The organism is Rhizobium sp. AAP116, assembly GCF_001295785.1.
Taxonomy (GTDB): Bacteria; Pseudomonadota; Alphaproteobacteria; order Rhizobiales; family Rhizobiaceae; genus Allorhizobium.
Genome location: NZ_LJIB01000014.1, coordinates 1 through 57,671 on the forward strand (window position 1 = coordinate 1; position 57,671 = coordinate 57,671).

Annotated in this window: 51 protein-coding genes (1 of these 51 running past the window's edge); 33 read left to right on the forward strand and 18 right to left on the reverse strand. The window is 61.5% G+C overall.

Features of this window, described 5'->3' with window-relative positions; genetic code table 11:
* Both IP85_RS10330 and IP85_RS10335 read left to right on the forward strand, forming a co-directional pair.
* The coding region (locus IP85_RS10330) for a porin (protein ID WP_054149602.1) at positions 1–892 on the forward strand (892 nt) is incomplete at its 5' end.
* Between the two features lie 298 nt (positions 893–1,190).
* Positions 1,191–2,123, forward strand: coding sequence for a site-specific integrase (locus tag IP85_RS10335; protein WP_082347647.1), 933 nt, complete (start codon positions 1,191–1,193; stop codon positions 2,121–2,123).
* A gap of 100 nt (positions 2,124–2,223) precedes the next feature.
* On the opposite strand, the gene IP85_RS10340 is transcribed toward IP85_RS10335, so the two are convergent.
* Positions 2,224–3,441 (reverse strand): FAD-dependent oxidoreductase, encoded by a 1,218-nt coding sequence (locus tag IP85_RS10340; RefSeq protein WP_054149603.1) that lies wholly within the window; start codon positions 3,439–3,441, stop codon positions 2,224–2,226.
* Between the two features lie 334 nt (positions 3,442–3,775).
* Here IP85_RS10340 and IP85_RS10345 point away from each other — a divergent pair, with 334 nt between their 5' ends.
* From IP85_RS10345 to IP85_RS10355, 3 genes are all read left to right on the forward strand, one after another.
* The gene (locus IP85_RS10345) at positions 3,776–4,129 is read left to right on the forward strand and encodes a hypothetical protein (protein WP_054149604.1); all 354 of its coding nucleotides are present in this window, start codon (positions 3,776–3,778) and stop codon (positions 4,127–4,129) included.
* A gap of 178 nt (positions 4,130–4,307) precedes the next feature.
* Positions 4,308–4,724: a PilZ domain-containing protein gene (locus tag IP85_RS10350; protein ID WP_054149605.1), complete on the forward strand. Its 417-nt coding sequence runs from the start codon at positions 4,308–4,310 to the stop codon at positions 4,722–4,724.
* A 110-nt stretch (positions 4,725–4,834) separates the two neighbouring features.
* On the forward strand, positions 4,835–5,947 hold the full coding sequence (locus IP85_RS10355) for a pyridoxal phosphate-dependent aminotransferase (RefSeq protein WP_054149606.1): 1,113 nt from the start codon (positions 4,835–4,837) through the stop codon (positions 5,945–5,947).
* 153 nt (positions 5,948–6,100) lie between these two features.
* Here the strand turns inward: IP85_RS10355 and IP85_RS10360 are convergent, their stop codons facing one another.
* Positions 6,101–6,367: a sel1 repeat family protein gene (locus tag IP85_RS10360; RefSeq protein ID WP_006727350.1), complete on the reverse strand. Its 267-nt coding sequence runs from the start codon at positions 6,365–6,367 to the stop codon at positions 6,101–6,103.
* Positions 6,368–6,875: 508 nt separating this feature from the next.
* On the opposite strand from IP85_RS10360, the gene IP85_RS10365 reads away from it, so the two are divergent.
* A complete protein-coding gene (locus tag IP85_RS10365; protein WP_054149607.1) occupies positions 6,876–7,211 on the forward strand; it encodes a DUF2147 domain-containing protein in 336 nt (111 codons plus the stop codon).
* Positions 7,212–7,282: 71 nt separating this feature from the next.
* Here the strand turns inward: IP85_RS10365 and IP85_RS10370 are convergent, their stop codons facing one another.
* A complete protein-coding gene (locus IP85_RS10370; protein ID WP_054149644.1) occupies positions 7,283–7,660 on the reverse strand; it encodes a glyoxalase superfamily protein in 378 nt (125 codons plus the stop codon).
* Positions 7,661–7,915: 255 nt separating this feature from the next.
* On the opposite strand from IP85_RS10370, the gene IP85_RS10375 reads away from it, so the two are divergent.
* Both IP85_RS10375 and IP85_RS10380 read left to right on the forward strand, forming a co-directional pair.
* Complete coding sequence (locus IP85_RS10375; protein ID WP_153761860.1) at positions 7,916–8,086, forward strand: hypothetical protein; 171 nt, start codon at positions 7,916–7,918, stop codon at positions 8,084–8,086.
* Positions 8,087–8,178: 92 nt separating this feature from the next.
* Positions 8,179–9,681 (forward strand): AMP nucleosidase, encoded by a 1,503-nt coding sequence (locus IP85_RS10380; protein ID WP_054149609.1) that lies wholly within the window; start codon positions 8,179–8,181, stop codon positions 9,679–9,681.
* A gap of 92 nt (positions 9,682–9,773) precedes the next feature.
* Here the strand turns inward: IP85_RS10380 and IP85_RS10385 are convergent, their stop codons facing one another.
* Both IP85_RS10385 and IP85_RS10390 read right to left on the reverse strand, forming a co-directional pair.
* Positions 9,774–10,307: a GNAT family N-acetyltransferase gene (locus IP85_RS10385; protein ID WP_054149610.1), complete on the reverse strand. Its 534-nt coding sequence runs from the start codon at positions 10,305–10,307 to the stop codon at positions 9,774–9,776.
* Positions 10,308–10,398: 91 nt separating this feature from the next.
* Positions 10,399–10,872, reverse strand: a complete 474-nt coding sequence (locus IP85_RS10390) for an OsmC family protein (protein ID WP_054149611.1) — start codon at positions 10,870–10,872, stop codon at positions 10,399–10,401.
* A gap of 150 nt (positions 10,873–11,022) precedes the next feature.
* On the opposite strand from IP85_RS10390, the gene IP85_RS10395 reads away from it, so the two are divergent.
* The 4 genes from IP85_RS10395 to IP85_RS10410 all read left to right on the forward strand — a co-directional run bounded on the left by IP85_RS10395 (position 11,023) and on the right by IP85_RS10410 (position 14,187).
* Positions 11,023–11,613 carry a PadR family transcriptional regulator gene (locus tag IP85_RS10395; protein ID WP_054149645.1) on the forward strand — a complete coding sequence of 197 codons (591 nt, stop codon included), beginning with the start codon at positions 11,023–11,025 and terminating at the stop codon, positions 11,611–11,613.
* Positions 11,614–11,615: 2 nt separating this feature from the next.
* Positions 11,616–11,909 carry a DUF2218 domain-containing protein gene (locus tag IP85_RS10400; protein ID WP_054149612.1) on the forward strand — a complete coding sequence of 98 codons (294 nt, stop codon included), beginning with the start codon at positions 11,616–11,618 and terminating at the stop codon, positions 11,907–11,909.
* Between the two features lie 201 nt (positions 11,910–12,110).
* Positions 12,111–13,274, forward strand: a complete 1,164-nt coding sequence (locus IP85_RS10405) for a TMEM43 family protein (RefSeq protein ID WP_054149646.1) — start codon at positions 12,111–12,113, stop codon at positions 13,272–13,274.
* 139 nt (positions 13,275–13,413) lie between these two features.
* The gene (locus IP85_RS10410) at positions 13,414–14,187 is read left to right on the forward strand and encodes an SDR family NAD(P)-dependent oxidoreductase (RefSeq protein WP_054149613.1); all 774 of its coding nucleotides are present in this window, start codon (positions 13,414–13,416) and stop codon (positions 14,185–14,187) included.
* A gap of 45 nt (positions 14,188–14,232) precedes the next feature.
* Here IP85_RS10410 and IP85_RS10415 read toward each other — a convergent pair whose 3' ends face one another.
* Positions 14,233–15,606 (reverse strand): aspartate aminotransferase family protein, encoded by a 1,374-nt coding sequence (locus tag IP85_RS10415; protein ID WP_054149614.1) that lies wholly within the window; start codon positions 15,604–15,606, stop codon positions 14,233–14,235.
* A 192-nt stretch (positions 15,607–15,798) separates the two neighbouring features.
* On the opposite strand from IP85_RS10415, the gene IP85_RS10420 reads away from it, so the two are divergent.
* The 5 genes from IP85_RS10420 (at position 15,799) to IP85_RS10440 (ending at position 22,716) form a co-directional block, all read left to right on the forward strand.
* Entirely contained in the window at positions 15,799–17,157 is a 1,359-nt protein-coding gene (locus IP85_RS10420; RefSeq protein WP_054149615.1) for a glutamine synthetase family protein, read from the forward strand.
* Positions 17,158–17,404: 247 nt separating this feature from the next.
* Positions 17,405–19,003, forward strand: coding sequence for a peptide ABC transporter substrate-binding protein (locus tag IP85_RS10425; protein WP_054149616.1), 1,599 nt, complete (start codon positions 17,405–17,407; stop codon positions 19,001–19,003).
* A gap of 62 nt (positions 19,004–19,065) precedes the next feature.
* Positions 19,066–19,989, forward strand: a complete 924-nt coding sequence (oppB, locus tag IP85_RS10430) for an oligopeptide ABC transporter permease OppB (RefSeq protein WP_054149617.1) — start codon at positions 19,066–19,068, stop codon at positions 19,987–19,989.
* Complete coding sequence (locus IP85_RS10435; RefSeq protein WP_054149618.1) at positions 19,982–21,106, forward strand: ABC transporter permease subunit; 1,125 nt, start codon at positions 19,982–19,984, stop codon at positions 21,104–21,106. Before oppB ends, IP85_RS10435 begins: the two co-directional genes overlap by 8 nt.
* Before the next feature lie 2 nt (positions 21,107–21,108).
* On the forward strand, positions 21,109–22,716 hold the full coding sequence (locus tag IP85_RS10440; RefSeq protein ID WP_054149647.1) for an ABC transporter ATP-binding protein: 1,608 nt from the start codon (positions 21,109–21,111) through the stop codon (positions 22,714–22,716).
* 54 nt (positions 22,717–22,770) lie between these two features.
* Here IP85_RS10440 and IP85_RS10445 read toward each other — a convergent pair whose 3' ends face one another.
* On the reverse strand, positions 22,771–23,688 hold the full coding sequence (locus tag IP85_RS10445) for a diacylglycerol kinase family protein (protein WP_054149619.1): 918 nt from the start codon (positions 23,686–23,688) through the stop codon (positions 22,771–22,773).
* A 252-nt stretch (positions 23,689–23,940) separates the two neighbouring features.
* On the opposite strand from IP85_RS10445, the gene IP85_RS10450 reads away from it, so the two are divergent.
* Together IP85_RS10450 and IP85_RS10455 are read left to right on the forward strand one after the other, a co-directional pair.
* Positions 23,941–25,158: an MFS transporter gene (locus IP85_RS10450; protein WP_054149648.1), complete on the forward strand. Its 1,218-nt coding sequence runs from the start codon at positions 23,941–23,943 to the stop codon at positions 25,156–25,158.
* A gap of 194 nt (positions 25,159–25,352) precedes the next feature.
* Complete coding sequence (locus tag IP85_RS10455) at positions 25,353–26,375, forward strand: zinc-binding alcohol dehydrogenase family protein (RefSeq protein ID WP_054149620.1); 1,023 nt, start codon at positions 25,353–25,355, stop codon at positions 26,373–26,375.
* A 48-nt stretch (positions 26,376–26,423) separates the two neighbouring features.
* On the opposite strand, the gene IP85_RS10460 is transcribed toward IP85_RS10455, so the two are convergent.
* Positions 26,424–26,897 (reverse strand): Lrp/AsnC family transcriptional regulator, encoded by a 474-nt coding sequence (locus IP85_RS10460; RefSeq protein WP_054149649.1) that lies wholly within the window; start codon positions 26,895–26,897, stop codon positions 26,424–26,426.
* 129 nt (positions 26,898–27,026) lie between these two features.
* Here IP85_RS10460 and IP85_RS10465 point away from each other — a divergent pair, with 129 nt between their 5' ends.
* Positions 27,027–27,941, forward strand: a complete 915-nt coding sequence (locus IP85_RS10465) for a DMT family transporter (RefSeq protein WP_054149621.1) — start codon at positions 27,027–27,029, stop codon at positions 27,939–27,941.
* A 9-nt stretch (positions 27,942–27,950) separates the two neighbouring features.
* Here IP85_RS10465 and IP85_RS10470 read toward each other — a convergent pair whose 3' ends face one another.
* From IP85_RS10470 to IP85_RS10485, 3 genes are all read right to left on the reverse strand, one after another.
* Positions 27,951–28,358 (reverse strand): helix-turn-helix domain-containing protein, encoded by a 408-nt coding sequence (locus IP85_RS10470; protein ID WP_054149622.1) that lies wholly within the window; start codon positions 28,356–28,358, stop codon positions 27,951–27,953.
* 306 nt (positions 28,359–28,664) lie between these two features.
* Positions 28,665–29,279 (reverse strand): L,D-transpeptidase, encoded by a 615-nt coding sequence (locus IP85_RS10475; protein WP_054149623.1) that lies wholly within the window; start codon positions 29,277–29,279, stop codon positions 28,665–28,667.
* A gap of 252 nt (positions 29,280–29,531) precedes the next feature.
* Positions 29,532–31,196, reverse strand: a complete 1,665-nt coding sequence (locus IP85_RS10485) for an electron transfer flavoprotein-ubiquinone oxidoreductase (protein ID WP_054149650.1) — start codon at positions 31,194–31,196, stop codon at positions 29,532–29,534.
* 298 nt (positions 31,197–31,494) lie between these two features.
* On the opposite strand from IP85_RS10485, the gene IP85_RS10490 reads away from it, so the two are divergent.
* From IP85_RS10490 to IP85_RS10505, 4 genes are all read left to right on the forward strand, one after another.
* Positions 31,495–32,439, forward strand: coding sequence for an NAD(P)-dependent oxidoreductase (locus IP85_RS10490; protein ID WP_348625557.1), 945 nt, complete (start codon positions 31,495–31,497; stop codon positions 32,437–32,439).
* Positions 32,440–32,527: 88 nt separating this feature from the next.
* A complete protein-coding gene (locus tag IP85_RS10495; RefSeq protein ID WP_054149626.1) occupies positions 32,528–33,931 on the forward strand; it encodes an FAD-binding oxidoreductase in 1,404 nt (467 codons plus the stop codon).
* A gap of 94 nt (positions 33,932–34,025) precedes the next feature.
* A complete protein-coding gene (locus IP85_RS10500) occupies positions 34,026–34,811 on the forward strand; it encodes an SDR family oxidoreductase (protein ID WP_054149627.1) in 786 nt (261 codons plus the stop codon).
* A 118-nt stretch (positions 34,812–34,929) separates the two neighbouring features.
* Positions 34,930–35,157 carry a hypothetical protein gene (locus tag IP85_RS10505; RefSeq protein WP_054149628.1) on the forward strand — a complete coding sequence of 76 codons (228 nt, stop codon included), beginning with the start codon at positions 34,930–34,932 and terminating at the stop codon, positions 35,155–35,157.
* Between the two features lie 17 nt (positions 35,158–35,174).
* Here the strand turns inward: IP85_RS10505 and IP85_RS10510 are convergent, their stop codons facing one another.
* Positions 35,175–35,363, reverse strand: a complete 189-nt coding sequence (locus tag IP85_RS10510) for a hypothetical protein (protein ID WP_054149651.1) — start codon at positions 35,361–35,363, stop codon at positions 35,175–35,177.
* A gap of 270 nt (positions 35,364–35,633) precedes the next feature.
* Between IP85_RS10510 and IP85_RS10515 the strand changes: the two genes are divergently transcribed.
* From IP85_RS10515 to IP85_RS22180, 4 genes are all read left to right on the forward strand, one after another.
* Entirely contained in the window at positions 35,634–36,926 is a 1,293-nt protein-coding gene (locus tag IP85_RS10515) for an Hsp70 family protein (protein WP_054149629.1), read from the forward strand.
* A gap of 223 nt (positions 36,927–37,149) precedes the next feature.
* Positions 37,150–38,043 (forward strand): uracil-DNA glycosylase, encoded by an 894-nt coding sequence (locus tag IP85_RS10520; RefSeq protein WP_054149630.1) that lies wholly within the window; start codon positions 37,150–37,152, stop codon positions 38,041–38,043.
* 143 nt (positions 38,044–38,186) lie between these two features.
* The gene (locus IP85_RS10525; protein ID WP_054149631.1) at positions 38,187–38,378 is read left to right on the forward strand and encodes a hypothetical protein; all 192 of its coding nucleotides are present in this window, start codon (positions 38,187–38,189) and stop codon (positions 38,376–38,378) included.
* A gap of 144 nt (positions 38,379–38,522) precedes the next feature.
* A complete protein-coding gene (locus IP85_RS22180; protein WP_153761840.1) occupies positions 38,523–38,681 on the forward strand; it encodes a hypothetical protein in 159 nt (52 codons plus the stop codon).
* Between the two features lie 76 nt (positions 38,682–38,757).
* Here the strand turns inward: IP85_RS22180 and IP85_RS10530 are convergent, their stop codons facing one another.
* On the reverse strand, positions 38,758–39,654 hold the full coding sequence (locus IP85_RS10530; RefSeq protein WP_054149652.1) for a hypothetical protein: 897 nt from the start codon (positions 39,652–39,654) through the stop codon (positions 38,758–38,760).
* 327 nt (positions 39,655–39,981) lie between these two features.
* On the opposite strand from IP85_RS10530, the gene IP85_RS10535 reads away from it, so the two are divergent.
* Complete coding sequence (locus IP85_RS10535; RefSeq protein ID WP_054149632.1) at positions 39,982–41,253, forward strand: MFS transporter; 1,272 nt, start codon at positions 39,982–39,984, stop codon at positions 41,251–41,253.
* A 2-nt stretch (positions 41,254–41,255) separates the two neighbouring features.
* Here IP85_RS10535 and IP85_RS10540 read toward each other — a convergent pair whose 3' ends face one another.
* Entirely contained in the window at positions 41,256–42,194 is a 939-nt protein-coding gene (locus IP85_RS10540; RefSeq protein WP_054149633.1) for a DMT family transporter, read from the reverse strand.
* 300 nt (positions 42,195–42,494) lie between these two features.
* Here IP85_RS10540 and IP85_RS10545 point away from each other — a divergent pair, with 300 nt between their 5' ends.
* From IP85_RS10545 to IP85_RS10565, 4 genes are all read left to right on the forward strand, one after another.
* The gene (locus tag IP85_RS10545) at positions 42,495–43,604 is read left to right on the forward strand and encodes a methyl-accepting chemotaxis protein (RefSeq protein WP_054149653.1); all 1,110 of its coding nucleotides are present in this window, start codon (positions 42,495–42,497) and stop codon (positions 43,602–43,604) included.
* A gap of 248 nt (positions 43,605–43,852) precedes the next feature.
* Complete coding sequence (gene pepN / locus IP85_RS10550; protein WP_054149634.1) at positions 43,853–46,501, forward strand: aminopeptidase N; 2,649 nt, start codon at positions 43,853–43,855, stop codon at positions 46,499–46,501.
* 264 nt (positions 46,502–46,765) lie between these two features.
* A complete protein-coding gene (locus tag IP85_RS10555; RefSeq protein ID WP_054149635.1) occupies positions 46,766–49,126 on the forward strand; it encodes a PAS domain-containing sensor histidine kinase in 2,361 nt (786 codons plus the stop codon).
* Between the two features lie 901 nt (positions 49,127–50,027).
* A complete protein-coding gene (locus tag IP85_RS10565; RefSeq protein ID WP_054149637.1) occupies positions 50,028–52,091 on the forward strand; it encodes an autotransporter domain-containing protein in 2,064 nt (687 codons plus the stop codon).
* 91 nt (positions 52,092–52,182) lie between these two features.
* Here IP85_RS10565 and IP85_RS10570 read toward each other — a convergent pair whose 3' ends face one another.
* The 4 genes from IP85_RS10570 to IP85_RS10585 all read right to left on the reverse strand — a co-directional run.
* Entirely contained in the window at positions 52,183–55,134 is a 2,952-nt protein-coding gene (locus IP85_RS10570) for a bifunctional [glutamine synthetase] adenylyltransferase/[glutamine synthetase]-adenylyl-L-tyrosine phosphorylase (RefSeq protein ID WP_054149638.1), read from the reverse strand.
* A 52-nt stretch (positions 55,135–55,186) separates the two neighbouring features.
* Positions 55,187–56,602 (reverse strand): ATP-binding protein, encoded by a 1,416-nt coding sequence (locus tag IP85_RS10575; protein WP_054149639.1) that lies wholly within the window; start codon positions 56,600–56,602, stop codon positions 55,187–55,189.
* Between the two features lies 1 nt (position 56,603).
* The gene (locus IP85_RS10580; RefSeq protein WP_150127417.1) at positions 56,604–57,362 is read right to left on the reverse strand and encodes a response regulator transcription factor; all 759 of its coding nucleotides are present in this window, start codon (positions 57,360–57,362) and stop codon (positions 56,604–56,606) included.
* Between the two features lie 97 nt (positions 57,363–57,459).
* Positions 57,460–57,671 carry the final stretch of a Do family serine endopeptidase gene (locus IP85_RS10585; RefSeq protein WP_245280850.1) on the reverse strand. 1,333 nt of this gene lie beyond the right edge of the window, so only the last 212 of its 1,545 coding nucleotides appear in the window; its start codon lies off the right edge, out of view; the stop codon is at positions 57,460–57,462.

Sequence of the window (57,671 nt, forward strand, 5' to 3'; positions counted from 1 at the left end):
CGTTTGCGACGCTTTCGGCACCGGCTACTTCTACATCCCCGGCACCGAAACCTGCCTCAAGATCTCGGGTGAAGTCCGCGTTACTCTCTCGGCTAACGAGAACAACGCTCCTTACGGCACCCCGTCGAACGACACCTGGGATAGCGCAGTCCGTGCTCGCCTGGCATTCGACGCCAAGAACGACTCGGAAATCGGAACGATCGGTTCCTACGTCCGCATTCAGGCTGATAGCCAGGGCGCAACGACCACAGGCGCTAACATCACGCTCGATCAGGCCTACATTACTGTTGGCGGCTTCAAGGTTGGTCGTTCGCTGACCTGGGCTGACGACTGGGGTCTGGCTGGTGAGTCTGACGACTTCTTCGGCAATGCCAAGTTCAACACCGTTTCCTACACCTACTCGGCTGATGCCTTCACGGTCGGGCTCGGCGTGGACGACCTCTCCGACCAGTTTGCTGGCAACGAAGTTGGTCTGGAAGCCGTTGGTTCCGCTTCGCTCGGCGTGGCCACTGTCACCGTGAACGGCGTTTATGACTTTGGCTCGGAAGAAGGCGCGATCGCCGGCGTGGTCGCCGCTGACGTTGGTCCTGGCACCTTCGCTTTGGCCGCCGCTTGGGCGTCTGGTCAGTCGGTTGGTTACAACTTCACTTCCGAGTGGACTGTTGGCGCTGCCTACACCTTCAAGGCAACCGACAAGCTGTCGATCACCCCGCAGGTTGTTTACTGGGATAGCGTTGGCTTCACGAATGCTGACCAGTGGGGCGCAGACCTGCTCGTTGAATACGCTCTCGCTTCCGGCCTGAAAGCTTCGGCTGACGTTCGTTACCTCGATCGCGACGGCGCTGCTGACGGCAACTGGGACGGCTTCGTCCGCCTGACCCGCTCGTTCTAATCCACAGCGATTAGCGAAAAAATGCGTTGGGTCCGGCTTCATCACGAGCCGGACCCTTCGCGCATTCCGGAATGAGCTTGAATACGCGTTCTGCCAAGGGCTTGGGCAGGATCAGTCAGGCTCTTCGTCAGAACAGAAAGGAGCGCGAACGATCCATTCAGACAGTCCGATAGGGGCTTAACACGAAAGTTTGTGCTGTTCTGCACTATACTTTTTATAAGTTATAACGATATCTACGCCTGTGGGGACGGGCGGTGAGCCCGTTCGCGTGCTCGCCAAAGGGAAATTTGGGGGATACATGCAGGTGGAAATGCCGGCCGGTAAGGGTTTTGACGTCTTTGTGGGCGTGCCCGATTATTCGGTACATTATCAATACAGACAGGGAACGATCCTGCACGAGGTGCGCGAAACCAATTTGCGCGAACTGTTCGGCAAATATGGCGACCTGTTGTGGATGAATGGCAGCCACAAATATAACGTAACCAATTTTATTGGAGAGCTTCACGATCTCCTTGATTTTCCGAGCTTTTCGGCTTTTTCAGACGAGATGCTCGACCAATTGATCGGCAAATTGCGCAAACGCGGTAATAGCAATGCCACCATCAACAGAAAGATGGCGGCCTTAAGCAAACTGCTGCGAAAGGCGAACAAGATGGGAGACGTTCACAGTCTGCCTGAATTCAAGCGCCAGAAAGAGAAAGCGGGTCGCATTCGCTTCCTCGACAGGGATGAAGAGGACCTGCTGTTTTCCGAAATCCGGGCGCATTCCGAACTCTATTACCGGTTCTGCCTCTTCCTGGTCGATACCGGCGCCCGCCTGAGCGAGGGTCTGAACCTGCGCTGGGGTGACATACATAAAGACCGCGTGACCTTCTGGGTGACAAAATCGGGACGCTCGCGCTCGGTTCCGCTCACCCAGCGCGCGCTGGCTGCCATTGAATCGTCGGATCGTCGATATTCGGGCCCGTTTGCCGAGATCGACCAGCAGCGCTTCCGCATCGCCTGGCACAACGCCAAGGATGCGGTGGGCTTTGCCGACGACAAGGACGTGGTGCCGCACGTGCTGCGCCATACCTGCGCATCCCGTCTGGTTCAGGGCGGGATCGATATCCGTCGCGTTCAGATGTGGCTTGGCCACCAGACGCTCACCATGACCATGCGTTACGCCCATCTGGCTTCGCATGATCTCGACATGTGCGTTCCGATCCTGGAGCGGGCGGCGGCGTGGTGAGTCATATTGTAATGTAAGTTGCAAAAGGGCCGGCTTTGTCCGGCCCTTGCTCTTTATATTGTGTCATTCCCTGCCCTGCCCCAAAGGCGGGCTCATGGCCTCAGACCATAAGGCTCTTCAGGTCGAGCGCGGGATCGGCAATCGAGACAGGATCGACCGGCCGAGCGAGTTCCAGGAGCTTCTTGCCGGTCACATAGGCCTTGGCATCGTTGATCGCATCCACGGCAATGAAGACACCCTTGCGGAAATACCAGATCGAGAGGCTTCCCTCGCGGGTACCGGGGCGAAGCACTGTCTGGTCATAGCCCAGATTGAAGCCGGCGATCTGCAGTTTGACATCATACTGGTCCGACCAGAACCAGGGCTTCGGGCGATAGGGCTCGGATCCACCCGCGATCACGGCTGCGACGGCTTCGGCCTGATCCACCGCATTCTGTACGGATTCGAGCCGTACCTGCTCCCCGTTCCATGCCTGAACGGCGCAGTCGCCCATGGCGAAGATGGCAGGGTCGCTCGTGCGGCCAAAACTGTCGACGGCGATGCCGTTCTGAACCTCAAGACCGGCATCACCCGCCAGACGATCGTTTGGGGTCACACCGATCCCGACGATGACGAGGTCGACGTTGATGACGCGGCCGTCCGAGAGCTCGGCGGCCTTCACTCTGCCCTCATCGCCGATCAAACGGGTCAGACCCGTCTTTTCGTGGATGTGCACGCCCTCGGTTTCGTGGATCGTGCGGATCGCATCCGCCGTATCGGAAGCGGCAACGCGAGACAGAATGCGGTCGGCCATTTCGATCAGCGTGACGTCGAGACCCAGCTTGCGGGCGACGGCTGCTGCCTCAAGACCGATATAACCGCCGCCGATAATGAGAAGCCGATGGCCCGGTTTCATCTCGTCGGCCAGACGATCGGCATCGGCCTTGTCGCGCATCGTATAGACGCCCTCTAGATTACCGCCGATCGCGGCCGGCAGACGGCGCGGCGTCGCCCCGGTGGCGATGGCGAGGGTCTCATAAGGGATCTCGCTGCCGTCGAAAAGCTTGACCACGCGCTTGTCACGATTGATCGCTTCGACCGGCGTCGACAGGTGGATCTCGACCCCGTTCTCGCCATACCAGGCTTCGGGCCGGAACAGCAGTCGATCGAAGTCCATGTCGCCGAGCAGATACTTCTTGGAAAGCGGAGGCCGCTGATAGGGCAGGACCGGCTCGTTGCCGACAAGGGTGATCGGCCGCTCGTCCTTCAGCGCCCTCAGCTTTGCGGCCAGAGCGAAACCCGCCTGCCCCGCCCCGATAATCACCAGTCGCTCCGCCACGTGATGCACTCCCTGCCGCATGCCGTCCAAATCAGAATCGCTGCCTGAAGACCGGCCACGATGCGATGCAGCAAGGCCTAGCTTTGTGGCGGTTTGCGGTCAAGTTGGCCTGGGGCTCGCCGGTCGAAACCGCCCATTGTAAACGGCGTGCACATCCTCGCTGATTGCTACCTAAGGCATTCCCGACCAAAAACGGCACAAACAGCCAACCGACGAAGTGGCTGGCAAATCTTGCCAATTTGAAAGCTCGTCTGGATTTTACGGTTTGCATGCAGGATCTGGTAACGGACATCGGCTAGCATGTCATTCTAACTTGACACCGTGGGAGGGTAACATGCCCTTGCAGAGGATACCGGACGCAAAATCGGACATCCCTCGGGATCAGATCTTCGAGAAATTCAAGATCGATCGCCCCGGCAAGATCGTGTTTGTCGGCCATCATCTCAGCATGGCACGGTCGCAGCGCTGCCTCATCCGGACGATTTCGCTCTATGGCGCCGATCTCGACGTCTCGCCGCATGTCCAGGTGCCGCCGAACTTCTTTCTGGAGATCCTCGGCATTCACGATGACATCGGCTGCACGCTGATCCGCCGCGAAGCCGAAAAGGTCACGGTCGGCTTCAACATGTTGATCGACCCCGAATTCCTGCACCGTGTCGTCAGGCTTTCCTTCGAAACAAGTCACTGACATCTCGCGCCGACTGATCACCGCTTGCGCCCTCTTGCGGGCGCCAGCGCGGCCTGCGCTTGCCGGGACGTCCGTTGAAACCGAATATTCAGTATTGGTAAAATTTGAGCGATCTTATTGATGCTACTGCAAATATTAGTGCTCACAGTGTGAGACAGAAGAGTTTGGGGAGCCGGTCATGGCGATGGAAAATGCGACGCATCTGGCTGGGGTACACTCGGAAATGTACGAGCGCAAATGGGAGCGCTTCTATGTCCGCCGGCCGGCCAAGGTGATGTCGGTTCGCCCCGGCCTCACCGGCATCACGATCCGCAGCTGCGAAGTGGTCGACATTTCGCAAGGCGGCGCAGCGATCGAACTCACGACCGCGATTGGCCTCTCCTCTCATTATTATCTGCAGATCGTCGGCCTTGCCGACAGAATCGGATGCGCCGAGGCCTATCGCAACGGCAACAGGGTCGGCGTGAAGTTCATTGCACCGATCTCCGAGCACATGTTGCACCGGATTGTCCGCGCCGACTTCATGCTTGGCGACGCCGTCAATACACCGCTCAAGCCTTTCCAGAACGGCAACGGTGCGCGCCTCGGTCGCTGAGAAAATCTCTGCCGGCAGATGAGGTCTGATCGCCGCCGATCCGGCTTGCTTCGGCTGCGGCGGCACTTATGGTGAGCGGATCGCCCTCGACCTCCGGATGCCGCTTCGCAATGACCGCCTTTTCACGCTTCACGCCCCTCTCCGCCTCGCTCCCCGCAACCGTGCCCTTTGTCGGTCCCGAAGCCATTGAACGGCAACGGGGCCTTGCGGTTCGCGCCCGCATCGGCGCAAACGAAAGCGGCTTCGGTCCGGCACCTTCCGTGCTCGCGAGAATCGCCGAGAAGTCAGGCGAGATCTGGAAATACAATGATCCGGAAAACCATGCCCTCAAGGTGGCGCTCGCCGCGCATCTCGGACTGAAGCCTGAGAACTTCGTGATCGGCGAAGGCATCGACGACCTGCTCGGGCTGATCGTCCGGCTGGTGATCGAGCCCGGCATGCCTGTCGTCACATCGCTCGGTGCCTATCCGACCTTCAATTTTCATGTAAACGGGTTTGGCGGGCGTCTGGTCACGGCTCCCTACCGGGATGACCGGGAGGATCTCGACGCGTTGCTCGCATTGGTGAAGCAAGAAGATGCGCCGCTCGTCTATTTCGCAAACCCCGACAATCCGATGGGAAGTTGGTGGGATTCAGACAGCATCGTCGCGTTCGCCCGTGCCCTGCCTTCGACCACGCTTCTCATTCTCGATGAAGCCTATAGCGAGACGGCACCCGAAGGTTCGATCCCGGCAGCCGACGCGCTGATCGACCTGCCGAACTTGATCCGCACGCGCACCTTTTCCAAGGCCTATGGCCTGGCGGGTGCCCGCGTCGGCTATGGCATCGGCACGCCGGGCACCGTCTCTGCCTTCGACAAGATCCGCAACCATTTCGGCATGCCGCGGCTGTCGACCGAGGCGGCACTCGCGGCGCTCGCAGACCAGGGCTATCTCAACGACGTTGTCGGGCGGATCAAGGCGGCACGGGACAGGATCGCCAGCATTGCGACCGCGAACGGTCTTCGCCCCCTGCCCTCTGCCACCAATTTCGTCGCGATCGATTGCGGCCGCGACGGGGTCTATGCCCGGGCCATCGTCGACGGCCTAATGGAGCACGGTGTATTCATCCGCATGCCCGGCGTCGCTCCGCTCAACCGTTGCATCCGGGTCTCGGCAGGCCAGCCTAAAGATCTCGACCTTTTCGAAGCGGCACTGCCGAAGGTCTTGAAGGCGCTCAACTGACCTCGCCACAATGAAAAAGACCGCGCCGGCCTTGTTCCTGCCGGTCGCGGTCTTTGAAAAGTGTTGGCCCTGGCCCCGTCCAAAGGTCCCCGCCACGTTCCCCACTCAGGGTTATTCTTGTCATTCTCCTGCCGCGGTCGCGGCCGGAATTCGTCAGTGCATGGTCATCCATTCGCGGGCGGCACGAAGCGCCTCGGCGAGCTGGATCTTGCTCATCGTCTGGGCGAGATCGGCGCGCAGCTCGGCAGCGCGGTCGCAGCCCTTGATCGCGGCGATGTTCAGCCACTTGTGTGCCGACACCAGGTCAACAGGGCAACCGCGGCCGGTTGCATACATCAGACCCATGTCGCGGAAGACATCAGCCCGGGTTTCGCCACCCATCGTGGCATTTTCGGAATTGTGCATTTCAAAGCGTGCCATTGGTTTTGTCCCTGTTTGCCTAGTTTCTCGGTGGTCCCTGTTTTCCCTTGCGGGCCCTTCCGAAACGGCGCCGGATCTTTGTCCGTTCATTCTCGTATCGGTCGGGTTTGGCGGGGTTTTTCCCTGCTCGTTTGATGGGTTCACTATGCCAAACGGTCTTCAAAACTCGCTTAAAATGCATCCTTAATTTGCTGAAAACAAAGTACAAAAGCTTCGTAAACTTCGGATTCCGTTAAGCATCGCTTCCCCTGCAACCCAAGGATTTCCGCTCAAAATTTACGAAAGCTTCACGCTGACAAATCAACCGATTTTTCACTATGTTTCCCGAAGGCATTTCGCAAAAGTGCAGGATTTGCTGCGATCTGAGGCTTTCCACCGCTCGCATTTCGCGGCGGATTGCTTTTACCTTTACGTGTGCGTAAGATAATTCTTAACCGTTGGGCGGCTGCGGAGAGGACCGTCTCCGACCACGGGAGAGGACCATCATCTCGGGAGGAGAGATCAGACCATGCGTTCCATCATCATTGCGGCAGCCCTTGCGCTTTCGGCCTTCACAGCCCAGGCCGCCGAGCCCATCGAAGGCAACTGGAAAACGGCATCCGGCGCCACGGCCCAGATCGCACCGTGCGGCGGCGCCTATTGCGTGACGCTGAAGAGCGGCAAGCACAATGGCAAGCAGATCGGCAAGATGTCCGGCAGCGGCGACAGCTACAAGGGCGAGATCACCGATCCGGAAACCGACAAGACCTATGCGGGCTCCGGCTCCGTCTCCGGCAATTCGCTGAAGATGAAGGGGTGCGTCATGGCCGTGCTCTGCAAGACGCAGACCTGGACACGTCTCTGAAGCGATCGACATTCGAAAATAGCAAAGGGGCGCCGGCTACAACCGGCGCCCCTTCTGCATTCAAGGATTGATCACAGGGGCTGGCCCACATCGATGCGATTGCCATCGGGATCTTCGAAGACGAAGGCCCGCAGGCCGTAATCCTTGTCCTGAAGACGCTTCACCACCCTTAGACCTCGTTGCTGCACGAGGTCATGCAGATGGTCGATATTCTCGACCATCATGTGGGCGATGTTGAAGTCAGCGGCCTTGTGGTTCTTTTGAAGCGTGAGATGCAGTTCGGCGTCGTCGCGCTGCAGGATCATGAAGCCGACGGGGCTACCGTTCTCGAAGACCTTTCGAAATCCAAGCAGATCGACATAGAAGGCTTGGGCCCGCTCCATGTCCTTGACGGGCAAGGTCGCGGCAATGCGCCCAAACCGGAGGGCGACGTCGTGTGTTTCTGTCATGGGTGAAACCCTGTTGCCGGACGGCGGGGCGCATGGCGACGGTGCACCAAAGGCGAGGCCATTCGGTAAGGAGAGCAGGACGGGACGGTGCCCGCCGGTTTCCATTATGTCCAGAAGCCGGAGAGAGGGAAGAGGCATTTCCAGACACCCCGCATTTCAGTTAACCCTTCTGAATGCCAGATGAACCCACATCTCAGCCAGCATTCAGACCCGCTCCGCTATACCGGTCTCAACAGATCGGAAAGGAGCAAGGACATGGCCAAGCTGGCACGGCGTCTCACCATCATCTCTTTGAGCATGGCGCTTTTCGCCTTCATGTTCGCGCAGCTCGTCGTCAACACTCAGCCCACCGTGCGGCATCTTTCTTCGGGTCTCGTCGCAAGCTGCGCGCCGACCGGCCTCAACAGCTGCCGCCCGACCTTTTGATAGAAGCCGGGCGCGCAAGCGGCTCCGAAGAAATCTTGACGCATCCCCCATGACGTCGTTTGCTTGTCAGATTTCGTCTCCTATAATGCGCCATGAACACACGAATCCTGTCCCCAGCACCCCAGAACTCCATCAGCCCCGAGCCCTTTGCGCCTCAGGTCTTCACAGATGCGACGGCGGCCGTCGACGCGCTGACGGCGCTTTACGAGCGCAATACCAATTTCCTGATCGAGGCCTTTTCGTCTCTGGCCAAGGGCGGTCCGATCGAGGGTCGATATCGCGCCTTCTACCCTCAGGTCAGCATAGAGACGACGAGCTTCGGCCATGTCGACAGCCGTCTCTCCTACGGACACGTTACCTCGCCCGGCATCTACACCACGACGATCACACGGCCGCAGCTCTTCCGGCATTATCTGAAGGAACAGCTGGCGCTTCTGATGCGCAATCATCAGGTGCCGATTACGGTGTCTGAATCAGCAACCCCCATTCCGCTGCATTTTGCCTTTGCGGAAGGCGCCCACGTCGAGGCGTCTGCCGGCGGCCTCGTCGACATGCAGCTGCGCGACATCTTCGATACGCCTGATCTCACTGTTACCGATGACGAGATCGCCAATGGCGAATACGAGCCCTTGCCCGGCGAACCGCATCCGCTGGCCCCGTTTACGGCACAGCGCATCGATTATTCGCTAGCGCGCCTGTCGCATTATACCGCGACGAGCGCATCGCATTTCCAGAACTTCGTGCTGTTCACGAACTACCAATTCTATGTGGACGAGTTCTGCGCCTATGCCCGCAAGCTGATGGCGGACGGAAACAGCGACTACACGGCCTTCGTCGAGCCGGGCAACATTCTCACCCCTTCGGGCCACTCCGAACCGATCGAAGGTGTCGCCCTTGGACGCCTGCCGCAGATGCCGGCCTATCATCTGAAAAAGAAGGGGCACGGCGGCATCACTGTCGTCAATATCGGCGTCGGTCCTTCCAATGCCAAGACAATCACCGACCATATCGCGGTGCTCCGACCGCATGCCTGGCTGATGCTCGGCCATTGCGCCGGACTTCGCAACAGCCAGCGGCTCGGCGACTACGTGCTGGCGCATGCCTATATGCGCGAGGACCACGTGCTCGACGACGACCTGCCGGTCTGGGTGCCGATCCCCGCTCTGTCGGAAGTGCAGCTGGCGCTGGAAGATGCCGTCGAGGAGATCACCGGCTATGAGGGCTTCGAGCTGAAGCGCATCATGCGCACGGGCACGGTCGCCACCATCGACAACCGCAACTGGGAACTGCGCGACCAGCGCGGCCCCGTGAAGCGGCTTTCCCAGGCGCGGGCGATTGCGCTCGACATGGAATCGGCGACCATCGCCGCCAACGGCTTCCGCTTCCGCGTGCCCTATGGCACGCTCCTCTGCGTTTCCGACAAGCCGCTGCATGGCGAACTGAAGCTGCCGGGCATGGCGACGGCCTTCTACAAGACCCAGGTCAGCCAGCATCTGCAGATCGGCATCCGGGCACTGGAAAAGCTCGGCGCCATGCCGACAGAGAAGCTGCATTCGCGCAAGCTCAGAAGCTTCTTCGAGACGGCGTTCCAGTAAGACAGACGGGGCGCACGACCGGCAGAAAGGACCAAATGGTCTCCGGCAGGAATTTCGTTCCTGCCGGCAGGTATCTGATGGGAGCCTGAATCTCAGCGCGCCAGAAATTCGCTGCGCGTCAGCTCGTACCAGACATCCCCGTGTTCGGAACCCGGGATGGGATCGGGAAAACCGGCAAACTCCGTACGCGTGTGTTTCATGCCGATTTTTTCCATCACCCGTCGCGACCCCTGGTTCACGGCCATCGTGGTTGCCACGATCCTTTCGTAGCCACCGCTGGTGAAGCCCCATGTGACAAGCGCCGAGGCGCCTTCCGGCGCCAGTCCCTGGCCCCAGCACGCTCGGCGCAGGCGATAGCCGATCTCGGCGATCATCTCCGTTTCCGGAAACAGACAGAACCATCCGACAAACGCGCCATCGGTCGTCCTGCGTGCAGTCCACACATAGGGTTCCGTGCCTCTCGGCATCAGGAACGCCGCTTGCTCCGGGACAATCTTCTGGTGATCGACCGCGCCGCCGTTCAGAAAGCGCATCACGTCCGGGTCGCGTTCCAGCGCGATGAAATCGGCAGCGTCACTCGAGCGACAAGGAGCGAGCGTCAGGTTCGCCGTCTGCAATTGTACCATCAGGTCTCCTCGCAGGTCTTCCCGTTGCATGACGATATAGGTGTTCGACGGGAGAGCTTCCGTCGGGCAATACCTGCCCCGCCCTCACCTTTCACGCCTCGACGATCTTCGCCTCGCAGCGCACAGGGAAATTCACCGAGTTGGCAATGAAACACTTCTCGTGCGCGTCGCCATGAAGGTCCAGCGCGAGCTCCGGGAAGGTGCCACGCTTGATGGTGACGACGGGTCTGAGCACGACATCCGTAAAGCGCCCCGTACCATTGGCATCCATTTCCATGACACCTTCGGCATGGTCTTCATAAGCAATGACAATGACGCCGGAGACGGCGCAGAAGTGCAGATACCAAAGCTTGTGGCAGGCCGACAGCGAGGCGAGAAAGAGATCTTCCGGGTTCCAGCGCTTGGGATCGCCGCGAAAGGCCGGATCGGCGGAGCCGAGAATATCCGGCTTGCCTTCCGCCGAGAGCAGATGATCACGTCCATAGTCGCGGTAGCCGGAGGTTCCTGTACCGGCATTACCCTGCCAGGTGACCGTGACTTGGTATTCGTGCCGCTTCTCGCTCATCGACGCCCTCCTCAGCGATTCCTCTTGCGATCTTAGTCCTCGCGCACAAGCCGGACCAGCATGACCCCGGAGAGATTTTTACGGCCGGGCCTTGCATCGCCCGATCTAAGATATATCTTAGATGCAATTCAAACAGAACGAGAGATGATCATGAGACATTCCCAGAGCGGCCGCGGCGAATGCGGCAATCCCTTCCACGCCTTTCGCCAGGCGATGCATGCTATGCGCCATGGCGGCCCCCAGGGCGGGCCTTTCGGCGGCCCCAGAGGGCGTGGCGAACGCCGCCGTATGTTCGACGGCGGCGAGCTGCGCCTCGTTCTCTTGAAGCTGGTCGAGGACCAGCCTCGTCATGGCTATGACCTGATCCGCGAGATCGAGAGCCTGTCGGGCGGTGCCTATGCCCCTTCGCCCGGCGTCGTCTATCCGACCATGACGCTGCTTCTCGACATGGGGCTGGCGGAAGAACATGAGAGCGACGGGCCGCGCAAGGTGATGACCATCACCGAAGCCGGCCGGACACATCTCGCAGAGCGGGCCGACGAGGTCGCGACCGCGATGGGGCGGCTGACGGCGCTTGCAAAAGTCAGCGAAAGAACCGATGCAGCCCCGGTGCGTCGCGCCATGCACAACCTGAAGCAGGCCCTGCACGACTGTCTGTCGCGCGAAACGACCACGCGCGAGACGCAATTGGAGGTCGCCCGCATTCTGGACGAGGCGGTCGGCAAGATCGAAAGGCTTTGATCATGGCAACATCGACGACAACCGTTTCCACCGAAAACGGCTGGAAATATCTGCAGCAGCTCTGCAAGCACTGGTCCCACAAGCTCGAGGTCGAGCTGGACGAGCAGAACCACAAGGCCGTGGTGAAGTTTCCCGAGGCAACAGCATCCATGCACAGCGATGCATCGAGCCTGACGGTCACGATCGAGACCGAAGATGCCGGAAAGCTCGAAACCTATCAGGGCGTCGTATCCAGCCACCTTGACCGCTTCGCCTTCCGCGAGGCCCCCCTGCCCTTCGACTGGAAAGCGGCTTAAGCCATTCCCGACGTCACTGGTTCGCCGGCCAGAACAGTCTGCTTTTTGGATCAGTCTCCTGCGTGAGGCTGATCCCTCTGGCGGAGGATGTGCAATACGTTCTGCCCCGCCTTCGATCCCCCCAAGATAAGAACTTTCCCTGGCAACAAAACTTGCTAGAAACTCGCAACTCGGTAAGGGCGCTAGGCAATGGGGGATGCCATGAATGTGGTAACAAGGACATCGACATCTTGGTTTTCTCGTCTGGGTGGGGCACTGACGGGGGCCATATTCGGCTTCATTCTCGTCATCGTGGCAATCGTCGCGCTGCTCTGGAACGAAGGGCGATCGGTCGCGACGTATGAGTCGCTGGTGGAAGGCCAGTCGATCGTCGTCAGCACCGATGCAGCGCGGATAGACCCTGCGCTCGATGGCAAGCTGGTGCATATCGAAAGCGGCGTCGTTCCGGAGGCTGACGTCGTCGACCCGGACACGGGAATCAGCGCGAGCGGCGTGATTGGCCTGGCTCGCAAGGTCGAGATGTATCAGTGGGTCGAGGAAAAAAGCAGTAAGACCGAGAAGAAGCTGGGCGGCGGCGAAGAAACCGTGACCACCTACACCTATTCCAGGGAATGGAGTGGGGATGCGCAGGACTCCTCGAAATTCCAGGAATCTGCGGGGCATGAGAACCCCGAATTCTGGCTGCCGTCGACGGAAACGCTGGTGGAGACGGCGAAACTGGGTGCTTTCAGTGTGGAAGGCTCGCAGATTGCCTCGGCTGGCACGCGGCAAGCCTTGCCGATCACCGCTGAAACGGCAGCCGAGGCTTCCGAAGCCCTCGGCTATCCTGGCGAAGGCCGTGCCGTCACGCAGGCGCTTTATTTCGGCGCCGATGAGAAGGCGCCGGAGGTCGGGGACACCCGGATCCGCTTCGAGAAGATCGTGCTGCCCGAAGTCAGCGTCGTGGCCATGCAGCGTGGTGATCGCCTGGCCGAATACACCACGGAAAATGGCTACACGCTCTTCCTGCTCGCCGCTGGCCGCGAAACCTCGGACAAGATGTTCGCCGACAGCCAGACCGAAAACGTCATTCTGACCTGGGTTATCAGGGCAGCGGGGATCCTGGGTTTGTTCGTCGGCTTTGCCCTGATCCTGCGGATCTTCAGCGTGATCGGTGACGTCATTCCGTTCGTCGGCACCCTGATCGGCTTCGGGACGGGTCTGATTTCGTTCGTCCTGGCGATCGCGGTCGGCGTAACGGTCATTGCGATCGGCTGGTTCGCCGTCAGGCCGCTGCTGTCGATCGGGCTGATCGTGGGCGTGGTCGCAATTATCTGGGCCTATTCCAGGTATGTCCGCAAACAGACGGCCCAGCCTGCAGCGTGACCCGCGGACGGTAGAGCACTGAGCACGCCTGGGTTCACTGAAACATCCTAGGTCAAGGTGCAACGAGATGGACGAGAGCGGCCTTGCCAAATCACATCGGGGCCGCTCTAAGCTTGTCTGACAACAGGAGGACAAGCCCATGACCGCACTCACCATCCCCGACCTTTCTGGCAAGGCCGTGCTGATCACCGGCGCATCGAGCGGCATCGGCGAGGCCCTGGCACGCGGTTTTGCCGCACAAGGCGCCCTGGTCGGCCTGCACTACAATTCGAATGCGGAAGCGGCGCATGCCATCGCCCGCGACATCGAAGCCGCCGGTGGCAGCGTCGTACTGGTGAAAGCCGATGCGGCGTCATCGGAGGCCATGGCCGAGGCCGTCGAGCATGTCGCCAAGACCTTCGGTCGGCTCGATGGTGTCATCAACAATGCCGGCAGCATGATCGCCCGCGTGCTCTATGAAGAGATGACGGACGCCCATTACGACAAGGTAATGGACGTGAATGCCCGCTCGGTGATCGCTACGACACAGGCCGCCGTGCCGTATCTGAAGCGTGAGGGCGGCTTCGTCATCAATACGACGTCGGTGGCCGCTCGCACGGGCGGCACCGCAGGCTCCGGCGTCTACGGTTCCTCGAAAGCCTTTGTCGGCGCAGTCACCAAGGGCATGGCGCTGGAATTCGGCAAATACAATATTCGCGTCAACGCGGTGGCGCCCGGCGTCATCACCACGGCCTTCCAGGACAAATATGCCCTGCCCGGCCAGCTCGATCAGGTGGCCGGCAGCGTGCCCTTGAAGCGTACCGGAACACCGGAGGATTGCGTCGGCGCCTATCTGTTCCTCGCCTCGCCGATGCTCTCCGGCTACATCACCGGGCAGACGATCGACATCAATGGCGGGCAATTCATGCCGTGAGGCAAAGGGCGCCGGTCTCGCCGGCGCCTCATTGGTTGGGCCGCTTCACCCCTCGCCGCGATTGTCCTTCAACCAGTCCAGGCCGTTGCGCAACGTATCGACCGCCTGGTCGATCTGCGACCGCGAGATGATCAGCGGCGGGGAGAAGAGCATGCGGTCGCCGGTGGCGCGCAGCACGACGCCGGCATTGACACACTGGTTACGGACGGCAGTGCCGGTATCGTCTGGTTTCTTGAAGCGGCGGCGGGTGGCCTTGTCGGCCGCGATCTGCACCGCACCCATCAGGCCGACGCTGACGGCTTCGCCGACGAGTTCGTGGTCGGTGAGCGAGGCCAATGCCTGGGCGAGATAGGGGCCGGTGTCGTCGCGGACACGCTCGACCAGGCCTTCTTCCTCGATGATGCGGATGTTTTCGAGCGCTGCGGCGGCTGCCACCGGGTGACCGGAATAGGTGTAGCCGTGGTAGAAGTCGCCGAGCTCGTTGACCATGACCTCCGCCACGCGGTCGGAGACGAGCACGCCGCCGATCGGCAGATAGCCCGAAGAGAGCCCCTTGGCGATCGGCGCGAGGTCCGGCTCGAAGTCATAATGCTGATGGCCGAACCAGGAACCCAGGCGGCCGAAGCCGGAGATGACTTCGTCGGCGACGAGCAGGATCTGGTACTTGGCGCAAATGCGCTTGATCTCCGGCCAGTAGGTCGAGGGCGGCACGATGACGCCGCCGGCCCCCTGGATCGGCTCCGCAACGAAGGCGGCGACATTCTCTTCGCCGAGTTCGAGGATCTTCTCTTCAAGCTCGCGGGCTACCTTCAGGCCGAAATCCTCGGGTGTCAGATCCCCGCCCTCGGCATACCAGTAGGGCTGGTTGATGTGGTGGATACCCTCGATCGGCAGGTTGCCCTGCTCGTGCATCCACTTCATGCCGCCGAGCGAGGCGCCGGCGACGGTCGAGCCGTGATAGGCGTTCTTGCGGGCAATGACCTGTGTCTTCGTCTCGTGGCCGAGCGCCTTCCAGTAGACGCGCGCCATACGGAACCAGGTGTCGGAGGCTTCCGAGCCGGAATTGGAGAAGAAGACCCGGTTGATCTTCGGGCCGGTCTTTTCGGCGATCTTCTGGGCGAGCAGCGTGGTCGGCGGAGTCGTGGTGCCGAAGAAGGTGTTGTAATAGGGCAGTTCCAGCATCTGGGCGTGGACCACATCGGCGATCGATTTGCGGCCATAACCGACATTGACGCACCAGAGCCCGGCAAAGGCATCGAGATACTGCTTGCCGGTGGAATCCCAGATGTGCACGCCTTCCGCCCGGGTGATGATCTTGGTGCCTGCCGCATTCAGCTTCTTCATGTCCGAAAAAGGGTGAAGATGATGGGCAGCGTCGATGGCACCGAGATTGGAGACGGCGGTAAGCGGCTTGTTCATGGGTCGGATCCTTGACCGGGGCGGAAGCTATTGCTTTCACGGCCAAACTTGGTCCGCGTGGCAGCCCTGCCCCGCATTGAAAGGCGGAACATTATCGGCTACGAACATGACCGTCCAAAACGCGTTTGGCAAGGCACCGATTGCCGCGTTCCTCCGGCCAAATCCGACCTGATAGCCAACGAGAGTTTTCCCATGACAGCACCGACCGAGGCCGCCGATCTTACCGCAGCCGACCCTTCCGCGCGCATCGAGATGCTGCTCGTCGGCATGAATGGCGACCTCAGAGGCAAGATGATTCCGCTGAAAGCCGAGGACAAGGTCTGGAAGAACACGGTGCGCCTGCCGGCCTCGACCCAATCGCTCGACATCTGGGGCGACGACAATGACGACATTACCAAGATCTCGCTGACGCTCGGAGATCCCGATGGCATCTGCATGCCGGACAAGAACTCGCTGACGACGCTGCCCTGGGGGCCTGCCGGCTCCAAGCAAGTGCTCGCCACCATGCATACGCTCTCCGGTGAGCCGCATTACGTCTGCCCACGCGCGATCCTCGCCAATGTGATGAAGCGCTTCGAGGAAAAGGGCCTGACGCCTGTTGTTGCCACCGAGCTCGAATTCTATGTCATGGAGCCGGATTTCCGCGAGACGGGCGTGCCGATGCCGCCGAAGGCGCTGGTCATGAATGGCGAAGTCGAGGGCTACCAGCTCTACGACATGCGTGCGACCGCCGCGATGGAAGGCTTTCTCGATACGGTTCGCGAATATTGCGACCACATGGGCCTGCCGGCCGATGCGACGACCGCCGAATTCGGCCCCGGCCAGTTCGAGGTCAACCTTTTGCACAAGCCGGATGCCATGGCCGCTGCCGACGACTGCATCTATTTGAAGCGCGTCGTCGATTTTGCCGCCCGCCGGCATGGTTTCAAGGCGACCTGCATGGCGAAGCCCTATGGCGATCATGCCGGCTCTGGGCTTCATGTGCATGCCTCGATCATCGACAAGGATGGCCGCAACATCCTCGACGCCAAGGGCGGCGATCCGGTGAAGCTGAAGTCGATCACCGCCGGCATGCTGAAAAGCATGCAGGACGCGCAACTGATCTTCGCGCCCTTTGCCAATTCCTACCGCCGCTTTCAGCCGGGCTCCTTTGCACCAGACAAGATCGACTGGGGTTTCGGCAATCGCGGCACCGCGATCCGCATTCCGGACAAGGATGGCCCCGCTGCCCGCATCGAGCACCGTGTTGCCGGTGCAGACGCCAATCCACATCTCTTGCTCGCCGCCATCCTCGGCGGCATCCTGCTTGGCCTCGACGAGGATCTTGATCCCGGCCAGGTCACGACGCCGGACAGCGCGCCTGAAAACCCCGACATGCTGACCTATGATTTCCTGACCGCCGTCGAGCGGTTCCGCGCATCCGCCTTCATCGCCGACATCTTCGGGGCCGAATATCAGCGCATCTATGGCGACACCAAGCGCAAGGAGGCCATGGCCTTCCTCAGGACCGTGTCGAGCTTCGACTACCAGACCTATCTGCCGCGCATCTGACCCCTATCCAGCCATCGGAAACCTTGCAGACGCGACCCTCGGGTCGCGTTGTCGCATCTCGGGCAGGATTTGACGCTATAATTTTATTTCGTCACAAAACGGTCACGCGAAATCTTCGTGCCAAATCACAGGCCAACCCTCCAATTTCCTCCCAAAAATTAGGGTAGCCACAAAAAATGCGGCTTGCCACCTCCGCACGAATATTCTTCTCTCCCTTTCCGTTAACGTGAACTGGGAGTTCCAAACGATGTCTATCCAGACGCGCCGGCTGCTCGGCACCTCTCTTCTCCTCACCTCCTTGATGTTTGGCGCAAGCCAGGCGCTGGCCGAAGTCGTGCTTCATCGCGGCAATTCCGGCGAGCCGCAGACGCTCGATCAGGCCAATACCTCGATCGACATCGAAGCCTTCATTCTCAAGGATCTCTATGAGGGCCTGACGATCTACGACGCCAAGGGCGAAATCGTGCCCGGCGCTGCCGAAAGCTGGACCATCTCCGACGATGGCACCGTCTATACCTTCAAGATCCGCGAAAACGCCAAGTGGTCGGATGGCTCGCCGGTGACGGCTGAAGACTTCGTCTACTCGATCCAGCGCGTCCAGAACCCGGAAACCGCCGCGAAATACGCCAACATCCTCTACCCGATCAAGAATGCCGAAAAGGCCAACAAGGGTGAAGCGAAGCTGGAAGAAATCGGCGTCAAGGCCGTTGACGAGAAGACCCTCGAAGTGACCCTTGAGCGCGCAACGCCTTTCTTCCTCGAGCTTCTGGCCCACCAGACCGCCCTGCCCGTCTCCAAGGCAAGCGTCGAAAAGAACGGCAAGGATTTCGTCAAGCCGGGCGTGATGGTGTCGAACGGCGCCTACAAGCTCGAGAGCCATGTCCCGAACGACAACCTTGTGGTGGTGAAGAACGAACATCACTGGGATGCCGCCAACACCCAGATCGACAAGGTTGTCTTCTACCCGATCGACGATCAGGCCGCTTCGGTCCGTCGTTTCGAAGCCAAGGAAATGGACCTCGTCTACAACTTCTCGGCCGACCAGATCGACCGGCTGAAGGACAGCTATGGCGAGCAGGTCCGCGTTTCGCCGTCGGCCTCGACCTATTACTACGTCTTCGACACCCGCCAGGAACCCTATAGCGACGTGCGCGTCCGCCAGGCCCTCTCCATGGCCGTCGATCGCGACTTCCTGGCCGAGGAGATCTATTCCGGCGCGCAGCTGCCGACCTACTCGCTGGTTCCGGATGGTCTCGGCGGCTACGAGGCAGCCAAGGCCGACTTCGCCGAGATGTCGCAGCTCGACCGCGAAGACAAGGCGATCGAACTGATGAAGGAAGCCGGTTACGGTGAAGGCGGCAAGCCGCTCAACATCGAGATCCGCTACAACACCAACCCGAACCACGAGCGTGTCGCGACCGCCGTTGCCGACATGTGGAAGAACACGTTCGGCGCAACGGTTACGATGACCAACCTCGACGTGGCCTCGCACTACGCCTATCTGCAGGAAGGCGGCGCCTTCAACGTGGCTCGTGCCGGCTGGGTCGCCGACTATGCGGATGCTGAAAACTTCCTCGGCCTCAACGTCTCCACCAACACCTCGTTCAACTACGGCAAGTACAACAACCCGGAGTTCGACGCGCTGATGGCCAAGTCCTACACCGAAGGCGATGCCGAAGCCCGCAAGAAGATCCTACATGATGCCGAAGTCATCCTGATGCGCGACCAGCCGATCGCTCCGCTGATGAGCACGGCGAACCTGTGGCTGGTCTCCGACCGCGTCAGCGGCTGGCAGGACAACGCAGCCAACGAGCATCTCAGCCGCTTCCTCCGCGTCGCTGAATAATCTCGTCACGTGACCGGACGACGCACGGTTCAAGCCGCGCGTCGTCCATTCAGGAGCAGGACATGACATCCTTCGTACTCCGGCGGCTGATGAGCGCCGTCCCGACGATCTTCATCGTCGTCACCATCTCATTCTTTCTGATGCGCTTTGCGCCCGGCGGCCCCTTCAATCTCGAGCGCCCGCTTCCGCCTCAGACGATGGCCAATATCATGGCCACCTACAAACTCGACCAGCCGCTGATCAGCCAGTATCTGAGCTATATCGGCAATGCCGTCACCGGCGATCTCGGTCCGAGTTTCATCTACAAGGACAACACCGTTTCCGAATTGATCGGCAAGGCTCTGCCTTATTCGATCCAGCTCGGCGGGATCGCCATCCTCGTCGCCCTGATCGGCGGCGTGCTGCTCGGAACCGTCGCAGCACTCAGGCAAAACAGCGCGATCGATTTCGCCGTCATGTCCTTTGCGACTGTCGGCGTGACGATCCCCAATTTCGTTGTCGGTCCCGTGTTGACGCTTCTGTTTGCCGTGATCCTCAACTGGCTGCCGGCTGGTAGCTGGGGCGACGGCTCGCTGCGTTACCTCATCCTGCCGGTCACGGCGCTGGCCCTGCCGCAGCTTGCCGTCTTTGCACGCCTGACCCGCGGCGCGATGATCGAGGCGCTGCATACCGACCATATCCGCACGGCCAAGGCTTACGGCCTGCCCTCGCGTGTCGTCGTCGTCACGCATGCGATGCGCGGTGCGATGCTGCCGATCGTCTCCTATCTCGCACCCTGTGCCGCCGCACTTCTGACCGGTTCCGCAGTGGTGGAGACGATTTTCACCATTCCCGGCGTCGGTCGCTACTTCGTGCTCGGCGCACTCAACCGCGACTATCCCCTCGTCATGGGCACCGTCATCCTCGTCGCCGTGTTCGTGATCGTCTTCAACCTGTTGGTCGACATCGCCTATGGCCTGCTCGATCCGAGGGTTCGCAATGACTGATATCACCGCTTCCCCCCAGCCGGAGATCACCGGACGCAGCCTCGCCCAGCTCGCCATGATGCGCTTCCGGCGCAACAAGGCCGCCATCTCGGGCTGCGTGCTTTTGGCCTTCGTGACCCTGTTCTCCTTCGCCGGACCTCTTTTCGTACCGCACAGCTACGATCAGGTCTTCTCCTCCTACGTTAACGTGCCGCCGAGCCTGACCCCACGGCCCGATCCCGAGACGCTGCAGGACGTGGCCGAAAGCGTGGCCCAGCGGGCAAGAGTGACACTCGACAGCTTTACGGTCGAGGATGGCCGTTTCACCGCCGTGATCAGCTCGGATGGGGAAATCGATCCCCGCACGATCCGCTATTTCGATCGCAACAACGAATTCAAGAATTCGGAAGTCGTGGACCAGGCAGCGGATGGTCGAAGCCTCACCGTATCCGGCAATGTGGACCAGATCACCTTCCCCTTCGGCACCGATTCCAACGGCCGCGATCTGCTCGTCCGCGTCATGCTTGGCGGGCAGATCTCGCTCGCCGTCGGTCTCGCGGCCAGCCTCGTCTCGCTCGGCATCGGCGTCGTCTATGGCGCGACCTCGGGCTATCTCGGTGGCCGCGTCGACAATGTGATGATGCGTATCGTCGAGATCCTCTACTCACTGCCCTTCGTCTTCCTCGTTGTCGTGCTCGTCGTCTTCTTCGGGCGATCGGTGATCCTGATCTTCCTGGTGATAGGGGCGGTGGAATGGCTGGAAATGGCCCGCATCGTGCGCGGCCAGACGCTGTCGCTCAAGCGCCGCGAATTCGTCGGTGCGGCGGAAGCGCTGGGCCTGACCGACTGGCAGATCATCCGCCGTCACATCATCCCGAACACGATCGGCCCGGTCATCGTCTTCGTCACGGTCATCGTGCCGAAGGTCATCCTGCTGGAGAGCTTCCTCTCGTTCCTCGGGCTCGGCGTTCAGGCGCCGCTTGCCAGCTGGGGCACGCTGATCTCGGAAGGGGCCGCCAGCATGCAGAATGCGCCGTGGCTTTTGATCTTTCCGGCGATCTTCTTCGTGGTGACGCTGTTTTCGCTGAATTTCGTGGGCGACGGCCTGCGGGATGCGCTGGATCCGAAGGACCGATGAGCATGGACGACAGGACAAACAACGAAACCGTGCTCGACGTTTCCGACCTCAAGGTGACGTTCGCGACACCCGACGGCACAGTGGAAGCAGTCAAGGGCATCAGCTTTTCGGTGAAGAAGGGCGAAACGCTCGCCATCGTCGGCGAAAGTGGCTCGGGCAAGAGCCAGACCATGATGGGCATCATGGGCCTGCTCGCCAAGAACGGCGATGTCAGCGGCGAGGCCGTCTATGGCGGACGCAACATCGTCGGCCTGCCGATCGGCGAGTTGAACAAGGTGCGCGGTGCGAAGATCACCATGATCTTCCAGGAGCCGATGACCTCGCTCGATCCACTCTACCGGATCGGCAAGCAGATATCAGAACCGCTGATCCATCATCGCGGCATGAGCAAGACGGAAGCGCGCGCCCGCGTGCTGGAACTCTTGAAGCTCGTCGGCATCCCCGACCCCGAGCGCCGCATCGACAGCTATCCGCACGAAATGTCCGGCGGCCAGCGCCAGCGCGTGATGATCGCCATGGCCTTGGCCAACGAGCCCGACGTGCTGATCGCGGATGAACCGACGACCGCGCTCGATGTCACCATCCAGGCGCAGATCCTCGATCTGCTCGCCGACCTGCAGAAGCGCTTCGGCATGGCGATCGTGCTGATCACCCACGACCTCGGCGTGGTCAAGCACGTGGCCGACCGTGTCGCTGTCATGCGCAAGGGCGAGATCGTCGAAACGGGAAGCCGCGATGCGATCTTCGGCAACGCCCAGCACGACTACACGAAGATGCTGCTGGCGGCAGAACCCTCTGGTACAAAGCCGCCGCCGGCTGACGATGCGCCGGTCGTTCTGGAAGGTCGCAATGTCACCGTCGATTTCGACATCGGCAGCGGTGGCTTCCTGCGTCCGAACCGTACCTTCCGGGCTGTCGACCAGGTCAGCGTCCGGCTCCGCCAGGGCCAGACCATCGGCATCGTCGGGGAGTCGGGATCTGGCAAATCGACGCTCGGCCGCGCTTTGCTGAAGCTGCTCGCAGCCGATGGCGCCTTCCGCTTCGAGACGGCGGATATCTCGAACCTCGACCGGGCCGGCATGCGCCCTTTCCGCAAGCAGCTGCAGCTGGTGTTCCAGGACCCCTATGGCTCACTCTCGCCGCGCCAGACGGTGGGCGAGATCATCACCGAAGGTCTCTACGTGCACGAGCCGCAGCTCAGCCGCGCCGAGCGTGATGCGCGGGCCATTGCTGCTCTCAAGGAGGTTGGCCTCGACCCGGCAGCGCGCAACCGCTATCCGCACGAGTTCTCAGGCGGCCAGCGTCAGCGCATCGCGATCGCCCGCTCGATGATCCTGAAGCCCAAGGTCGTCATCCTGGATGAGCCGACCTCAGCACTCGACCGCTCCGTGCAGCGTCAGGTGATCGAACTGCTGCGCGACCTGCAGGACAAGCATGGGCTTTCTTACGTCTTCATCAGCCATGACCTCTCGGTCATCCGCGCGATGTCGGACCATGTCATCGTGATGAAGAACGGCAAGATCGTCGAGCAGGGTGGAACCGAGGCGATCTTCGATCATCCGCAGGAAGACTATACCCGCGACCTGATCGCGGCTGCCTTCAGCCACTGAGCTCGGTTCATCCACAAACCAGAAAGCGGCGCCCCAATCGGGCGCCGTTTTCGTTCATGCCGGCGCCTGCGGCCGCGCCACGAGCACCTTCAGCTGTCCGGCATGGATCTTGATCTCGACGTCAGCGGGCATGCGCAGGAGTTCACCGTCGAGGACACAGGCGGCACCCTTGCGATGTTTGGGGAAATGGAGATGCACCTTCTCCGCAGTCGAGGCGGTCACTGCCTCGTTCTCCTTGAACTTGCCCCTGATGATATCGAAAGCCAGCTTGCCGACGCCGGTCGGCTCCAGCGGCTCCGCCAGATAGACGCCGAGCCTGCCGGTATCGACCCGGTCGGCGAAGAACAGCGAATTATTGCCAAGCGGATTGTTGGAGACGGAGATCGCCGAGACCGGGCGCTCCTCGCTGCGGCCGTCGCCATCGATATCGAAGACGACCTCGAAGCGCGGCGGATCGAGCATGACGCCGAAGGCGGCGCTGGTGCTTGCCCGGATCTTGCCGATACGGGAGGCAAAATTCATCTGGTTGCGCATCCGGACCATGCGGGCGTGCAGACCTGCGGAAAACTGGTGCACGAAGGGACGACCGTTCGCCGTTGCAATATCGACGTTGACAACGGTTGCGTCGGCCAAGAGGTCGAGTACCTTCCAGATGTCGAGCGGTAGCTTCAGCGAGCGGGCAAAGAGGTTCATCGTGCCGGCGGGGATGATGCCGAGCGGCACGCCGGCTTCCCAGGCGATGCCTGCGGCCGTGGATATCGTGCCGTCCCCACCGCCGGCCAGAAGCGCATCAAGGTCGCTCTCTTTGCTCGCCTTTTCCAGAGACTGCACAACCTCGTCGCCGCCGACGACATCGCATACGAGATCATGGCCCTTCGCCGCAAAGGCGCGGGTTGCCGTCTCGCAATAGGTCTGCATGTCGGTGGTCTTGAAGGTGCCACCTTCGCGATTGAGTACCGCCTTGATTTTCATGTCGCCCTTTCGCGGCCCTTGAGAGGCCAATGCTCACAACGTGTCGACGCCTCGAAAGTTTCGAAAGCCGCCTGCAGATCGATAGCGCACGAGCAGATTTCAAGATGGCGAGCAAAAGCCTTTGCCGCAGCGCACACGGATATGATAAAAAACAGTTCCTTCTTACGGCCTGCTGGCTCCTTTCTTTCATTTCGGCTTCCTCGGAAGCGCGTTTCGCGTGGCAAGGTTCTCTTGCGCGCCCATGGTGTTTTCATGACCGAATTCGCTTCGTCCCCCACCGCAGAACTACAACAGTCCCCGGCCCTGACGCCAACGACGATCCTGCTGATCGAACTGGCGCTCGCCGCTGGCGGTTTTGGCATCGGGACCGGCGAGTTCGTGATCATGGGGCTGCTGCCGGAGGTCGCAGAGACCTACGGGGTAACGGTGCCGCAGGCAGGCCATGTGATCAGCGCCTATGCGCTGGGTGTCGTCATCGGCGCACCGATCATCGCAGCACTTGCCGCCAAACTTCCGCGCAAGACGTTGCTCTTGCTGCTCATGGGCCTCTTCGCCGTCGGCAATTTCGCCAGTGCGCTCGCCACAGAATTTGCGACATTCACGCTTCTTCGCTTCATCACCGGTCTGCCGCATGGCGCCTATTTCGGTGTGGCCGCCCTGGTTGCCGCCGCCATGGCGCCGCCGAACCGTCGCGTTAGGGCCGTTGGCCGCGTGATGCTGGGGCTGACCATCGCCACGCTCATCGGCACGCCGATCGCGACCTTCCTGGGCCAGTTGATGAGCTGGCGCGCCGCGTTCTTCCTGGTAGCAGCCATCGCGGCCATAACCGTGGCGTTGATCGCACTCTATCTGCCGAAAGACGAAGTGGCCGAGGGCGCCAGCATCCGCCGCGAACTGTCGGCCTTCGGGCGCCTGCAGGTCTGGCTGTCCTTCGGCGTCGCTGCCGTCGGCTTCGGCGGCATGTTTGCGATCTTCAGCTATATCGCCAAGACCGTGACCGATACCGCGGGTCTCCCGGCCAGCATGGTGGCAGTGGTTCTTGCCCTCTTCGGTATTGGCATGAATGTCGGCAATATCGTCGGCAGCCGCATGGCCGACTATTCGCTGAAGGGGACGATCGGTGGCATGCTCGCCTTCAATATCGTGCTGATGGCAGTCTTTTCGCTCACCGCGCACAATCCGATCATGCTGTGCATCTGCGTCTTCCTCACCGGCTGCGGCTTTGCCGCCTGCCCGGCCGTGCAGACCCGTCTCATGGATGTGGCAGCCGACGCGCAGACGCTCGCCGCCGCCACCAATCATTCCGCCTTCAACATTGCGAACGCGCTCGGCGCATGGCTCGGCGGACTGGTGATTGCCGCCGGCTACGGCTACGCCGCCACCGGCTATGTCGGCTCGGTGCTGTCCGCCTTCGGCCTGATCATCTTCCTGATCTCCATTGCTTTGGAAAAGAGGCCGTCAAGCGGCTGAGGCGGTCTTCAAGGTCCACTCGAGGGGACAGCCGGGAAATTGCTGGCCATCCAGGCACGAGGGCGCGACATGGTCGGCATCCTCAAGTGAACCGAGGTCCTTTTCTGTGCCTACAGACAGAAAATGTGCATTCTTGCAGAACTCCAATCTATGCCCTTAATGGGTAGCGTTCAAACGCCAGACAGGAGTTTTCCATGCGCGCCATCGGATTCCATACGCCCCAGCCCATCACCTCGGAGACGGCGCTGGTCGATCTCGAGCTGCCCGTGCCGGAGGCGGCAGGCCACGATCTCCTCGTCGAGATCAAGGCGATCTCGGTAAACCCGGTCGATACCAAGGTTCGCCGCAACCAGACGCCGCCGGCAGGCGAAGCCCGGATCCTCGGCTATGATGCGGCGGGCGTGGTCAAGGCCGTCGGTCCGGATGTCAGCCTCTTCAAGCCAGGAGACGAGGTCTACTACGCCGGCGCGATCAATCGTCCGGGCACCAATGCCGAATATCACCTCGTCGACGAACGCATCGTCGGCCTGAAGCCGAAGACACTCTCCTTCGCACAAGCCGCCGCCCTGCCGCTGACTGCCATCACCGCTTACGAGGCGCTGTTCGACAGACTGAAGGTGAGCGATCCGGTCCTCGGCGCCGGACGGTCGATCCTGATTACGGGCGGTGCCGGTGGCGTCGGCTCGATTGCCATCCAGCTTGCCAAGGAACTGACCGACCTTACCGTCATCGCCACCGCCTCGCGACCGGAGACGGCGGACTGGGCGAAGTCTCTCGGTGCCGATCACGTCATCGACCACAGCAAGCCGCTCGCCCAGGAATTTGCCGCACTCGGCATCGACCCGCCGGGTTTCATCTTCTCGGTGACCCATAGCGGCCAGCATCGACTGGCGATGGCCGAGATCGTCGCGCCGATGGGCCGCATCTGCCTGATCGACGACTTCCCCGAAGGCTTCGACATCCTTGCCTTCAAGCAGAAGGTCGTCTCGCTGCACTGGGAGTTCATGTTCTCCCGGCCGGTCTTCCAGACGCCTGACATGATCGAGCAGCACAAGCTCTTGACGCATGTTGCCGAACTCATCGATGCGGGCAAAATCCGCACGACGCTCGATACCGTGCTCGGGCCGATCACGGCGGAAAACCTGCGCGAGGCGCACAGGCTGATCGAGAGCAACCGCACGCGCGGCAAGATAGTGCTGGAAGGTTTTCCGGCCTGAGCCAGTTCTTACCGGCCGCCGTCTCTGCGGCGGCCACCTCTTCCGCGATCAGGTGCGAACCGGGAGCTTCAGCGGCGCACCAGTCTTGACGCTCCGGATCGCAAAATTCGACCGGATGTCGGTCACGTTGGGCAAGACGAGCAGCTTTTCCGTCAGCAAGGTCTCGTAGGCCGAGAGATTTTCAACGACGACTTCTGCCAGGAAATCGGACTCGCCCGAAATCATGTAGCAGGCAACGACTTCGGGAATGTCGAGCAGGGCCTCGTGCAGCGCATCGGCGTTCTCGCGCGTGTGGCGCGCCACCTTGAAGGCGACGAACACGGTGAGTTCGAGCCCCAGCATGCGCCGGTCAAGATCTGCACGATAGCCGCGGATGAGACCGCTCTCCTCCATCAGCCTGATACGTCTGAGGCAAGGCGATTGCGAGAGCCCGACCTTGTCGGCAATCTCGACATTGGTGATGCGTGCGTCATCCTGCAGAAGCTTGAGGATCGCGTGATCGAACTTATCGAGTTTTGGCAGCAATTAGAACTCCAGCGCTTCTTTTTGGCATATTGTGCCAAATTTCTAACCATCCGGCGTGCATTGCGCAAGGACACGTCAGAGCGAACGGCATAAGATTGGACGCAAGCATCATCTTCTGGAGCAACCATGTCCGCCGTCGGCACCACTCCCCTTCCCGGCTCCGGCCGCTCAGCGCTGGGTGCATTGTCGGCGCTGTCCGTCGTGCTCATCTGGGCGTCGTGGCTGGTTTCCACACGTCATAGCGTCGGCGCCGGGCTTGGCCCCCTCGATCTCAGTCTTCTGCGTTATGGCATTCCGGCGCTCGTGCTGGCTCCGGTCTGGTGGCGTACGGGCCTGTTTCCCAAGGGGGCCATGGGACCACTCTGCCTGATGATTCTCGGCTCCGGCGCGCCCTTCTTTCAGATCGTCGCCTTTGGCATGCGCCATACACCCGCCTCGGCGGCCGGCGTCTTGCTGCCGGGGCTGATGCCGCTTGCGGTCGCCGTCATCGGGATGGCATTCCTTGGCGAACGACCCGACAGATGGCGCAAGGCAGGCATGGTTGCGATCCTCGCAGGCGGCGGCATCCTGCTCGCGGGCAATCTGGGTGCTGACGGGCTCGGCTGGATCAGCTTCACCATCCTTCCCATCGGCGCGACGCTCTGGGCCGTCTATACCCATGCCTTCCGCCGCAGCGGACTCGATGCCTTCGAAGGAGCGGCCTTGATCTGCGTCTGGTCGACCCTTCTCAACCTTGCGGCCCTGCCCTTTGTCGGCACCCAATTCCTGACGGCACCCTTGGGGGAAATCGCCCTGCAATCCGTCACACAGGGCCTGCTTTCGGGCTTGGTCGCGACCTTGCTCTATGGGACGGCAGTTCGCGCACTCGGCGGAACCCAGGCTGCCGCCTATACGGCGATCACGCCAGTGGCTGCGGCCATTGGCGGTGCCGTGCTGCTTGCGGAGCCGCTCGGCATCTCGGTTCTCGTTGCGGCGCTTGTCACCGGGCTCGGCGTCCTCTTGTCCACCGGCCTTTTGTCCCGACGACAGCCCGCAGGCTGACGGTCGGCATTACGCAGCAGAACGCATGATCGCCGCACTGCCCGTCGGGCTCTCGCTCGGCTTCAGTGCCGCATCCTCGACGGCCACGAGGTTCTCCTGGCCCCAACGGCCGATCGCCTGAAGCACTGGCTCGAGGCTGCGGCCGAGCGGGGTCAGCGAATAATCAACGCGCGGCGGCACGACCGGATAGACGGTGCGGGCGACAAGACCGGCGACCTCCATGTCGCGCAACTGCTTCGACAACATGCGATGGGTAATCGATGGCAGGCGCTTCACCAGTTCGTTGAAGCGCAGCACTTCGTCCTTGAGGAGATGGTGGAGGATCACGCCCTTCCATTTGCCGTCGAACAGCTGCAGGGTCGCCTCGATCTGGCAACCACCGAGGTCGGACAAGCCGGCGTTCATATCGCGAGCCATTCAAAATCCCTTCTCAAATCTTCGACGCGGCCGGTCACCGGCGCATCTGTTCCCACTTAGTCCTGATCGGTCGGCGGAAAAAGCCTCCGGCCGATCGGAATTGGTCGACACAGCGTCAACCAGACATTCGACGCATAAGAGCGCCGGAAAGTTTCATTGCGGGGAGATTGGGGCAAAGGCTTGGAGCTGCAATAGTGATGGCACAGTCGTGACTGGGTGTGACAAGACAGTGCCAATCGATCACAGCAAAGTGGCGCCGGTCCGGGAACCAGCGCCACAATAAAGACGTGAAAGTCGAAGCGCCGATCAGGCCTGAATCACTACGACCTTGCTGCCGACATCGACACGCGCATAGAGATCGATCACGTCGTGGTTCATCATGCGGACGCAGCCCGAGGACATCGCCTGGCCGATCGACCAGGGCTGGTTGGTGCCATGAATGCGGAACATGGTGTCGTTGCCGCCACGATAGAGATACATGGCGCGGGCGCCGAGGGGATTGTTCGGGCCGCCGGGCACACCGCCGGCATATTTCAGGTTCCGCTCGGGGTCACGGCGGATCATGTTGGGGGTCGGCGTCCAGCTCGGCCATTCTGCCTTGCGACCGACATAAGCATTGCCGGAAAGAGCAAGGCCCGCGCGGCCGACGCCGATGCCGTAGCGCATGGCCCGACCATTGCCCATCACGTGGTAGAGCCGGCGCTCTGGCGTATTCACCACGATCGTGCCCGGAGCGTGTGGCGTCTCGTATGCCACTTCCTGACGACGCAGTTCCGGCTTGATCTTCTCGATCGGTACCTTTTTCAGCGGAAACGGCTCGTCCGGCACGTCGCCATACAGGGCCTGCTGATTGGGAACGGACTGGCAGCCGGCGATGAAGAGCGGCAGGCCAAACAAAAGACCGCGGCGGGAAATGGTCATGTTTCAGGCGTCCTCGGGATTACGATTCGTTGCCGAGGAGCCTAGGAATTTATGGTTAATGACGGGTTAAATCTAAAGGTGCTTGTTAAGATCGATGGCGAAGATGGGGCGGTGGCTGGTGGCGACACCGCACTGCAATGCAAAAAGGGCGACCTCTCGACCGCCCTTTGAATAGACATTACATGTCGGATAGACCGGCCCTTCGCCGCCAATTTGCCAGCGGCGGTCCGTGCGGGCCTGCCTCTCGAACATTTACATGTTCGGATAGACCGGCCCTTCGCCGCCTTGTGGCGGCACCCAGTTGATATTCTGGTTCGGGTCCTTGATATCGCAGGTCTTGCAGTGAACGCAGTTCTGGGCGTTGATCACGAAGGTCTGCTCGCCCTCCTTCTCCACCCATTCATAGACGCCCGCCGGACAGTAGCGGGTCGACGGACCGGCATAGACGTCGAGTTCGGATCGCTTCTGCAGATCCATGTCCTTGACCTTGAGGTGGACCGGCTGGTCTTCCTCGTGGTTGGTGTTGGAGAGGAAGACCGAGGAGAGGCGGTCGAAGGTCAACACACCATCCGGCTTCGGATAGGCGATCGGCTTGTGGCTCGCTGCCGGCTCCAGGGATTGTGCATCGGTCTTGCCATGCTTCAGCGTGCCGAAGAAGGAGAAGCCGAGGAGCTGGTTCATCCACATGTCGATGCCGCCAAGGCCGACGCCCAGCGCCGTACCGAGCTTCGACCAGAGCGGCTTGACGTTGCGCACGCGCTTTAAGTCCTTGCCGATATCGGTCGAACGCCATTCGTTCTCGATCTCGATCGGCTCGTCATTGGCGCGACCGGCGGCGATCGCGTCCGCAATCTTCTCGGCCGCCAGCATGCCTGAAAGCACGGCGTTGTGAGAGCCCTTGATGCGGGGGACGTTGACGAGACCGGCGGAACAGCCGATCAGCGCGCCGCCCGGGAAGGAGAGCTTCGGCACGGACTGGTACCCGCCTTCGGTAATGGCGCGGGCGCCATAGGACAGGCGCTTGCCGCCTTCAAAGGTCTTGGCGATCGCCGGATGGGTCTTGAACCGCTGGAACTCCTCGAAGGGATAAAGATAGGGGTTCTTGTAGTTCAGGTGCACGACGAAGCCGACGGCAACCATGTTGTCTTCGAGATGGTAGAGGAAGGAGCCGCCGCCGGTCTTCATGCCGAGCGGCCAGCCGAAGGAATGCTGGACGAGGCCCGGCTTGTGGTGCTCGGGCTTGACCTGCCAGAGTTCCTTCAGGCCGATGCCGAACTTCTGCACATCGCTTTCGCGCGAGAGATCGAACTTGGCAATCAGCTGCTTGGCGAGCGAGCCGCGCACGCCTTCCGAGATCAGCACATATTTGCCGAGCAGTTCCATGCCGCGCGTATAGGCCGGACCCGGCTCGCCGTTTTTCTCGATGCCCATGTCGCCGGTCGCGACGCCGATCACGGCGCCCTGGTCATTGTAGAGCACTTCGGAGGCTGCAAAGCCCGGATAGATCTCGACGCCGAGCGCTTCCGCATGGGCGCCGAGCCAGCGACAGACATTGCCGAGCGAGACGATGTAATTGCCGTGATTGTTCATCAGCGGCGGCATCAGCATGTTGGGAAGGCGAATTGAGCCGGCCGGACCGAGGAAGAGGAACTGGTCATCGGTGACTTCCGTCTTGAACGGATGGTCGGCTTCCTCGCGCCAGCCGGGGATCAGGCGGTCGATGCCGATGGGATCAACCACGGCACCGGACAGGATATGGGCGCCGACTTCCGCGCCCTTTTCGAGCACGACGACGGTCAGGTCCGGATTGACCTGTTTCAGACGGATCGCTGCCGACAGACCTGCGGGACCTGCGCCCACGATCACGACGTCGAATTCCATGCTTTCGCGTTCTGGCAGTTCCATATCCGTGCTCATCGTCATTTCCTCATCAGGCGGTCCCATCCGCCTTCCTCCTTGACAAAACCGAACCCAATTGTCGAGCCGAAGCGCGACGCGCCAAGGCGCAAATTCCGGCAGGGCGGTGTGAAGCGCGAGAATATCTTACGTGAACGTAAGGGTCAATGCGACGATTTCGCTGCGTTGGCGGCAGTCACCGCTCGCCGGACCTTTCTTCTCGCTTTCCCAACGAAAAGTGCGGCGCCGTGTTCCGCCTGCGTCAAATCCTGTCGCAGGCCAAAATCTGTCTTTGAAACCTTCCCCGCTTTGTCTCAGTCTGGCGACAAAACGCCAGCAGGGGGCAGACAACATGGCATTCACATATGGTTTCATCGGGCTCGGCCATCTTGGCCGCCATCTCGCCGGCAGCCTGGTCCGGGCTGGCTTCACCGTCGTGGTCAATGATCTCGATCCCGACATTGCCAAGGAGCTGGTGGCTGCCGGCGCCAAGTTTGCCGCAAACCCTCAAGCTGTGGCTGAAGTCGCAGATGCCGTGATCACGTGTCTGCCCTCGCCCAAGGTCAGCGAACGCGTTCTGACCGGCGAGCGCGGCATTCTGAAAGGCTTGAAGCCGGGTGCCACCTGGATCGAAATGAGCACGCTCGACGAACAGGAAGTCCTGCGTCTCGGCAAGATCGCGGCCGATGCTGGCGTGCGCATGCTTGAAGCGCCCGTTACCGGCGGCGTGCATCTGGCAGCCTCAGGCGAAATCACCGTCATCATCGGCGGAGATGCCGACCTCTACGATCTGCACCGGCCGGCCTTCCAGGCGATGGGAAAGCAGATTTTTCGAGCAGGCCCGCTCGGCAAGGCTGCCGTGATCAAGGTTATCACCAACATGCTCGCCTTCATCCACCTTATCGCAACCGGCGAGGCACTGATGCTGGCGAAGAAGGGGGGCATCGACCTGACGGATGCCTTCAACATCATCAAGGCCTCTTCGGGCAACAGTTTCGTGCATGAGACCGAGGGTCAGGTGATCCTCAATGGCAGCTACAACATCAACTTCACCATGGATCTCGCCGTCAAGGATCTCGGCTTCGCGCTCGGCTTCGGCCGCAACTTCGGCGTGCCCCTCGACCTTGCCTCCCATGCACTGCAGACCTTCATTCGAGCCCGCTCGACCTATGGCGGCGACGCATGGTCGTCGCAGGTCGTGAAACTTCTCGAAGATGCAACCGGCACCGATCTGCGGGCACCCGGATTTCCAGCGGAGCTTTGAGCGGTTAGAGAGGTCTTGATTGGTGGCTCGGCGCCTTGCGGCGACCGGATTTTCAGGCGAAGAAGCCGCGAACAGTTCAGGTTGCACCATGTCTTCGCATTCGACCTTCTCGTCGCTCGACCTCACCTCGGCACTTGACGGCCTGCATCCGGACCTCCGGATCCTCGGTCCCGAGGCGCTTGCTGGTCGCCATCCCGGAGAAGACCAAGCGAACCTGAATGCCGGCGTGATGGCGCAGCCGGCATCGACGGAGGCGGTCGCGGCGCTGGTATCCTGGTGCAGGGCAAACCGCGTTGCCATCGTGCCGCAAGGTGGGGTCAGCGGGCTCGTCGGCGGCGGCGTTTCCCATGCGGGTGACATCATTCTGTCCAGCGCCCGGCTTAACCGGGTACTGGCAATTCATGCGGACGAGGAAACGGTCGAAGTGGAGGCAGGCGTCACCCTGGAGGCCCTGCAGACGGCACTGGACCCGCATGGGCTAACCACAGGCATCGACCTCGGCTCGCGTGGATCGGCGACGATCGGAGGAATGGCTGCCACCAATGCCGGCGGCATCCTCGCCTTCCGCAACGGCGTGATGCGCCATCAAATCCTGGGCCTTGAAGCCGTTCTTCCCTCGGGCGAGATCTTCTCGGACCTGACGCGGGTGGTGAAGGTCTCGGCGGGGCCGGATCTGAAGCAGTTGCTGATCGGCAGCGAGGGTGCCTTCGGTTTCGTCACGCGGCTCGTGCTGAAAGTCGAGACAATCCGCCCGCATCGTGCCGTGGCGCTCCTCGGCGTACTCGATGCGAGCCGCGGGTTGCGGGTTGCCGCGCGGCTGCGGCGCCATCCGGCGCTCCAGTTGGAAGCCGCCGAGATGATGTGGCCGCGTTATGTGCGCGATCACGCCGCGCTGAAGCGCTTCGACCTGTCCTGGCTGGAGAACAATACGCCGGTGCAGTTGCTGGAAGTCTCCGGCGAGACGGCAGAGGCCGCAACAGCGCTTCTCGAGGCAGAACTCGCCGAGATCTGGGAGGAGGCCGAGCTTCAGGGCGGGATCATCGCCCAGTCCTCCGATCAGGCACACCGCTTCTGGGAAATGCGCGAGGATTCCGGCTTCTACTTCGCCGCGTTTCCGAACGCCCCGTCCTTCGACGTTTCGATGCCACCCTCCGCCCTGGACGACTATGTCGCCGGACTGACTAATCGTCTTGACGCGATCGGCGATGGCTTGGAGGCCTATGTCTACGGGCATATCGCCGACGGCAACCTGCATATCGCAATTGCGGCTGCCGGGCCCCTGCCCTCTGAGCTGAAGGCGGCCATCGAGGCGGCGGTCTATGATGGCATCCGTGCCTCGGGCGGCAGCTTCTCCGCAGAACACGGTGTTGGCCTCGAAAAGCGTGCCGCCTATCTGACCCACGTCGATCCGGTGAAACAGGCGCTTGCGCGCCAGATCAAGTCCGTGCTCGACCCGCACAACCTGTTCAATCCGGGCAAGGTGCCGTTCTGAAACCGGTTGATCCGCAGACCGCAGGGGTTTCGATCGCGGTCCGGCACCGATAGACTGCCGCAAAGCATATCGCATCACAGGGAAGGATACACCCATGGATCTCGGCATTTCCGGCAAACGCGCCCTCGTGCTCGCCGCCTCGCGCGGCCTTGGCCTCGGCATTGCCAAGGCGCTTGCGGCGGAGGGTTGCCATGTCCTCATCTGCGGACGCACGGAAGACAAGCTCAAGGCCAATGTCGAGGCCATCAGGGCATCTGGGGGCAAGGCGGACTATGTGGTCGCCGACCTCGCCGATGCGCATTTCGTCGACCAGATGCTGCAAGCGGTCCATCACACGCTCGGCGGCATCGACATCCTCGTCAACAATACCGGCGGCCCGACGCCCGGCACCGTCGAGGACATGGATGCCGAGAAGCTCTACAACTTTTTCCAGTCCATGGTGGTCCGCGTCATCACGCTCACCAATGCGCTGGCCCCCTTGATGAAGACTCAGGGCTTTGGCCGTATCCTCACCGTCGCCTCGTCCGGCGTCTTCGAGCCGATCCCGAACCTCGCCCTCTCCAACACGCTGCGCGGTGCGCTCGCCGGCTGGAACAAGACGCTGTCGGCGGAACTCGCCTCTTACGGTGTGACGGCCAACATGATCCTGCCCGGCCGCATTCACACGGACCGTATCGACGAGCTCGATGGCGCAAACGCCAAGAAGCAGGGCAAGTCGCTGGACGAAGTACGCGCGGCATCTGTCAAGTCGATCCCCGCCCAGCGGCTCGGCCGTGTCGAGGAGTTTGCGTCCGCAGCTGCCTTCCTCTGCTCTGGCCCTGCAAGCTACATCACCGGCACCATGCTGCGCGTTGACGGCGGGGCGGCGAAATCGATCTGAGCGGCCCGCCATCGGCGTCAAATTCGCATTGGCTAAAATGAGAGCGATCGACTGAACGGCTTGGAAAGCTCTTGGGTTTACTCAAACGTGAGAAACCTGGGAGATGAGAGTTCCCGTGATGACCGATGCCGGACATGAAGACCGGATGCTGCTGGCACTCGACCCGGCAGCACTCGTGACCGAACCCGAACCGACCGTCGAAGAGCGCGCGCGTGTCCCGCGCTCTCGCAACGCCAGCTATGGCCGGATCATCGACCACTTCCTGACAAAGCTTGAGGGCTTCAACGAAGAGCAAGAAGCGCCAGAGATGGCGCAGTACGCTGCCCGTCTCTATCATGAAGTCTGAGCACGACCGGTCTCGCCTCAACGCCGCCTCAGCCAGGCAAGCCCTGCCACACCCGCAATCGCCAAGAGAAGACCATACATGACCCAGGGGCTCTGATCGATCATGAAGCTCGACGCCGGATAGGGAAAGTGACCCGAGCCCTGCCCGATCCACACGAAGCCGATCAGAATTGCGAGAGCAGCAAAGCAATGCAGGGCGATGCGCATGGGTGACATCTGTCGATCTCCAGGGTGAAGCCGACCATAGACCCAGGCGCCAACAACGGCTAGAGGCGCCCGCTTCGCCGGGACCGTCGATGCAATAGTTCGTGTCTGCGCGCCCACCTGCGCTCCGATTACAGCCGTCACAAAAAGGTCGCTTGCCCTCGCCGGCCCCCTGTGGCATCAGGCGCCCTCTTTCATGTCTCGGCATCGCCGAGCACGACCGGCTCGCCGGGTCTCACAGACAATCAGGCATAGATAAAGGGAGCGATGGCCATGGCTGAAGCGCTTGGGCTCGATTTCGGCACGACCAATACCGTGATCGCCGTCGCGGAAAGCAGCGACGCGACACATTCGGTCGCCTACACTTCGCCGGCCGGCACATCCGACAGCATGCGCACCGCGCTCTCCTTCCTCAAGGATCGACAACTCGGCGCTGGCGCGCTGAAGGTCGAGGCGGGCCAGGCCGCAATCCGTGCCTTCATCGACAATCCCGGCGACTGTCGTTTCCTGCAGTCGATCAAGACCTTTGCTGCTTCCGCCCTCTTCCAGGGGACGCTGGTGCATGCAAGGCGCTTCCAGTTCGAAGACCTGATGGAGGTGTTCCTGAAGCGCCTGCAGGCCTATGCGGGCGATGGCTGGCCGGGCGAGGCCAAGCGTCTCGTCGCCGGTCGTCCCGTCCATTTCGCCGGCGCCAGTCCCGATCCGGCGCTTGCCGTCACCCGCTACAACGAAGCGCTGACGCGGCTCGGTTTTCCCGAGATCCACTATGTCTATGAGCCGGTGGCCGCCGCCTTCTATTTTGCCCGCACGCTCAAGCGTGACGCGACGGTTCTCGTCGCCGACTTCGGCGGCGGTACGACCGACTTCTCGCTGATCCGCTTCTCGACCGAAGCCGGCAAGCTCAGCGCCACGCCGATCGGCCAGTCCGGTGTCGGCATTGCCGGCGACCAGTTCGATGCGCGCATCATCGACCAGCTGGTGGCGCCGGAAATCGGCAAGGGCAGCCAGTTCAAGAGCTTCGGCAAGCTGCTCGACGTCCCAAGCAACTACTATCTCGCCTTTTCGCGCTGGAACCAGCTTTCGGTCTTCAAGACCTTGAAGGAATTCACCGACCTCAAGTCGCTGGTGCGCCAGGCGGAAGAGCCGGAGAAGCTCGAACTGTTCATCGATCTGATCGATCACGACGAAGGTTACCCGCTCTATCAGGCGGTCTCGGCCACAAAGATGGCCCTGTCTTCGGCGGAAGAAGCCGATTTCCGCTTCGCGCCGCTCGGCAAGGCCGGCGAGAAGCGCGTGACCCGCCGCGATTTCGAAAGCTGGATTGCCGACGACCTCGTCCGCATGGAAGAGGCGCTCGACGAGGTGTTGGCCAAGAGCAACACCGAGGCCGGCACGATCGATAAGATATTCCTCACCGGCGGCACATCCTTCGTGCCCGCAGTGCGTGACATCTTCCACCGCCGCTTCGACGCAAGCCGCATCGAAACCGGCGGCGAACTGGTGTCGATTGCCCATGGCTTGGCTCTAATCGGCGAGCGGGACGATATCGAACAATGGGTGGCGTGAACCGGGCCGACTAACTCCCACGGCCAGCGCATGCCGGGGGGCTCCCCTCATCCTGAGGATGCCCGCGAAGCAGGCCTCGAAGGATCAAAGCCATACAGAAAACCACCCGCCCTCGTCCTTCAAGGGTCGCATACGCTCCCGCCTCAGGACGAGGGCTGGTCGCCAAAGTTTGTCCTACGCTTTCCATTTGCCTTCCGTCGGCCAAAGGCACTAGAACAGCCTCATGATCCAGGCCCGCGACATGTCCTCCGCAGAGCTCGCCGCGCTTCTCGCATTTCATGCAGAGGCCGGTGTCGAGTGGCTGGTGGAAGACGATCCGATCGACCGCATCGCGGCTTTTGCAGCCGAAAAGGCGGCGCGGCAGGTGGCACGCCCGGCAGCGGATACACAAGCCACCAACGCCCAGGGGCGCAGCCTGCCGGGACGCAGCGTAACTCCCCCCTCCGAACGCCAGCCGGCGCGGGCGCAACCCGCCCAAGGCTCGGCGCTGCCGGCGATCCCGGATGAGAATGCCATTGCCGAAGCGCGCTTTGCCGCCGAAAGCGCACGTTCGCTTGCCGAATTGAAAACTGCCATCGAAGCCTTCACCAGCTGCAATCTGAAAACCTCGGCACGGTCGACCATCACGGCCGAAGGTACCGGCACGGCCGGCATCATGGTGATCGGCCCCATGCCGAACGCGGATGACGACCGCGAGGGTCAGGCCTTTTCAGGGCGCGCAGGCCTTCTCCTCGACCGCATGCTTTCGGCCATCGGCCAGAGCCGCGAAAGCGCCACCATCACCACCATCATCCCCTGGCGGCCGCCTGGCGACCGTATGCCCTCCGGCCCGGAAACTGCCATTTGCCGACCCTTCATCGAACGCCAGATCGCGCTTGCTGAACCTCGCCTGGTCCTTGTGCTCGGCAATTATGCCGCCCGCTTCTTCTTCGGTGAAACCGGGACGATCCACGCTCTGCGTGGCAAGTGGCGTGATATCGGCGCCGGCGGCCATACCGTCCAGGCCATGGCGACGCTGCATCCGCAGGAGTTGCTCGCCGCCCCAGCCAGCAAGGCACTTGCCTGGATGGATCTGCTCGCCTTCTCCGAACGCGAGAATCCTGTCCAAAACGGCTAAATTATCATCAGCATGAACAAATTATGAAGAAAGCCATGCATTTGATGCAGGGCAGGATCGCAGCCTTGTTCGTTGCCGAATCTATGCTGCACTGCGATATATAAGTCTGAAAGTGGGAGGGACACTTTTAAAGGAAGACCATCGTGAGCCTTCGCACCCGCCCCATTCACTGCAAGTTCGAGACCTTGCGTCTCGCCAGCGAACACGGCCGCAGCGCAAGCCCCTACAACCGAAGCAGCGCTGCAGTTTCCGCAGAACAGCTGAGCGCGCGCTTCACCGGCCATGCCGGTCGCATAGCGCGCCCCGCCAGTGTCTTTTCCGAATTCCGCACCTGACGTTCGACGACCTCACCGGCCAAAAACCGTCGATTTGCTGGGAACGCATATCAGGGCTTCCGCATTGTGCATTGCGGCATCGGTTCATCCATGAACAGATATACCTACAAACATCGATATGCATTTAGAGCAGAGGATAAGACCATGAACATCTCGTTCCACCCCGTACGCAGCCTGCGCCAGGCCATGCATCACATCGGCCATGCCGTCAGCGCTTCAGAAGAGTTGTCCACCGCCGCCCGCAAGCGCCAGCAGGCCCAGGATCGTGGCGTCGAGCGCGCCTTGCAGCCGCTCGGCTTCTGATCCGGTCTGCACGATAGGCGGTTTCGTCGGGCCCGCCTTGCGCGGGCCTTTTCGCGTCTACAGATTGGAACCGTGTTTACAAGCCGCCGACCGCCCCGAGGCGGGGATCAGGCTTTCCCAGGCGAACAGGCCCGCAGATCCGCTCATAGGCAAAGTCAACAATCGAGAACTTGATCGCCTGCCAGCCACAATACTCCTCGAGGAAGTCGCGGTTGAGGATGCAGTGGTTACGATCGCCATCGGGCCAATAGAGGCAGCCCGTCTCCACCGCGCGGCGGAAAAGCCGCTGCAGATGCGTGCGGGAGATCATGAAGTGCTCGGCCATGACACGGGCATCGATCCGACCGATATCGTACCCGTCGCTACCCGGTGAATGCTCCATCGCCCGGCGAACCAGTTCATCCATGACGAGACCACCCGCCTCGGTCCACAGGAAGAGCGCCACGCGCGGCGGAGGCTCCAGCCAACTCGGATTGAGACAGGCATGGCGGGCGATCTGCGGCTGGATGAGACGGAAGAGATCCGGCTCGGCCGCAAGGGTCTCGGCCCGGTCGCCGCCATCGAGGTAATCGAGGAGCTCCAGATTTGTCACGAGCCATTGATACATCGCGCGGGTCGGCAATTCCGTCGCCTCGTAGCGCTTCGGCCGACGGTTCGGATCGCCGACGATGCGGACGAACTTGTAGCTCAACAACTGGTCGAGGAAATTCAGGACCGTATTGCGGCTCGCAGAATTGTTCGAGGTGATGATTTCGCGGAGATTGGTCGTCGTCAGTCCGCTTCCCGGCTGTGTTGGATCATATTCAAGCTGCAGCGCAAAAGCTGCCTGGCTGAGCAGCCAGCGCTGGTGCGATGCCAGCATGCGTGAAAGCCGAGGGCTCTGGTCGAACTGGCCGCGCAACTTGCCGGCATAGGCACCCAATGCGGTGGCGAATTGAGGATGACCGACAATATCGCTGGAGGAGAGCGTCATGACGGCCTCCGCGATCCGTACTTCCAGGCTGCAAAGGAGATCGACGCAGTCAGGCATCGCAATGCGTGCCGGTCCATTCCTCTGTTCGCCGCGGTCGTCCCCATTCGATCCCTTTGGCGGACGTGGACACTGGGTCCGACGCCTCTCTGACGCTGTTAGTGTGAAGGTAAACGAATTCCTGACGACGTTTCAATCCCTTATTGCCAAAGCGCGAGGGAAGAATGATATGGCGTTCACGATTGCGCCGACTTGCGTCGTATTCGACATTTCACTTGCCCGGCTCTACTGGCACTATTCTCGTTCCCAATTGCGCCCCACGGAGGCCAAATGCTGTCCAGTCTCGCCTCCATCGCCACCCTGATGCTGTCGACGCTGCTGATGATGGCGGGCTTCGGATTGATGGGCTACATGCTGCCGATCCGCTCGCTCAACGAGGGATGGTCGACCTTCATCATTTCCGTCATCGCCACCGGCTATACCTTCGGCTTTACGGTGTCGTGCATCGTCACGCCGATCTTCGTGCGCCGCGTCGGGCATGTGCGGGTCTTCGGTGCTCTGATCACGCTCCTGACCGTTTCCATCCTGCTTTGCGCGCTCGTTGTCGAATGGTGGGCCTGGATGATCTTCCGCGGTCTTTCCGGCTTTGCCATTGCTGGCGCCTATCTCCTGATCGAAAGCTGGCTCAATGAGCGGGTGACGAACGACAATCGCGGCGCCCTGTTTTCCGTCTACATGGTGACCTGCCTCGTGGGCTCGATCGGCGGCCAATACATCGTGCCGCTCGGCGACGTGAACGGACCGAACCTTTTCATCATCTGCGCGCTGATCTTCTCGCTGGCACTCTTTCCTGTCGCCCTGTCGACGGCCAAGTCGCCAAGCCCGATTGCCGAGGCGCGCTTCGATCTGAGGCGGCTCTATCGCCGGTCGCCGATTGCATTCTTCGGCTCGCTGCTTTCCGGGGCGCTGTCGGGAACCTGGGGCAGTCTCGGCGGCGTCTATTCCCAGACGATCGGCATGACCACGGCGCAAGGGGCGACGCTGCTGGCTGCCTTCCTGGCCGGTGGAGCAATCTCGCAGGTGCCGATCGGACGCATATCGGACCGCATGGATCGGCGCTTCGTGATGATTGCATCCGGACTGTTCGGCGTCGGCGCCTGCGGGATGATGATCGCTTTCGGCGCGGATGACCCAACCGCGCTCTATATCGCCGGCTTCTTCGTCGGCACCGTGCTCTATCCGGTCTATTCGCTCAACGTCGCCCATGCCAACGACCTCGCCGAGCCGCATGAATATGTGACGCTGTCGAGCGCCATCATGATCCTCTACGGCATGGGTACGGTCACCGGTCCGATCATGGCGGGCACGCTGATGCAATGGTTGGGGCCAACCGCGCTTATCGGCTTCCTCGGAACGGCCTTTGCGCTTTATGCCGGCTACGCGGCCTATCGCATCACACGACGCCCCGATGACGTGACACCGGAAGACAAGACTGATTTCCAGGCGACGATCCTGCCGATGCAGGGCGCAGACAACGCCTCTCCGCTGCCCGAGCCTGAACTGGAGGAGCAGCTAGAGCTCGGGATCGAGCCCGGGCGCTAAGCTCACCCTTGCGGGGTGGATGCCTTGCGGGCCGCTCGCCGTTCAAGGCCAAGCTGGTGTTCGCGGTAGATGATGAAGATGCCGGCCGCCACGACGATGGTCGCGCCGATCAGGGTGGTCATCGTCGGGACTTCCGAAAACAGCATATAGGCGGCAATCGAGCCGAGGATGATCGAGCAGTATTCGAAGGGTGCGATCGTCGAGACATCGGCAAAGCGATAGCTTTCGGTCAGGAAGATCTGACCCAGCCCGCCGAAGAAGCCGGCAAGGGCAAGGAGCCCGAGCCCATGCCAGGAAAGGTCGGCCCAGCCGAAGAACCAGGTAATCGCCGAGAGAAGGGCTGCGGTCAGCGAAAAGAAGAGGACGATGGTCGAGGTCTTTTCCTCGCGCACCAGCTGGCGGACCTGCAGCATGGCCCCTGCCCCGAGGACGGCTGAAACCAGCACGGCCACGGCGCCGACCGCCACGTCTGAGCCCAGCCCTTCTTCGCCGAACAGCGTAAGCTTCGGCAGGGAAATGATCAGGACACCGACAAGCCCGATCACGACCGCCGTCCAGCGATAAAGCCGGACGGTCTCCTTCAGGAAGATGGCTGCAAAGACGACGGCAATCAGCGGCATCGCATAGCCAATGGCGATCGCATCCGGCAGCGGCAGATGGACGAGCCCATAGAAGCCTGCCCCCATCGCACAAACGCCGAGCAAACCGCGCTTCACATGGCCGACCGGGTTGTCTGTCTGGAACGCCTGACGCAACTCGCCGCGCCAGGCGAGATAGACGAGGATCGGCACAATGGCGAAAGCCGACCGGTGAAAGCTGATCTGGCCCGGCGGAATGCCGCTGCCTGCGAGTTTGATGCAGGTCTGCATAGCGACGAAGACGGTCACCGAGCAGACTTTCAGCACGATGCCGCGGAGAGGATTGGGATCGGCGAAGGCCATGGCGATCAGATTCTTGCGGGCAGGCTATGCGCAATCGCATAGGGATTTTGAGCCGGCGACGACGACGCCGTGGACTCGGGCTTCCGTCTAGCATGCATGCCCGTCCGCTCCGCGCAAGTGCAGTGCAAGTGCAGATATCGGCAGGCTGAACCCAGAAATGGCCCGGAAACACCGAGTTTTTGGCCATCCATCGTTAACCGACCGTTCAAACGAGGAAATTATATTTCCTGTCAATAAGTCATATTATTGCGGCACTTTGCCGTCTTTGCTGCTCGCTTTTTCAAACCGGGGTTTGGCGCCATGCCGCAGGCCGAATATCAGACCAATTCCATTTCAGAGATCCGCGCCACGCCCCGGTCCATGCGCCTCGTCACCGAGAGTATCGGCACCGATCTCGAGCAATTCAGCGCCGACAACGCCCAAATCGTGCGGCAGATCCGCCTTCTCGCCATCAATGCGCTGATCGAGGCGGCGCGTGCCGGTGAGGCCGGCAAAGGTTTCGCCGTCGTCGCCAACGAGGTTCAGCGTCTGGCGCAGGGTGCCGGAGAAACCGCAGAGCGCTTCCAGGAGAACGTGCTTGGACGCATAAGGCAGAGCCGGACCATGGCGGATGATCTCGTCGATCAGATGGAAGGCGTGAGACTGATCGACCTTGCCCAGACGCTCGTCCAGTTCATCGTCCGCAATCTCTTCGAGCGCACGGCGGACGTGCGCTGGTGGGCGACCGACAGCGCCCTTTGGGAGGCACTCGAACAGCCCTCGCCCGAGCGAGCCCAGCATGCAGCCGCGCGGCTCGGCGTCATCAATCGGTTCTACACGGTCTATTTCGATCTCGTCATGACCGATGCCGCCGGCAAGGTCATCGCCTCGGCCAATCCCCGGCATCATCGCAGCCTCAAGGACCGCGATCTCTCCAGCGAAGCCTGGTTCCGGGCAGCCCGCACCTGCCAGAGCGGTGACGACTATATCGTCGACACCGTCAAGCGCAGCCTGGTGCACGACAATCGCGACGTTCTCGTCTACGCCACCGGGATCCGGGAAGGCGGCCGCAGCGATGGCGCGCTTCTCGGCACGCTCGGCGTCTATTTCGACTGGAAGGCCCAGGGCCAGGCCATCGTCGAGAAGGAGGCGAACCTGGCGCCGCAGGTCGCCGAAAAGACCGAGGTCCTGCTGCTCGACGGCAACAACATGGTGATCGCCTCATCGCGTCCGGAGCGGATCTACACCCATTTCGCGCTCAACAATCCCAAACAACTCGCCAAAGGCAGCTATTACGATCAGAGCGGCGCCATCGTCGCCTTCGCAAAGACCCTCGGCTATGAGGACTATGACGGCCTCGGCTGGTCCGGTGTCATTATCCAGAGCATGGACAGTGAGGACCTCTTGCGTCAGCGGTTGCGATTGAAGTGATGCTGCCCACCTGGCTGCCGGTATTGCCGAAGATATTCTCCTGACTATTCTTGGATTTGAAGCCCGATTTCGGCCGTGAAATCCAAGAAAACCGGCGCCAGGATCAAGAGCATCGTAAAAATAACTCGTGTTTTAACAATCATTCAGAAATTGCTGCAATCATCGCGACAACTTGACCCCAGGCGATCGCGAGCCCAAGCGCTCGTGCCGTGCCTTGGTGGCCAACCCCGTAGCGACCAGGACACATTATGCGCACAGACACGGGCCGGATCGTTCATCTGGCAGACTACCGCCCCACCGACTTCGTTCTGGAACGGGTTGATCTGACCTTCGAACTGGACCCGACGGAAACCAAGGTGGAAGCCCGGTTGATCTTCCATCGGCGCGAAGGTGTCGATGCGGCAGCCCCCCTGGTGCTCGACGGTGACGACCTCACCATGACGAGCGTTCTTTTCGACCAGATCGAGATGGACCCGTCGCGCTACACCGCGACGCCAGAGAGCCTTACCATCCGCGACCTGCCGGAATCCACGCCCTTCGAGATCACCGTGGTGACGATGATCAATCCGGAGGCCAATACCCAGTTGATGGGCCTTTATCGCTCGAACGGCATCTACTGCACCCAGTGCGAGGCCGAGGGCTTCCGCCGCATCACCTATTTCCCCGACCGGCCTGACGTGCTCGCCGTCTATACGATCAACATCATTGCCGACAAGGCGGCCAATCCGCTCTTGCTTTCGAACGGCAATTTCCTCGGCGGCGCCGGCTTCGGCCCGGACAAGCATTTCGCCGCCTGGTTCGACCCGCATCCGAAGCCGTCCTATCTCTTCGCGCTGGTTGCCGGCGATCTCGGCATTGTCGAAGACACGTTCACCACTATGTCCGGTCGCGAAGTGGCCCTGAAGATCTATGTCGAGCACGGCAAGGAGCCGCGTGCGGCCTATGCGATGGATGCCTTGAAGCGTTCGATGAAGTGGGACGAAGAGGTCTTCGGCCGCGAATATGATCTGGACATCTTCATGATCGTCGCCGTCTCGGACTTCAACATGGGGGCCATGGAGAACAAGGGCCTCAACATCTTCAACGACAAATACGTGCTCGCCGACCCCGAGACCGCGACCGACCAGGACTACGCGAATATCGAGGCGATCATCGCGCATGAATACTTCCACAACTGGACCGGCAACCGCATCACCTGCCGCGACTGGTTCCAGCTCTGCCTGAAGGAAGGCCTCACCGTCTATCGCGACCATGAATTCTCCGCCGACATGCGCTCGCGTTCGGTCAAGCGGATCGCCGAAGTCCGCCACCTGCGCTCGGAGCAGTTCCCGGAAGATGCAGGTCCGCTCGCTCATCCGGTGCGGCCCAGCAAGTATCGCGAGATCAACAACTTCTACACGACGACCGTCTACGAAAAGGGCTCCGAAGTCACCCGGATGATCGCGACCATTCTCGGCCGTGACGACTTCAAAAAGGGCATGGACCTCTACTTCGATCGTCATGACGGCGATGCCGCGACCGTCGAAGACTTCGTCAAATGCTTCGAAGATGCGAGCGGCCGCGACCTCACACAGTTCTCGCTCTGGTATCATCAGGCCGGCACGCCGCAGATCACCGTTTCCTCGTCTTATGACGCCGGTGCCAAGACGCTCACGCTGTCGCTCGAGCAGATGATCCCGGCAACGCCTGGCCAGAGCGCCAAGGAGCCGATGCATATTCCGCTCCGCTTTACGCTGATCTCGGAAAACGGCTCGGAAGCCTCAGCTTCTTCCATCTCCGGCGGCGACGTCACCGGCGATGTGCTGCATCTGACCGAGCGCGCCCAGAGCTTCACCTTCTCCGGCATCGGCAGCCGCCCTGCTGTCTCGCTCAACCGCGGCTTCTCCGCTCCGGTCACCCTGCATTTCTCGCAGAGTGCTGAGGATCGCGGCCATATCGCCCGCCACGACAGCGACCTCTTCGCCCGCTGGCAGGCGATCACCGACCTCGCTCTGCCGGCCCTGATCGATGCTGCGAAGACCGCCCGTGACGGTGGTACCGTGGCGGCCGACCCCGCTTTCGTCGACGTCCTGCTTGCAGTGGCAGCGGACGAGGCGCTGGAGCCTGCCTTCCGCGCCCAGGCGCTCTCGCTTCCGAGCGAAGCCGACATCGCCCGTGAACTGGGCGGCAACAACGACCCGGATGCTATCCATGCCGGCCGCCAGGCCGTGCTCAGCGCCATCGCCACGGCAGGCGCCGATGTCTTCCGCAAGCTGCACGCCACCCATTCGGCTTCCGGCCCCTTCTCGCCAGATGCCGCAGGTGCAGGCAAGCGGGCGCTGAAGAACCTTGCGCTTTCCTTCCTGTCGCTGGCGGAAAACACCCCGGCGCTGGCCGCCGAGGCATTTGCCAAGGCCGACAACATGACGGACCTGTCGCAGGCCCTCACCATCCTCGCCCATCGCTTCCCCGATGCGGAAGAGACGAAGCAGGCGCTCACCGCTTTCGAGACCCGCTTCGCGTCGAACGCGCTCGTGCTCGACAAGTGGTTCACCATCCAGGCGACGATCCCGGGTGCGGCGAGCCTCGACCGGGTCAAGGCCTTGATGGCGAGCCCGCATTTTCAACCGACCAATCCGAACCGCGTGCGATCGCTCATCGGCACCTTCGCCTTCGGCAATGCGACCGGCTTCAACCGTGCGGACGGTGCGGCCTATGCCTTCTTTGCCGAGCAGATCCTCGCGATCGATCCTCGTAACCCGCAGCTTGCGGCACGCCTCCTGACCGCCCTGCGTTCCTGGCGGCTGCTGGAAGCCGGCCGAGCCGACAAGGCGCGCGCGGCGCTTGCGACCATCGAAGCTTCGGCGACGCTGTCGACCGACGTGCGCGACATCGTCGACCGCATCCTGAAGGGCTGAGCCGCCCGTCCGATCCCATGAAAAAAGGCGCCGCGCAAACCGGTGCCTTTTTTCGTCCTCGATCGTTTTTCGGCCTCCGAACGCCGGCTAATTTTCCATGAGATTCAGCCTCTTGCACTGACGCCGATAAAAAAGCGGAGTCGGAGCAATGGGTTAATATTTTCTTTACGCACCGGCTCTGGACAAGCCGAATCGGCCATGATTCCTTGGCGTCAGATTCGGGCAAGCGGCGCTCGAATCACACGAGGGACAGAGGCAGGGACGATGTTGGACGCGCGGCGGGTCACCGCAGCCGATGAGCGGCTGCGCATCAAATTTTCGGACAGGGGTGAATTCTTCGCACGGCTCGGACGGCGGTTTTTCGGCTCGTCCTCGTCCGTTCCGGGTCAGGCCGAGGTATCCGTCCGCTCGATGCGGATCGAGACCATTTTGCGTCGGGCGATCCCGATCCTCATTCTCGCTTTTCTCGCCGTCGTGGCGCTCGCCCGCACTATCGGCATCGTCAACGAACACCAGCGCATGGCAGCGGCCGCCCGCCAGTCGACGGCCCTGATCGCAGCCACGGTCAATGCCGCGCTCGGCGAACGGCCGGCGCTATTTGAGACCAGCAATCGCGCTGAGGCCGAGAAACGCCTCGCCACGTATCTGGATCACGAGCATTTTGCCAACGGTGCCCTCGTGCTGCTCGTCGACCCCACCGGCCGCGTCTTCGGCTCGTCGCCGGCAGCCGCAGGTCAGGTCGGCTCGATGCTCGTCAGCCTGCTGCCGGAGATGATGACGATCCGCAAATCCGGCAGCCGCGCCGGCGCAATCGAAACGGATCTGAACGGCGTTCCCCATCACGCGATCTTCACACCCGTCGGCACCGATGGCGCGATGATCGTCGCTGCCCATTCGCTGCAGGCTGTCGAAGACTTCTGGCGCCGCGAGCTGTCGCTCAACGTTACGCTGTTCACCTGCATCACCGTCATCCTCTTCGTCATCCTCTATGCCTATTTCTACCAGGTGAAGCGGGCCCGCGAGGCAGACGATACCTTCCTCGAATCCAACCTGCGGGTGGAAACGGCGCTCGCCCGCGGTCGCTGCGGCCTCTGGGACTTCGATCTCGAAAGCCGAAAGCTCGTCTGGTCGCGCTCGATGTACGACATGCTCGGCCTCACGCCATCGACCCAGCCGCTGGCATTCGCCGATGCCGCCCGCCTGATGCATCCCGACGATGGCAATCTCTATGCGCTCGCCCGCTCGGTCGGTCGCGGCAGCTCGCGGCATATCGACCAGATCTTCCGCATGCGCCACGCCCAGGGCCACTATGTCTGGATGCGCGCCCGCGCCCAGATCATCTCTTCCAATACCGGCGACCTGCATGTGATCGGCATTGCAATGGACGTGACCGAACAGCACCGCCTCGCCCAGCGTTACGCCGAAGCCGATCAGCGCCTCGCTGACGCCATCGAATGCACCTCGGAAGCCTTCGTACTCTGGGACAAGAACGACAAGCTCGTCGCCTGGAACGGCCATTTCCAGAAGGTCTACGGTCTGCCTGACGACGTGCTGGTGCCCGGCAAGGAGCGTTCGCTGGTGCTCGCGGCCGCCGGCAAGCCAATCATCCAGCGCCGCATCGCCGACGCCGATGACGGCACCAATTCGCGCACCTCGGAAGTACAGCTCGCAGACGAGCGCTGGCTGCAGATCAACGAGCGCCGCACCCGTGACGGCGGCCTGGTCTCGGTCGGCACAGACATCACGCTTCTGAAGCGTCACCAGGAGCGCCTGCGTGAACAGGAACGCCGCCTGATGGCCACGATCGGCGATCTCTCCGCCTCGCAGAAGATCCTAGAGCGTCAGAAGACCGAACTCTCCGACGCCAACGAAAAGTATATCGCCGAGAAGCAGAATGCCGAAGCTGCCAACAAGGCAAAGTCGGAATTCCTGGCCAACATGAGCCACGAGCTCAGGACGCCGCTCAATGCCATCCTCGGCTTCTCGGAAATCCTGCTCGCCCGTATGTTCGGCCCGGTCGGTTCGCCGAAATACGAGGAATATGCCAAGGACATCCACGAAAGCGGCAAACACCTGTTGAACGTCATCAACGACATCCTCGACATGTCGAAGATCGAGGCGGGACAGATGAAGATCCGCTGCGAAACCATCGATCTCTGCCCACTGATCGAAGAGAGCATGCGGCTGACCGCGATCCCCGCCGAAGAGAAGAACATCACCGTCGAACAGCGTATCGAAGCCAGCCTATCGCTCGTCGCCGACCGTCGCGCCATAAAGCAGATCCTGCTCAACATCCTGTCCAACGCCGTGAAATTCACCGATGAAGGCGGCAAGATCGCTCTTCGGGCCCGCAAGGTTCAGGGCGCCGTGATCGTCTCCATCGCCGATACCGGCATCGGCATTCCGAAAAGCGCGCTCAGCAAGATCGGCAATCCCTTCGAACAGGTGCAGAGCCAGTATGCCAAGTCGAAGGGCGGCTCGGGTCTCGGCCTTGCCATCTCCCGTTCGCTGGTCGCGCTGCATGGCGGCTCGCTGAAGATCCGCTCCCGCGAGGGCCAGGGCACGGTGGTGTCGATGCGCATCCCGGATGTGAGCTTCGCCCAAGGCTTGAAGCGGCGCGCGTGAACGCGACGGCTGCAAGCGTTGAGCGGTGTTCACCTCACGGCAACCCTTCCCGGTGAATACGCAGCCGAACTGCCTCGTCCGTGAGGGTCCTCGGGCCATGACAGGCTCGGGATAATCCGGCACGAGGCCGGAGGCAAAACAGGGACCGCACTGGCCAGTGAAGGCAAATAGCGCAATAGGCTCTATCTCAATTTCATCATCGAACTGATCGGCGCCCTGCTGTCGATCAGGTTGATGATCCTGACAGTCGCCGGCATATGGATTAGGTCGGCGACGCCCGCTACGGCGTCATTTCCCTGATCTGGATGAGGATCGGCTATCTCGGCGCTCTCAAACTCGGCCTTGCTCCCGCCACTATCAATGCACTGGCGCGCCTCGACCATTCCGCCCAGCGCGAACGCGCCTGCGTCCTTGTTGGGACCGCCCTGCTCTATCTTGGCATCTGCGCGTCAAGGATCCTTTTGATGGATCAGCCCAAACCGTCGGCGGGCTGCAACGGCACCCATCTAATGTGATATCGTGATAATTTTGTACTTTGTTTGGTAGCGTCGCCTTCCTCCCTCAAAGCTCGATTGCGGGCAACAAATATCGCTTGTATTTCCGAGAGTTATGAGCGCCCCATAATTCGTAATACATCTGCCTGCAAGAAAACCTACCGCCAAATACAGTCTCAACTTATCGAGGAGAAATACACCCTGTAACTTCAACAGCTACAGAGTGCCACTCAGCCATGACAGCATCACAGCATTTCCCCTCGCTTCGCCACCGTCGTCTTTCTTTTGTCACTGCCACTGCACTAAGCCTTATGATGAGCCTCGGCCTAACCGGTCCCGTGCAGGCGGATGTCCTGGTCAACCGCGACCTATCCGTCTTGCTCTACAGGGGGTTCCTGGGAAATTTTTTGGGCTTCACGAGATCGCCAAGCGGTATCGGCGCCAGCACCGGCTACTCGAGTTACCAGGATAGCAATCAACTCTCCGCCGAACCAAACACGATCACCACCCCATCGAATGATCTTGATGCGACCGCGATCAGCGGCGACGGAAGTACCGTGGTCGGTCACGAGTTGATTAACCCCGAGACCCGCCGTCTTTTCGTCTGGTCACAAGCTGACGGGTTGACCTACGTGGGCACCGATACGGTCGGCTACACATTCGACCTGCGGCACGTCAGCGACGATGGTTCGGCGGTAGCAGGGACGAACTACTATAACAATCCTACGGCGTTCTACTGGCATAAAGGTGACACGACGATCACCAATCTCGGCACTCTCGGTGGCACTCAATCCTATGCTAACGCGCTGAGCGGCGATGGCAGCACGGTCGTTGGCTATTCCTATAACGCCGACGAGGTGCAGCAAGCGTTCGTCTGGATACGCGGCGGCGGGATGGTCGGCATCGGCGTACCTGACGCCCAAACTGCAAGCTTCGCCACTCATGTCAGCTTCGACGGCAGTGTCGTTGGCGGTGGATTGTTTAACGAATTGGGCCTTCGCGCCTTTCGCTGGACGGTTCAGACGGGCCTGACCGACCTCGGCGATCTCGGTGGTGGCGGTCAAACGACTCTCCAAGCAATGAACCGGGATGGCAGTGTCCTGGTGGGGTACTCCACCGGTGCATCGGGCGGTGCGCGGGCGTTCCGCTGGGCCAATGGCGCGATCGGGGATCTCCAAGCACCAGGTTTCATCAATTCATTTGCACTCGGCGTCAGCGACGACGGCGCAGTCGTCATCGGCAATGCCAGCATGCCTGACCCCAGCGGTGCCCAAGGGCCAGAAGGTCCCGTGATCCTCTACCGTGGTTTTCGCTGGACCAACGAGAGCGGCATGATCACCGTCGATCAATGGCTCCGCGACAATGGGGTCACGCTGGCGCAAGACATCACCGGCGATGCCGCGGCCGTTTCTGCCGATGGCGAAACCGTTTTTGGCCGGCTTGCGAACGGCGGCGGCTACTACATCGCCCATGTCGATCCTGATGCGGCAGGCGTGATCGACCCTGTTCCAGGAAGCGTGGTCAAGCCTGTTGCGGGAGGCGTGATCAACGTTTCCAACTATGTTGCTTCCGCCGCACAGACGAATTCCGTGGCGATCGGCCTCCAGACATCAACCGCCAGCACTGTCATGTTCGGTGCCCAGGGCAGCCCGATGCGCAATCTTCTCGACGTCGGCCGTCGTTCCGTCTGGGGTACCGTGGACACCGGTTACGACAGCGGTGCGAAGTCCGAAGGGGCTGTCGCGCTGGGAGATTTCGGTTTCGGCTACGGCCTGATGGACGGCGTCACCCTGCGCCTCCAGGGGGGCGCGACGCATACCGATCAGGATCTCTATGACGGCGGCGACTTCCAGGCACTTGGCTGGTACGTGGCACCCGAAGTTACGGCCAATCTGGTCGGTGATCTCTATCTGACTGCCGGCGGCCTCTACGGTCGCGGCAAGCTTGACATCAATCGTGGTTATCTGAACGGCACCGCACTCGACTATTCGAAAGGCGAAACCGATACGGAAATGCTCTCCGGCAAGGTGCGCGTCGACTGGCTGAACGCGCTCACCTTGGGTGATGCCGCCTTTACGCCCTACCTCGCGCTTTCGCGAACCTTGGCGAAGACGGATGCCTACAGGGAAACCGGCGGCGGCTTCCCCGCCAGCCATAATGCGGTGAGTGAAAACGCGACCATCGCCCGCCTCGGGGTCGACGGCGTCTACAAGCTGAACGACACCGTGTCCCTCCTCGCCCGTGCCGAAGCCGCCTACCGCTTCGAAGAGCAGAGCACAGGCACGTCGACGGAAGTCGCCGGCGTCCAGCTCGCAGTTGCCGGTCAAGACATCAAGCAGTTCTGGCTGCGCGGTGGTGTCGGCACCGCACTCGCCATCGGCGGCGGCGTCGCTTCCTTCATGCTCAACGCCACGACCGAAAGCGACGATCCTGACGTCTGGCTGCGCTCCGGATGGAAGGTCGACTTCTGAGGCCAATGTCGCGCAAGACATGCAAAAGCCGCCGGCAACCCGGCGGCTTTTGCATTTTCAGTTCAGGTGTAGCCGCAACGTCCCGTGCGTCCTACGCCACCACCCGCGAGAACACCTTCCTCACCGCCTTGGACAGCCGCTTCACTTCCGACTCGGCCGTTTTCATATCGGGACTTTCGGCGGCGCGTGCCACGCGGTCGGTCAGGCCGGCCGGGACATTGGCGGGATCGAAGGGGCCGTCGATGCAGAGGCGAATGACCTGCGACAGGTCCGTGTAGAGCTTGAGCGCCGAGAGGCAGATATCGAGATCGTTGGGGTCGATCAGCGTGCCGAGTGCCTTCAGAGCATCCGCAGTGGACAATTCATTGGTGCGCACGCGATGGCCCCTGGAGGGGGCCACCAGCGCCAGATATTGCGCTATGAACTCGATATCAACCAGGCCGCCGGGAATGAGCTTCAGATCCCATATGTCCTTGGCCGGCTTCTCCTGTTCGATCAGGGCGCGCATTTCCAGCACGTCCTTGACGGTCTTTGCGCGATCGCGCGGGGCTGCTAGCACCTCCTCGATGATCCGCTCGGCCTCGGCCACGAGGCCCGCATCGCCGGACATCATGCGGGCCCGCGAGAGCGCCATGTGTTCCCAGGTCCAGGCCTCCTCGCGCTGATAACGGGCAAAGGCGCGAAGCCTCGTTGCGACCGGCCCCTTGTTGCCGGAGGGGCGAAGCCGCATGTCGACCTCGTAGAGCACGCCTTCTGCCGTCGGCGCCGAGAGTGCCGCGATCAGCCTTTGCGTCAACCGGGTGAAGTAACGCACCGGATCAAGCGGCTTTGCACCATCCGATTCAGAGGCATCGTCGTCATGCTCGTAGAGCAGGATCAGGTCAACGTCGGATCCTGCCGTCAGCTCGAAGGAGCCGAGCTTGCCCATGCCGGCCAGCGCCACCCGGCCACCAGGGATCTTGCCATGCGCCGCCTCCATCTCCGCGATGACCGCCTTCAGCGCCTCGTCGATGACGAGGTCGGCGAGGTCGGTAAAGGCATGGCCTGCCTGGGCCCCGCCGATCGAGCCGGTCAGCAGGCGAATACCGATCAGGAACCGCTGTTCGGCGGCGAAGATGCGCAGCCGGTCGAGGATTTCCTCGTAGTGGCGCGCGCTGGAGAGGAAACTCTTCAGCCGCTGGCCGAGATAGTCGCGGGTGGGAAGTTCGACCAGGAGGCCCGGATCCAGCATGCCGTCGAAAACGTGCGGCCGCTCTGCGATGATCTCGGCAAGCCTTGGCGCAGCCGCCATGATGTTGACCATCAGGTCGAGAAGGGCGGGATTGTTGCCGAGCAGCGAGAAGAGCTGGATGCCGGCGGGGAGCCCTGAGAGGAAACTGTCGAAGCGCAGAAGTGCCTCGTCGGCCCGCCGGCTCTCGCCGAAGGCCTTCAAAAGATCCGGCGTCATCTCGGTCAGCCGCTCACGGGCCTCGACCGATTGCGTCGCCCGGTATCTACCGTAGTGCCAGGTTCGGATCACACCGGAGATGGCTTCGGGCCTCTCGAAGCCAAGACCCTTCAACGTCTTCAGCGTGTCCGGGTCATCCTGCTGGCCGGTGAAGACGAGATTGCCGCTCGCGCTCGACAAGCCCTCCTCCTTTTCGAACAGGCGTGCGTAACGCTTCTCGACGGTCTTCAGCGTCGTTTCCAGCGCCCGAGAGAATGCCGTCGTGTCGATGAAGCCCAGCATGAAGGCAATGCGCTTCAGTTCGGCCTCGGTCTCGGGCAAGACATGGGTCTGCTCGTCATGCACCATCTGGATGCGGTGCTCGACATCGCGCATGAACCAGTAGCAGTCCGTCAGTTCTTCCGCCGTCTGCTCATCGATCCATCGCGCCGAGCCCAGCGCCTTCAACGCTTCTTCGGTCGGGCGGCAGCGCAGATCCGGCATGCGGCCGCCGGCGATCAACTGCTGCGTCTGGGCGAAGAACTCGATCTCGCGGATGCCGCCGCGACCGAGCTTGACGTTGTGCCCCTTCACAGCAATCGCGCCGTGGCCCTTGTGCACATGGATCTGGCGCTTGATCGAGTGGATGTCGGCGATTGCTGCATAGTCGAGATATTTGCGGAAGACGAAGGGCACAAGCTCCCTGAGGAACCCCTCGCCTGCCTTCAGGTCGCCGGCCACCGGCCGCGCCTTGATGAAGGCCGCCCGCTCCCAGTTCTGTCCTCTGCCCTCGTAATAGATGAGCGCCGCTTCAACAGGCACGGCAAGCGGCGTCGAGCCCGGATCGGGCCTCAGCCTCAAATCGGTGCGGAAGACATAACCATCCGCCGTGCGCTCCTGCAGGATACGCACCAGACGGCGCATCATCCGGCCATAGGTCTCCATCGCATCATCGGGATCTCCAAGGATACCGGCATCCGGATCGTAGAAGATCACGAGGTCGATGTCGGAGGAATAGTTGAGCTCTCGGGCGCCGTGCTTGCCCATGCCGAGCACGATCAACCCGCTGCCTTCAGCCGGATTGTCCCGGTTCTTGAGGGTGAGCTTGCCGCCCTCATGGCCCGAAAGCAGCAGATGATCGATGGTAGCAGCCACGGCTGCGTCTGCCACCGCACTCAGCCAGGCCGTGGTATCGCGGGCGGTGAAGACACGGGCAAGATCGGCAAGCGCCGTCAGAAAGGCCACCTTGCGCTTCGCGCGCCGCAGCCTCGCCATGACCTCGCCTTCGCCCGGTACAGCACCGGCGGCATCCGGCTTCCAGGCCGTGCGCGCCTCTTCGATCGCATCGACAATCTGCGGCTCGATCGGTGCCGAGACCGCATCGAGCAAAAGCGACGGCTTCAGATTGGCGACGTCACGCAGGTAGGGAGACAGTGTGAAAGCCGCAAGGATGAAGCTGCGCAGCGGTCCTTCAGCCGAAAGATGCTCGGCGAGCGCCGGCTCCTGTTTCGTCAGATCCTTGAGCAAAGCGGTGGCCGCCTTGAGCTCTGTCTGATTCAACGGACGGATTGCTCCGTCGGCCACATCGGACAATCTGCTCGTCCTGCCGTTCCCCATCAGCGTGTCCTCTCCCGGTCGAGATTTCTAGCGAATCTCCAACCGGGTAAGGTTACGACCTCATCCCGGGAAAAACCATGGTCGCGGTCAAGCCGGGATAATCGGCAAGGCTGCGAGTATCCGTCAGTTGCAGCCGGCCGCCATGAAGGGCCATGATCGCCTCGACGAGCGACAGGCCCAGGCCTGTCCCCGGCTTCGACCGGCTCTTGTCCAGCCGAACGAAACGTTTGACCACCTCGGCACGTTTGTCGGCAGGCACGCCCGGCCCCTCGTCCGAGACGGAAATCTCCACACCATCCGTCCCCCGCGAGACTCGCACCCGGATCTCCGAGCCTGCCTCTCCCTGACCACCATACTTGATGGCATTGTCGATCAGGTTGGAAATCGCCTGTCCCACCAGTTCGCGATTGCCGCGCACGGACAGACCCGGCGAGATCTCGCAGATCATCGTCTGGCCCGCCTCTTCCGCGACCGGCTCGTAAAGCTCGGCGCTGTCAGCCGCGATCGCAGAGATGTCGATGTCGGAAAGCTCGGCCGCAATCGATCCGGCTTCGACGCGCGAAATCATCAGCAGCGCGTTGAAGGTGCGGATGAGCTGGTCGGATTCGCCGATGATCGTCTCAAGGGCTGCCCTGCGGGCATTCGCATCATCCTCGTTCAGCGCATCGGCCGCCTTGTTGCGCAGGCGCGTCAAGGGCGTCTTCAAGTCGTGGGCGATGTTGTCGGAAACCTGTTTCAGCCCCTCGTTCAGCTGTTCGATGCGCCCCAGCATGCCGTTCAGCGACGACGACAACCGGTCGAATTCGTCGCCCGAGCCCGATACGGGCAGTCGCTGAGACAGGTCGCCGGCCATGATCTTCTGGCTCGCTTCCGAAACACGGTCGATGCGTTTCAGCGCATTGCGGCCGATGGCGAACCAGATGACGACGGCGCCGATCCCCATGATCAACAGCGCCACCATCAGCGCCTGACGCACGAGAAGTCTGAGCTTGCCTGGCTCGCCGAGATCGCGCCCAACAAGCACACGGATGCCATTGTCCAGCACGAAGACATGGCCCGTCGCGAGGTGACGCTTCACCCCGCCGCTGTCGGTATAACGCTGGTAACGGAAGGGAAAATCGGTCCAGCCCTCCTCGTCAAAGACGCCGGGTTGCAGCGAGGCGACATTGCCGGCGAGGATCTCTCCGTTCGGGCTTGCGATCACATAGAGGTTCGCCCCCGGCTGGCGGGCACGCCTCTCCATGGTTCTGAGTAGCTGGTTGATGCCGCCCCGTTCAAAGGCGCCCTGGATTTCGGTCACCTCCTGGCGAAGGGCATCGCGGGTCTGGTTGTTGAGGATGCGCTCGGCGAGCCCCGTTACGTAAAAGACGAGGAAGGCGGCGCAGAGCGCAAAGAGAATGATGTAGAGCGCAGACAACCGGACGGCCGTGGACTTGGCCAGCACCCCGATGCGGGACTTCAGCCGCATGTCAGCCTTCGTCCTTGATCATGTAACCGGCACCGCGAACCGTCTTCAGAAGCGGCCGGTCGAAATCCTTTTCGATCTTCGAGCGCAGCCGCGACACATGCACGTCAATGACATTGGTCTGCGGGTCGAAGTGATAGTCCCAGACGTTTTCGAGCAGCATGGTGCGCGTCACCACCTGTCCGGCATTCTTCATCAAGTATTCCAGAAGGCGGAATTCACGCGGCTGCAGCAGGATCTCCTTGCCGGCGCGCTTCACCTCATGGGAGAGCCGGTCGAGCTCGAGATCGCCGACCCGGTAGGCCATGTCTTGCTCCGGTTTGCCCTTGCGGCGGCCAAGCACCTCGACGCGCGCCAGGAGCTCGGAAAAGGCATAGGGTTTCGGCAGGTAATCGTCGCCGCCGGCACGAAGCCCCGTCACGCGGTCATCCACCTGGCCCAGCGCCGAGAGGATGAGGACGGGCGTATCGATGCCGCGCTTGCGCAGCTCGCTGATGACGGAAAGGCCATCACGGCGCGGCAGCATGCGGTCGACCACCATCACGTCATAGGCGTTTTCGGTGCCCATGAAGAGCCCGCTTTCGCCGTCGCTCGCATGGTCGGCGACGATGCCGGCCTCGCGAAAGGCCTTGGTCATGTAGGCTGCAGCTTCCAGATCGTCTTCGATGACAAGTATCTTCATGCGCGCGACATTAGCCTCAGCATCCGCCACCGTATAGCCGGTTTCGCCGGACTTAGGCTGTCCTTGTTCCGCGATCCCCATGCTTCGTCCTTTCCTTGCATCTAGCGGTCGGCGACCACCGGAAACGACAAGGGGCGCCGCCGGTCCTCGACCGCCGACGCCCCTCGTCAGATCACAATTAGCCCTGGGCGATCGGGAGCGCCACGAAGCGGCTGCCGCTATCCGATTCGACCTGGAAGAGCGCCCGGGTCCGGCCGTCCTTCTTCGCCTGGTCGAGGACCTTCTGGACATCGGCAGCGGACGAGACCTCCTGGTTGTTGACCGAGGTAATCGTCTCCCCGGCCTTCAGGCCCTTGTCGGCGGCGTCGCTCGACGGATCGACGTCGATGA

Excerpts from the sequence above, each read along its gene's own strand:
- IP85_RS10425 (WP_054149616.1), top strand. The coding sequence starts at position 17,405 with ATGTCTATCCAGACGCGCCGGCTGCTCGGCACCTCTCTTCTCCTCACC.
- IP85_RS10485 (WP_054149650.1), bottom strand. The coding sequence starts at position 31,196 with ATGAGCACGGATATGGAACTGCCAGAACGCGAAAGCATGGAATTCGAC.
- IP85_RS10455 (WP_054149620.1), top strand. The coding sequence starts at position 25,353 with ATGCGCGCCATCGGATTCCATACGCCCCAGCCCATCACCTCGGAGACG.
- IP85_RS10355 (WP_054149606.1), top strand. The coding sequence starts at position 4,835 with ATGACCGCCTTTTCACGCTTCACGCCCCTCTCCGCCTCGCTCCCCGCA.
- IP85_RS10390 (WP_054149611.1), bottom strand. The coding sequence starts at position 10,872 with ATGAGCGAGAAGCGGCACGAATACCAAGTCACGGTCACCTGGCAGGGT.
- IP85_RS10475 (WP_054149623.1), bottom strand. The coding sequence starts at position 29,279 with ATGACCATTTCCCGCCGCGGTCTTTTGTTTGGCCTGCCGCTCTTCATC.
- IP85_RS10345 (WP_054149604.1), top strand. The coding sequence starts at position 3,776 with ATGCCCTTGCAGAGGATACCGGACGCAAAATCGGACATCCCTCGGGAT.
- IP85_RS10470 (WP_054149622.1), bottom strand. The coding sequence starts at position 28,358 with ATGGCTCGCGATATGAACGCCGGCTTGTCCGACCTCGGTGGTTGCCAG.
- IP85_RS10380 (WP_054149609.1), top strand. The coding sequence starts at position 8,179 with ATGAACACACGAATCCTGTCCCCAGCACCCCAGAACTCCATCAGCCCC.
- IP85_RS10500 (WP_054149627.1), top strand. The coding sequence starts at position 34,026 with ATGGATCTCGGCATTTCCGGCAAACGCGCCCTCGTGCTCGCCGCCTCG.
- IP85_RS10350 (WP_054149605.1), top strand. The coding sequence starts at position 4,308 with ATGGCGATGGAAAATGCGACGCATCTGGCTGGGGTACACTCGGAAATG.
- IP85_RS10385 (WP_054149610.1), bottom strand. The coding sequence starts at position 10,307 with ATGGTACAATTGCAGACGGCGAACCTGACGCTCGCTCCTTGTCGCTCG.
- IP85_RS10530 (WP_054149652.1), bottom strand. The coding sequence starts at position 39,654 with ATGACGCTCTCCTCCAGCGATATTGTCGGTCATCCTCAATTCGCCACC.
- IP85_RS10570 (WP_054149638.1), bottom strand. The coding sequence starts at position 55,134 with ATGGGGAACGGCAGGACGAGCAGATTGTCCGATGTGGCCGACGGAGCA.
- IP85_RS10360 (WP_006727350.1), bottom strand. The coding sequence starts at position 6,367 with ATGGCACGCTTTGAAATGCACAATTCCGAAAATGCCACGATGGGTGGC.
- IP85_RS10505 (WP_054149628.1), top strand. The coding sequence starts at position 34,930 with ATGACCGATGCCGGACATGAAGACCGGATGCTGCTGGCACTCGACCCG.
- IP85_RS10495 (WP_054149626.1), top strand. The coding sequence starts at position 32,528 with ATGTCTTCGCATTCGACCTTCTCGTCGCTCGACCTCACCTCGGCACTT.
- pepN (WP_054149634.1), top strand. The coding sequence starts at position 43,853 with ATGCGCACAGACACGGGCCGGATCGTTCATCTGGCAGACTACCGCCCC.
- IP85_RS10555 (WP_054149635.1), top strand. The coding sequence starts at position 46,766 with ATGTTGGACGCGCGGCGGGTCACCGCAGCCGATGAGCGGCTGCGCATC.
- IP85_RS10435 (WP_054149618.1), top strand. The coding sequence starts at position 19,982 with ATGACTGATATCACCGCTTCCCCCCAGCCGGAGATCACCGGACGCAGC.
- IP85_RS10510 (WP_054149651.1), bottom strand. The coding sequence starts at position 35,363 with ATGCGCATCGCCCTGCATTGCTTTGCTGCTCTCGCAATTCTGATCGGC.
- IP85_RS22180 (WP_153761840.1), top strand. The coding sequence starts at position 38,523 with ATGAACATCTCGTTCCACCCCGTACGCAGCCTGCGCCAGGCCATGCAT.
- IP85_RS10445 (WP_054149619.1), bottom strand. The coding sequence starts at position 23,688 with ATGAAAATCAAGGCGGTACTCAATCGCGAAGGTGGCACCTTCAAGACC.
- IP85_RS10400 (WP_054149612.1), top strand. The coding sequence starts at position 11,616 with ATGGCAACATCGACGACAACCGTTTCCACCGAAAACGGCTGGAAATAT.
- IP85_RS10335 (WP_082347647.1), top strand. The coding sequence starts at position 1,191 with ATGCAGGTGGAAATGCCGGCCGGTAAGGGTTTTGACGTCTTTGTGGGC.
- IP85_RS10370 (WP_054149644.1), bottom strand. The coding sequence starts at position 7,660 with ATGACAGAAACACACGACGTCGCCCTCCGGTTTGGGCGCATTGCCGCG.
- oppB (WP_054149617.1), top strand. The coding sequence starts at position 19,066 with ATGACATCCTTCGTACTCCGGCGGCTGATGAGCGCCGTCCCGACGATC.
- IP85_RS10545 (WP_054149653.1), top strand. The coding sequence starts at position 42,495 with ATGCCGCAGGCCGAATATCAGACCAATTCCATTTCAGAGATCCGCGCC.
- IP85_RS10580 (WP_150127417.1), bottom strand. The coding sequence starts at position 57,362 with ATGGGGATCGCGGAACAAGGACAGCCTAAGTCCGGCGAAACCGGCTAT.
- IP85_RS10395 (WP_054149645.1), top strand. The coding sequence starts at position 11,023 with ATGAGACATTCCCAGAGCGGCCGCGGCGAATGCGGCAATCCCTTCCAC.
- IP85_RS10535 (WP_054149632.1), top strand. The coding sequence starts at position 39,982 with ATGCTGTCCAGTCTCGCCTCCATCGCCACCCTGATGCTGTCGACGCTG.
- IP85_RS10405 (WP_054149646.1), top strand. The coding sequence starts at position 12,111 with ATGAATGTGGTAACAAGGACATCGACATCTTGGTTTTCTCGTCTGGGT.
- IP85_RS10415 (WP_054149614.1), bottom strand. The coding sequence starts at position 15,606 with ATGAACAAGCCGCTTACCGCCGTCTCCAATCTCGGTGCCATCGACGCT.
- IP85_RS10410 (WP_054149613.1), top strand. The coding sequence starts at position 13,414 with ATGACCGCACTCACCATCCCCGACCTTTCTGGCAAGGCCGTGCTGATC.
- IP85_RS10450 (WP_054149648.1), top strand. The coding sequence starts at position 23,941 with ATGACCGAATTCGCTTCGTCCCCCACCGCAGAACTACAACAGTCCCCG.
- IP85_RS10420 (WP_054149615.1), top strand. The coding sequence starts at position 15,799 with ATGACAGCACCGACCGAGGCCGCCGATCTTACCGCAGCCGACCCTTCC.
- IP85_RS10515 (WP_054149629.1), top strand. The coding sequence starts at position 35,634 with ATGGCTGAAGCGCTTGGGCTCGATTTCGGCACGACCAATACCGTGATC.
- IP85_RS10465 (WP_054149621.1), top strand. The coding sequence starts at position 27,027 with ATGTCCGCCGTCGGCACCACTCCCCTTCCCGGCTCCGGCCGCTCAGCG.
- IP85_RS10540 (WP_054149633.1), bottom strand. The coding sequence starts at position 42,194 with ATGGCCTTCGCCGATCCCAATCCTCTCCGCGGCATCGTGCTGAAAGTC.
- IP85_RS10575 (WP_054149639.1), bottom strand. The coding sequence starts at position 56,602 with ATGCGGCTGAAGTCCCGCATCGGGGTGCTGGCCAAGTCCACGGCCGTC.
- IP85_RS10365 (WP_054149607.1), top strand. The coding sequence starts at position 6,876 with ATGCGTTCCATCATCATTGCGGCAGCCCTTGCGCTTTCGGCCTTCACA.
- IP85_RS10375 (WP_153761860.1), top strand. The coding sequence starts at position 7,916 with ATGGCCAAGCTGGCACGGCGTCTCACCATCATCTCTTTGAGCATGGCG.
- IP85_RS10440 (WP_054149647.1), top strand. The coding sequence starts at position 21,109 with ATGGACGACAGGACAAACAACGAAACCGTGCTCGACGTTTCCGACCTC.
- IP85_RS10520 (WP_054149630.1), top strand. The coding sequence starts at position 37,150 with ATGATCCAGGCCCGCGACATGTCCTCCGCAGAGCTCGCCGCGCTTCTC.